General features: G+C 47.7%; 44 protein-coding genes and 6 tRNA genes. 15 read left to right on the plus strand and 35 right to left on the minus strand.

Annotated elements, in window-relative coordinates; genetic code table 11:
• On the plus strand, positions 1-565 hold a 565-nt coding region (locus tag SPD80_RS05955; RefSeq protein WP_320828932.1), incomplete at its 5' end, for a dihydrofolate reductase.
• Between the two features lie 175 nt (positions 566-740).
• On the opposite strand, the gene SPD80_RS05960 is transcribed toward SPD80_RS05955, so the two are convergent.
• From SPD80_RS05960 to thrS, 6 genes are all read right to left on the minus strand, one after another.
• Complete coding sequence (locus SPD80_RS05960; RefSeq protein ID WP_320828934.1) at positions 741-1331, minus strand: hypothetical protein; 591 nt, start codon at positions 1329-1331, stop codon at positions 741-743.
• Between the two features lie 179 nt (positions 1332-1510).
• The gene (locus SPD80_RS05965; RefSeq protein ID WP_320605933.1) at positions 1511-2269 is read right to left on the minus strand and encodes an aminoglycoside phosphotransferase family protein; all 759 of its coding nucleotides are present in this window, start codon (positions 2267-2269) and stop codon (positions 1511-1513) included.
• A 54-nt stretch (positions 2270-2323) separates the two neighbouring features.
• Positions 2324-4942, minus strand: a complete 2619-nt coding sequence (gene adhE / locus SPD80_RS05970; RefSeq protein WP_320828935.1) for a bifunctional acetaldehyde-CoA/alcohol dehydrogenase — start codon at positions 4940-4942, stop codon at positions 2324-2326.
• 182 nt (positions 4943-5124) lie between these two features.
• Positions 5125-6297 carry an MFS transporter gene (locus SPD80_RS05975; protein WP_320828937.1) on the minus strand — a complete coding sequence of 391 codons (1173 nt, stop codon included), beginning with the start codon at positions 6295-6297 and terminating at the stop codon, positions 5125-5127.
• 545 nt (positions 6298-6842) lie between these two features.
• Entirely contained in the window at positions 6843-7382 is a 540-nt protein-coding gene (locus SPD80_RS05980) for a PLP-dependent transferase (RefSeq protein WP_320828938.1), read from the minus strand.
• Between the two features lie 143 nt (positions 7383-7525).
• Entirely contained in the window at positions 7526-9289 is a 1764-nt protein-coding gene (gene thrS / locus SPD80_RS05985) for a threonine--tRNA ligase (RefSeq protein WP_320828939.1), read from the minus strand.
• 578 nt (positions 9290-9867) lie between these two features.
• Here thrS and SPD80_RS05990 point away from each other — a divergent pair.
• From SPD80_RS05990 to SPD80_RS06000, 3 genes are all read left to right on the plus strand, one after another.
• Complete coding sequence (locus SPD80_RS05990) at positions 9868-10614, plus strand: methionine ABC transporter ATP-binding protein (protein WP_320828940.1); 747 nt, start codon at positions 9868-9870, stop codon at positions 10612-10614.
• Complete coding sequence (locus SPD80_RS05995; RefSeq protein WP_320828941.1) at positions 10607-11281, plus strand: methionine ABC transporter permease; 675 nt, start codon at positions 10607-10609, stop codon at positions 11279-11281. Before SPD80_RS05990 ends, SPD80_RS05995 begins: the two co-directional genes overlap by 8 nt.
• 107 nt (positions 11282-11388) lie before the next feature.
• On the plus strand, positions 11389-12219 hold the full coding sequence (locus SPD80_RS06000) for a MetQ/NlpA family ABC transporter substrate-binding protein (protein WP_320605920.1): 831 nt from the start codon (positions 11389-11391) through the stop codon (positions 12217-12219).
• Positions 12220-12402: 183 nt separating this feature from the next.
• Here the strand turns inward: SPD80_RS06000 and SPD80_RS06005 are convergent, their stop codons facing one another.
• From SPD80_RS06005 to SPD80_RS06050, 10 genes are all read right to left on the minus strand, one after another.
• A complete protein-coding gene (locus SPD80_RS06005; protein WP_320828942.1) occupies positions 12403-14163 on the minus strand; it encodes a 1-deoxy-D-xylulose-5-phosphate synthase in 1761 nt (586 codons plus the stop codon).
• A 248-nt stretch (positions 14164-14411) separates the two neighbouring features.
• Complete coding sequence (locus SPD80_RS06010; protein ID WP_320828943.1) at positions 14412-17255, minus strand: hypothetical protein; 2844 nt, start codon at positions 17253-17255, stop codon at positions 14412-14414.
• Between the two features lie 538 nt (positions 17256-17793).
• Positions 17794-18225, minus strand: a complete 432-nt coding sequence (locus tag SPD80_RS06015) for a zinc ribbon domain-containing protein (protein ID WP_002563437.1) — start codon at positions 18223-18225, stop codon at positions 17794-17796.
• 84 nt (positions 18226-18309) lie between these two features.
• Positions 18310-19725 carry a bifunctional folylpolyglutamate synthase/dihydrofolate synthase gene (locus SPD80_RS06020; protein ID WP_320605912.1) on the minus strand — a complete coding sequence of 472 codons (1416 nt, stop codon included), beginning with the start codon at positions 19723-19725 and terminating at the stop codon, positions 18310-18312.
• Positions 19726-19729: 4 nt separating this feature from the next.
• Positions 19730-20302 carry a GTP cyclohydrolase I FolE gene (gene folE / locus SPD80_RS06025; RefSeq protein ID WP_320605911.1) on the minus strand — a complete coding sequence of 191 codons (573 nt, stop codon included), beginning with the start codon at positions 20300-20302 and terminating at the stop codon, positions 19730-19732.
• 10 nt (positions 20303-20312) lie between these two features.
• The gene (locus SPD80_RS06030) at positions 20313-21167 is read right to left on the minus strand and encodes a bifunctional 5,10-methylenetetrahydrofolate dehydrogenase/5,10-methenyltetrahydrofolate cyclohydrolase (protein WP_320828944.1); all 855 of its coding nucleotides are present in this window, start codon (positions 21165-21167) and stop codon (positions 20313-20315) included.
• A gap of 24 nt (positions 21168-21191) precedes the next feature.
• Positions 21192-21827 carry a cyclodeaminase/cyclohydrolase family protein gene (locus SPD80_RS06035; protein WP_320828945.1) on the minus strand — a complete coding sequence of 212 codons (636 nt, stop codon included), beginning with the start codon at positions 21825-21827 and terminating at the stop codon, positions 21192-21194.
• A gap of 33 nt (positions 21828-21860) precedes the next feature.
• Positions 21861-23528, minus strand: coding sequence for a formate--tetrahydrofolate ligase (locus tag SPD80_RS06040; RefSeq protein WP_320828947.1), 1668 nt, complete (start codon positions 23526-23528; stop codon positions 21861-21863).
• Between the two features lie 44 nt (positions 23529-23572).
• Positions 23573-24283, minus strand: coding sequence for a 5-formyltetrahydrofolate cyclo-ligase (locus tag SPD80_RS06045; RefSeq protein WP_320605904.1), 711 nt, complete (start codon positions 24281-24283; stop codon positions 23573-23575).
• Positions 24284-24294: 11 nt separating this feature from the next.
• Positions 24295-26982, minus strand: coding sequence for a valine--tRNA ligase (locus SPD80_RS06050; protein ID WP_320828949.1), 2688 nt, complete (start codon positions 26980-26982; stop codon positions 24295-24297).
• Positions 26983-27186: 204 nt separating this feature from the next.
• Here SPD80_RS06050 and SPD80_RS06055 point away from each other — a divergent pair, with 204 nt between their 5' ends.
• The 5 genes from SPD80_RS06055 to SPD80_RS06075 all read left to right on the plus strand — a co-directional run bounded on the left by SPD80_RS06055 (position 27187) and on the right by SPD80_RS06075 (position 31379).
• Complete coding sequence (locus SPD80_RS06055; RefSeq protein ID WP_320828951.1) at positions 27187-28143, plus strand: putative ABC transporter permease; 957 nt, start codon at positions 27187-27189, stop codon at positions 28141-28143.
• Positions 28136-28876 carry a tRNA threonylcarbamoyladenosine dehydratase gene (locus tag SPD80_RS06060; protein WP_320828952.1) on the plus strand — a complete coding sequence of 247 codons (741 nt, stop codon included), beginning with the start codon at positions 28136-28138 and terminating at the stop codon, positions 28874-28876. Before SPD80_RS06055 ends, SPD80_RS06060 begins: the two co-directional genes overlap by 8 nt.
• A gap of 8 nt (positions 28877-28884) precedes the next feature.
• Complete coding sequence (locus SPD80_RS06065) at positions 28885-29748, plus strand: TatD family hydrolase (RefSeq protein ID WP_320828954.1); 864 nt, start codon at positions 28885-28887, stop codon at positions 29746-29748.
• 1 nt (position 29749) lies between these two features.
• Positions 29750-30715 (plus strand): phosphatase PAP2 family protein, encoded by a 966-nt coding sequence (locus SPD80_RS06070; protein WP_320828955.1) that lies wholly within the window; start codon positions 29750-29752, stop codon positions 30713-30715.
• A gap of 73 nt (positions 30716-30788) precedes the next feature.
• A complete protein-coding gene (locus SPD80_RS06075) occupies positions 30789-31379 on the plus strand; it encodes a thymidine kinase (RefSeq protein ID WP_320605100.1) in 591 nt (196 codons plus the stop codon).
• A 30-nt stretch (positions 31380-31409) separates the two neighbouring features.
• Here SPD80_RS06075 and SPD80_RS06080 read toward each other — a convergent pair whose 3' ends face one another.
• The 6 genes from SPD80_RS06080 to gdhA all read right to left on the minus strand — a co-directional run bounded on the left by SPD80_RS06080 (position 31410) and on the right by gdhA (position 37305).
• Positions 31410-31964, minus strand: a complete 555-nt coding sequence (locus tag SPD80_RS06080) for a hypothetical protein (RefSeq protein ID WP_320605102.1) — start codon at positions 31962-31964, stop codon at positions 31410-31412.
• Positions 31965-32204: 240 nt separating this feature from the next.
• Positions 32205-33506: an ATP-dependent Clp protease ATP-binding subunit ClpX gene (gene clpX / locus SPD80_RS06085; RefSeq protein WP_320605104.1), complete on the minus strand. Its 1302-nt coding sequence runs from the start codon at positions 33504-33506 to the stop codon at positions 32205-32207.
• Complete coding sequence (locus tag SPD80_RS06090) at positions 33506-34135, minus strand: ATP-dependent Clp protease proteolytic subunit (RefSeq protein ID WP_320605106.1); 630 nt, start codon at positions 34133-34135, stop codon at positions 33506-33508. The genes clpX and SPD80_RS06090 overlap by 1 nt, the downstream gene beginning before the upstream one ends.
• A 107-nt stretch (positions 34136-34242) precedes the next feature.
• A complete protein-coding gene (gene tig, locus SPD80_RS06095) occupies positions 34243-35586 on the minus strand; it encodes a trigger factor (protein ID WP_320828957.1) in 1344 nt (447 codons plus the stop codon).
• A gap of 71 nt (positions 35587-35657) precedes the next feature.
• A tRNA-Leu gene (locus tag SPD80_RS06100) sits at positions 35658-35743 on the minus strand.
• 230 nt (positions 35744-35973) lie between these two features.
• Positions 35974-37305, minus strand: a complete 1332-nt coding sequence (gdhA, locus tag SPD80_RS06105) for an NADP-specific glutamate dehydrogenase (RefSeq protein WP_320828958.1) — start codon at positions 37303-37305, stop codon at positions 35974-35976.
• Positions 37306-37526: 221 nt separating this feature from the next.
• Between gdhA and SPD80_RS06110 the strand changes: the two genes are divergently transcribed.
• Positions 37527-37603 (plus strand) — tRNA-Pro (locus tag SPD80_RS06110).
• Between the two features lies 1 nt (position 37604).
• Positions 37605-37680: transfer RNA gene (locus SPD80_RS06115), tRNA-Gly, on the plus strand.
• Positions 37681-37769: 89 nt separating this feature from the next.
• On the opposite strand, the gene SPD80_RS06120 is transcribed toward SPD80_RS06115, so the two are convergent.
• Together SPD80_RS06120 and SPD80_RS06125 are read right to left on the minus strand one after the other, a co-directional pair.
• Entirely contained in the window at positions 37770-38651 is an 882-nt protein-coding gene (locus SPD80_RS06120; protein ID WP_320828959.1) for a PRD domain-containing protein, read from the minus strand.
• Positions 38652-38759: 108 nt separating this feature from the next.
• Complete coding sequence (locus SPD80_RS06125; protein WP_320828960.1) at positions 38760-40805, minus strand: glucose PTS transporter subunit IIA; 2046 nt, start codon at positions 40803-40805, stop codon at positions 38760-38762.
• A gap of 266 nt (positions 40806-41071) precedes the next feature.
• On the opposite strand from SPD80_RS06125, the gene SPD80_RS06130 reads away from it, so the two are divergent.
• Entirely contained in the window at positions 41072-42013 is a 942-nt protein-coding gene (locus SPD80_RS06130; RefSeq protein WP_320828962.1) for a diacylglycerol kinase family protein, read from the plus strand.
• Positions 42014-42361: 348 nt separating this feature from the next.
• Here SPD80_RS06130 and ptsP read toward each other — a convergent pair whose 3' ends face one another.
• The 3 genes from ptsP to SPD80_RS06145 form a co-directional block, all read right to left on the minus strand.
• Positions 42362-44065, minus strand: a complete 1704-nt coding sequence (ptsP, locus tag SPD80_RS06135; RefSeq protein WP_320828964.1) for a phosphoenolpyruvate--protein phosphotransferase — start codon at positions 44063-44065, stop codon at positions 42362-42364.
• A gap of 107 nt (positions 44066-44172) precedes the next feature.
• Complete coding sequence (locus tag SPD80_RS06140) at positions 44173-44430, minus strand: HPr family phosphocarrier protein (protein ID WP_320606220.1); 258 nt, start codon at positions 44428-44430, stop codon at positions 44173-44175.
• An 8-nt stretch (positions 44431-44438) separates the two neighbouring features.
• Positions 44439-45434, minus strand: coding sequence for a 1-phosphofructokinase family hexose kinase (locus tag SPD80_RS06145; RefSeq protein ID WP_320828965.1), 996 nt, complete (start codon positions 45432-45434; stop codon positions 44439-44441).
• 155 nt (positions 45435-45589) lie between these two features.
• On the opposite strand from SPD80_RS06145, the gene SPD80_RS06150 reads away from it, so the two are divergent.
• Positions 45590-45666, plus strand: a tRNA-Arg gene (locus tag SPD80_RS06150).
• An 84-nt stretch (positions 45667-45750) separates the two neighbouring features.
• On the opposite strand, the gene SPD80_RS06155 is transcribed toward SPD80_RS06150, so the two are convergent.
• The 6 genes from SPD80_RS06155 to SPD80_RS06180 form a co-directional block, all read right to left on the minus strand.
• Positions 45751-46767, minus strand: a complete 1017-nt coding sequence (locus SPD80_RS06155; RefSeq protein WP_320828967.1) for a type I phosphomannose isomerase catalytic subunit — start codon at positions 46765-46767, stop codon at positions 45751-45753.
• A gap of 251 nt (positions 46768-47018) precedes the next feature.
• Positions 47019-47094: transfer RNA gene (locus SPD80_RS06160), tRNA-Lys, on the minus strand.
• 15 nt (positions 47095-47109) lie between these two features.
• Positions 47110-47185, minus strand: a tRNA-His gene (locus SPD80_RS06165).
• Between the two features lie 136 nt (positions 47186-47321).
• Entirely contained in the window at positions 47322-48335 is a 1014-nt protein-coding gene (locus SPD80_RS06170) for an aspartate-semialdehyde dehydrogenase (RefSeq protein WP_320828968.1), read from the minus strand.
• Between the two features lie 10 nt (positions 48336-48345).
• Positions 48346-49683: an aspartate kinase gene (locus tag SPD80_RS06175; RefSeq protein WP_320828969.1), complete on the minus strand. Its 1338-nt coding sequence runs from the start codon at positions 49681-49683 to the stop codon at positions 48346-48348.
• A 3-nt stretch (positions 49684-49686) separates the two neighbouring features.
• Complete coding sequence (locus SPD80_RS06180) at positions 49687-50904, minus strand: homoserine dehydrogenase (protein ID WP_320828970.1); 1218 nt, start codon at positions 50902-50904, stop codon at positions 49687-49689.
• Between the two features lie 113 nt (positions 50905-51017).
• On the opposite strand from SPD80_RS06180, the gene thrC reads away from it, so the two are divergent.
• Both thrC and thrB read left to right on the plus strand, forming a co-directional pair.
• Positions 51018-52499, plus strand: a complete 1482-nt coding sequence (thrC, locus tag SPD80_RS06185) for a threonine synthase (protein WP_320828971.1) — start codon at positions 51018-51020, stop codon at positions 52497-52499.
• Positions 52499-53431 carry a homoserine kinase gene (gene thrB / locus SPD80_RS06190; protein WP_320828972.1) on the plus strand — a complete coding sequence of 311 codons (933 nt, stop codon included), beginning with the start codon at positions 52499-52501 and terminating at the stop codon, positions 53429-53431. The genes thrC and thrB overlap by 1 nt, the downstream gene beginning before the upstream one ends.
• Here thrB and SPD80_RS06195 read toward each other — a convergent pair.
• Together SPD80_RS06195 and rho are read right to left on the minus strand one after the other, a co-directional pair.
• A complete protein-coding gene (locus SPD80_RS06195; RefSeq protein ID WP_320828974.1) occupies positions 53412-54872 on the minus strand; it encodes a hypothetical protein in 1461 nt (486 codons plus the stop codon). The genes thrB and SPD80_RS06195 overlap by 20 nt on opposite strands.
• A gap of 523 nt (positions 54873-55395) precedes the next feature.
• Positions 55396-57369, minus strand: coding sequence for a transcription termination factor Rho (gene rho, locus SPD80_RS06200; RefSeq protein WP_407061954.1), 1974 nt, complete (start codon positions 57367-57369; stop codon positions 55396-55398).
• Between the last annotated feature and the right edge of the window lie 302 nt (positions 57370-57671).

A 57671-nucleotide genomic window follows, 5' to 3' on the forward strand; every position in this document is an offset into this window, starting at 1 on the left:
CCACGGACGATTTGATTGTGGAGAACTACCAGCACGGCCCACAGGTCAAAAATATTCCTATTGCGGTGTAATCATGCGCGCAATCGTAGCCGTTACAAGCAACTGGGCCATTGGCTGTAAAGGCCGCTTGCTTATTTCCAACAAAGCGGATATGCACCACTTTGTACAGCACACCCGTGGTGGCACCGTTATTATGGGTCGTACTACCTTGGAAAGCTTTCCTGGGTCCAACCCCCTACCCAAACGCCGCAACATTGTACTTACTCGTGATGCAAGTTGGTCTTGTGAGGGTGTAGAAGTTGTTCATAGTGTCTCTCAGGCTCTTGAAGCAGTAGCTACCGAGAACCCCAATGACGTATGGTGCATTGGCGGCATGAGTGTATATGAGCAGATGCTCCCATACTGTTCGGAAGTCATTGTGACCATGCATGACGTAGTAGTGCCAGCAGATGCCTTTTTCCCTAACTTAGATGAAGACCCTTCTTGGACTGTATGCACAAGCGCACAGGGTGGTGTTACTCCTGAAGGCATCTCCTTCCACTTTGTAACCTACCAGCGTGCATAAACGCGTGCGTAATACTACGTCGTGCCATTATTAAAATTAATAATGGCACGACGCTTAAGAAACTAAAAGAACCTTTGCTTACGATTTTTGCCTACGATTGAGTAAAACCAACAATTTACCCGTCGTTAAACGGAAAGCCTGGTCTAACAAAAAGCTATGCAGCAACAGAGCCGTGCTAGTAACCAACAACCATGCTATCAAACAGCATAGTGCGGTTTTCCAGCTCCCACTTACCATCCTTCTTGATCAAGTTGATGGATACGTCAGCTTCTTTGGTTTCGAGACTTGAATCACCAAAACCAGTATCCAAAGCACTCCTGATACCATTACCAATTGCATCAGCATCTTTATTAGTAAAAGCGTCAATGCCTTCGTCACTCTTAGCCCAAGTACCAAATGCATCTTCGAACTTTCTCAAGCCCTCTTTGAGGTCGATATTAGAAACGTGCACACTAGCTATGGCTTTATCGTCACTAATTTTAATATCGCCAACCTTATACTTGAAGTTCTTAAACGCTGCAGCCAAAATATCCTTGCCGTTTATGCCCATGTCGCCCATATCACCCAAATTAGCCTGTTTGAGCAGTTCATCCACTACAGAATCATCAAGAGCAATGGCGCTATCGTAGGTTTTGCTAATAACATCAGTAATTTCTTTCTTGTTCTTCTCTACATCAGCACCCTTGCAGGCAGCTAAGCCACCCACAATGCCACATGCGAGCACAAGGGCTAAAACGGTCTTACAGAACGGGTGGATCCTGCACATGATATCTCCTCTAACGAACGTATAGTGACAAGCCATTGCCATACCACGCCATTGCGCTGACCTGTTTCTCAAAATATAACATGTGTTTAGCAAAAAAGCGGAGTCGCCTCAAGACAACTCCGCTCAACGTGCTCTAACTAAAGTTTAAGCGCATGCAAACACCCTGCTCACGCACACACTTATTGCCAATCGGCTACATCAATCCAAGACAAAAGTGCCTGTTCATGCTCTTTGTGACCGCGAGCAAGCTCGGCAGCAGCAACAATGGGAAGCCAGCGATACACAACTTGCTTAGCCAAGTCAGCACAATCGCAGTACATCTCCAAGTAGGCATCTGCCAGCTTTTGATCATCAAACGAGAAAAGCATGTAGGTCATGGCAACATCTGCTGCAGGGGTGCCCTGCGTAGCATGTGCCCAGTCCAAAACAACACAGCTGCCATCTTTTTGCACCAACACATTAGTGGGATTAAAGTCACCGTGACAGATTTTCTCTTCCTCTTTCATGCCATCCAAACGCATAAGAAGGTCATAGCGCGTAGTAGCATTAATACTGGATAAAGAGTTAATCATGCGGGCAAACTTATCCCTCTGACGAGGCAGTAAAGGAGCGGTATGACTCTGAACATCAAGCTGCAGCTCAATGAAGTTGCTTAAATACTCTGTTAACTTGGTGGGGTTTTGATCCATAAGCACGGAAAGCATGGTGCCTTCCACGCGCTTGGTTTTGAGCGCCCAACCATTATCCAAAGCAGAAACCTCAACAAACTGAGGCGCCTTAACACCTGCCTCATAAACACGAGTGAGATTAAGCGCCTCGTTGAGCACATCAGAAGCGGGCTTGCTATTGTTAAATGCCTTAACAATAGTGTCACCACAATCCCATACCACCTTATTACCACGACGAACAATCTCTTGTTTGTTAGTAGAGAGTTCCATAGCGGCACATCCTTAATCCGAAGAAATACTTATAAGCTCACAAAACCAGACTAATTAATCCTCGTACGTACTTGCCTCATGACCATAGTATGCATCCTTATAGAGGCTGGTAATCTCAGAAATCAAAGGATATCGGGGATTGGCGCCCGTGCACTGATCATTAAAGGCCTGCTCTGCCATATCATCCAGCGTGTCCAAGAAGTACTTCTCATCTACGTTGTACTCTGCAATGGTGTGCTTCACACCTACATGATCAAAGAGGTCATAAATCTTCTTGATGAACTTCTCAAAGACCTCTTGATCATCTGCACCGGTTACGCCGCAGAAGCGTGCTGCCTCGGCATAACGAGCAAGTGTCTTGGGATGATCATACTGAGGGAAGGTGCCCATCTTGGTGGGACGTTCAGCGGAGTTGTAGCGCATAACGCGAGGCAGAAGCACTGCATTGGCCAGACCATGAGGAATGTGATGGAAGGCACCAAGCTTGTGAGCCATGGAGTGGTTGACACCCAAGAAGGCGTTTGCAAAGGCAAGACCACCTAGGCAAGACGCGTTAGCCATGTGATTACGTGCTTCAACATCATTGGGATTGTCATAGGCACGACCAAGGTACTCAAAGACAAGTTTCATGCCACGCAAAGCCATACCGTCGGTATAGTCAGAAGCCATAACAGAAACAAATGCCTCAAGGCAGTGCGTAAGAACGTCAACACCAGATGCAGCAGTCAGGCCCTTGGGCTGGCTCATCATATTGTCTGTATCCACAATTGCCATGTTAGGCATAAGTTCATAGTCTGTAATAGGCCACTTTACGCCCGTCTCTGCATCGGTAATGATGGCAAAAGGAGTTACCTCAGAGCCCGTACCAGAACTTGTTGGAATGGCTACAAAGAACGCCTTCTTGCCCATCTTGGGGAACTGATACACGCGCTTACGGATGTCCATAAAGTCCATGGACATATCTTCAAAGTTCTCCTCGGGGTTCTCGTACATGGACCACATAATCTTGCCTGCATCCATAGCAGAACCGCCACCAATGGCAATGATGCAATCAGGTTCAAATGCCTTCAGCTGCTCAAGACCCTTCAGCGCATCCTGCAATTTGGGATCAGGCGAGATGGACCAGAAGCTGGAGTGAACAATGCCCATGGCATCCAAAGACTCCTCGACCTTCTTGGTAAAGCCACTGGTATAAAGGAACTGGTCAGTAACAATGAAACAACGCTTCTTGTTGTAAACGTCCTTGAGCTCCTGCAATGCAACGGGCATGCAGCCCTTCTTGAAGTAGACCTTCTCGGGAGTACGAAGCCACAGCATGTTCTCACGCCTCTCTGCAACGGACTTGATGTTGAGCAAGTGCTGAGGGCCAACATTGCCAGAAACGGAGTTACCGCCCCAGGAGCCGCAGCCCAGCGTAAGCGAAGGAGCCATCATAAAGTTATAGAGGTCACCAATGCCGCCCTGAGACGATGGCGTATTAATAAGAATACGGCAGGTCTTCATAGCGTTGCGGTGCTTCTCGAGCTTCTTAGCCTCATTAACGTTTACGTACAAAGAAGAGGTATGACCATAGCCACCATCCGCAACGAGGCGCTCTGCCTTGGCAAGAGCATCATCAAAGCTCTTGGCCTTATACATGCCCAAAACAGGAGACAGCTTCTCGTGTGCCATTTCCTCAGAAGGATCAACAGAAGTTACCTCACCAATAAGAACCTTGGTGGACTTAGGTACCTCTACACCAGCAATCTGGGCAATGGTATAAGCGGACTGACCAACAATCTTAGCGTTTACGCCACCATTAATAATAACGGTCTTGCGAACCTTATCCAGCTCAGCGCCCTTAAGGAAGTAGCAACCACGACGCTTAAACTCGGCCTTTGCCTCGTTATATACATCCTCCACAATGGTAACGGATTGCTCAGAAGCACAAATCATACCGTTATCAAAGGTCTTAGAATGAATGATGGAGTTAACGGCCAGTTTAATGTCTGCGGTACTATCGATAATAGCAGGGGTGTTGCCAGGTCCTACGCCTAAAGCAGGCTTACCAGAAGAGTAAGCTGCGGCAACCATGCCAGGACCACCTGTTGCCAAAATCATATCTGCAGAGCTCATGAGGGTGTTGGTAAGCTCCAAAGAAGGAACGTCAATCCAGTCAATGATACCCTTGGGTGCACCGGCCTTCTCTGCTGCTTCACGCACAATCTTGGCAGCAGCAATGGTGCAGCCCTTAGCGCGAGGATGCGGAGAAATCAGGATGGCATTACGCGTCTTAAGACAGATAAGAGCCTTGAAGATTGCGGTAGAAGTTGGATTCGTAGTAGGAATAACAGCTGCTACAACACCTAAAGGTTCTGCTACCTTTTTGTAGCCATAGGCGGGATCATCCTCAATAACACCGCAGGTCTTCATATCCTTGTACTTGTTATAGATGTACTCGGAAGCATAGTGGTTTTTAATAACCTTATCTTCCACAATACCCATACCTGTTTCCTCTACAGCAAGCTTAGCCAGAGGAATACGAGATTTATTTGCAGCAAGAGCTGCCTCGTAAAAAATCTTGTCTACTTGCTCTTGAGAAAACTTTGCAAACTCCGCTTGCGCTTTGCGCATAGACGCGAGTCGCTCGGTAAGCGCATCTACACTATCAATCGGCGGCAGTGCTTTAGTCATGTTTTACCTCCAGGGTATCCAGTGACTTACTTGAGCTTATTGCTGTCCTCTTAATGATACAAAATCCGCTCACCGAAAAGTTGGACTTTTGCTCTTTTTTATACAAAATTATGCCATCTACCTGCAGGTTGACTAGTATATCATGGTCAATTTACGATAAGTTGACTATGATTTTAGGGTCATTAGTTCAATATATCTTTTGGTACCTGTTTTTCTAGATACCAAATACATCCCCCGTAAATAACACCAAAACCAAGCACTAATGTAAGAATAAGAACACCTTGCAAGCCAATTAAAGAAGAAAGTAATGCGTTTAAACCCGAAAAACAAATAGCACCAAGTGCAACAGATTGACTTTGAGCAGAAAGTACCGCAGCACGATATCCATCAGGCAAATTGCGTTGGAAAATCATACGCTTAATTGGAGCGCAAAAACATGAGAAGACAGACTCAAAGATATATACAATAGGCAGAACTATTGGAGCTACAAACGGCATGAAGAACAAAGACATGCAAAGAAAACGCCCCGCATATCCACCTGCAAGTAATTTACGTTCACTCATAAAAGTTACAATATGTGGAACGAATAAACCAATCAGTGCAGAAACTATAAGTTGAACAACAAGGCTTATTCCTGCTAAATTTGCTCCAAGTCCGTTTTGTTTGAGTACCACTGAATAAAAATCTTCAAATCCAACAAAGAAAACTGCCTGAGCAAAATCCATAAGCAAAAGACAGCATAAGATATGGTTTCCTTTTATGTGCTGAAGAAGTCCCATAAAAGATACTTTTTTATTAGCGAAATTATCACTAGATGATTTATTGGTCGCCACTAGTGACTCGGTTTGCATATTTTGATTATTACTATGAGGTTTTATGCACGAAGCATCATTAGCAGGAAATGCAAATCCTATGCCAAGGCTAAGAATTACAGCAATTAAATCTACTATAATACCAATGTTAAAAAGAGTTGCTTGAGCAAAAATACCACCCAATAGCGCAGTGACACCGTATGAAACATAAAAAATTGCGTTCTCGATAGAATTGTACTGCACAAGTTTTTTCTCATTAACATGTGCAATATAGATTGCTTCAAACGATCCACTTAAACAGGCCACAGCTATACCTTTAGAAACAAACGTTACCACTAAGAGTACGAAGCTTTGCTCGTTAAGAAGCAAAATGTAGTATAAGGCCATAAAACCAAGACCCAGTAGACCAACAAAACGATGTCCAAAGCTATCGCTTATTAACCCACTAGGAACTTCAAGGATAAGCCTGCAAACTTGATAGACCAAAATACCTAAAGAAACTGTAGCAACACTAAATCCTACCTGGGAAAGATAGAGTGTCAAAAAATACAGACGTTTTAATTAAAATTTTTTAACACGCTGATATTAAAATCATACATCCAGTCAGTAAAAGATTCCATCATGCATTTGCTCACAAGTACCCCACGCGTTGCGCATTTGAGCACTCGTGTATCTTTGTCTTCGCGCGCATCTATATAGTATGTAGGGTTAGTTGCAGTAATTGAAATAAGATACACATTAAGAAACGGTACTTTTTTACCGAGACCTTTTGAATGTCTTTAACCGTGTACGTAAGATTTATTGTAGGATGACCGTTGCCAGAGGGTGCAAATACTTTTACAGACCCATCTCTATGAATTTCAACTGCTCGTCCTGAACAAAAGAGATTAAACCACATAAGAAAAATAATGATGGGTATCCAAATTATGGCGATAACAGCAGCAGTTAAATCCGTAGCATCAAAAAGATTAAAGGTTTGTCCCATAGAAAGAATTCCAAAAGGCAACAAAAAGCCCAACAAGGTAAGCATAAACAACACGAGATTCATTCGTTTGGAACATGTAAGAACCATACGTGCCCTACCCCTCTTACAAAGTTTTGAGCTTACACTCAAATTTAAGCACTTGCACTTGCCAATCTTGTGCTTGAGCAAAGTATGAATGCCACTGATTAGCGTTCTTTACTCGCCAATCAACGCGCGCTCCAAAACCACCTTCGAGTGTCTGAGCTGCAATTTTGAATGAAGAATCTGTCTTCAAGCCAGGCCAGCGTACCTCTGCAATTTTGGGATGTGCCTGCAAGTACGAAGCAACTATGCTTGCAGCATCACTAAGCTTACGCCATTGCGTACATGCCGATTTTTGGTAGCTGTCTAGCTCATCTGTCGATAAACGCACAGCACCCGCAGCTTCTAATTGCTCGCATAGGTTTAAGCCCTCCCCTGCCAACAGCACGATAACTTGATTGGGAATATCAGCAGCGACAATTGTTACATCTGCCCCTAAGCGCGCAACAGGTACACCCGTTAAAGCCCCAAAACCCAACTCGCGCAGGTCATACAAAGCAAGTTTATCTTGCTTATGAACCTCAGCAATGTCGGTACGTACATCTGCACAATATAAAGGCAAGCCCCCCAAAGCTGTGCAACTACACAGATGAGGAGCTTGCAGAAATTGCGTTATTGCTGGTAAAGCCAATATGTAAGCACAAAAATGATTCAACTACATCCTTACTTGTACGAACACCTAAGTGCTCATCTCAACGTTGAAGCTTAGCTACGTTCAGAGATCTCTTCCTTAATGGCAGCAATAAATTCTTCCATCGAAGTTTGATGTGTCTCATTAGAGCGGTCACGAACAGAGATATTGCCTGCCTCGACTTCTTTCTCGCCCAAAATGAGCATGTAAGGAACGCGATCGATAGAGCGAGCTTCACGGATTTTATAACCTATCTTCTCGTCACGATTGTCTACCTTAACGCGCACACCAGCAGCACGGAGTTGAGAAGCAACCTCATTGGCATATTCGCGGGTCTTCTCGGAAACAGGAAGCACCTTGACTTGTAGCGGAGACAACCAGGTTGGGAACTTACCCGCATACTGCTCTATGAGCATACCAATAAAGCGCTCAAAAGAACCAAAGCCAGCACGGTGAATCATAATAGGACGCTGCTTGGAGCCATCGGATGCCGTGTACTCAAGCTCAAAGCGCTCAGGCAATTGGAAGTCAAGCTGAATAGTGCCACACTGCCAGGTACGACCAAGACAATCCTGCAAATGGAAGTCAATCTTGGGACCATAAAAAGCACCGTCACCCTCATTTACAATGTACTCAGCACCCATAGAATCTAAAGCATCGCGCAAACCCTGCTCAGCACGCTCCCAATCTTCATCTGAACCCATGGAGTCCTCAGGACGGGTGGAAAGCTCAATGCGATATGGGAAGCCAAACTGAGCATAATAGGTAGTAATAAGGTGAGCCGTATCCATTACCTGCTCGGTAATTTGATCAGGCATAATAAACAAGTGGGCATCGTCCTGCGTAAACTCACGCACACGGAACAAACCATGCAAGGCACCCTTAAGCTCATGACGGTGATCAAGACCAGCCTCTGCAAGCTTGAGAGGCAAATCACGGTAACTACGAGGACGATTCTTGTACACCAAACAAGCACCTGGGCAGTTCATTGGCTTGATAGCGTACTGCTCATCATCAATGACAGTGGTGTACATATTGTCTTTGTAGTGGTCCCAATGACCAGAAGTCTCCCACAGGGTACGAGACAGGATAATAGGCGTCTGAACCTGCTCATAGCCATAGGCATCCTGCATCTCTTGCCAATACTGCATAAGAGCATTGCGTACACGCATACCATTGGGTAGCCAGAAGGGAAATCCGGGGCCAGCCTCGGACATCATAAAGAGGTCCATCTCGCGGCCAATCTTGCGGTGGTCGCGCTTCTCGGCCTCTGCCAAAAGCTCCTCATACTGAGCAAGCTCTTCCTTGGTGCGGAACGCTACACCGTTAATGCGGGTGAGCATCTTATTGTCTTTATCGCCCTTCCAGTAGGCACCAGAAACACCTGTGAGCTTAAAGGCTTTGAGCGCTTTGGTATACATAATGTGAGGGCCAACGCACATATCTACGTACTCGCCCTGCTTGTAGAAGGTAATGCGAGCGTCCTGAGGCAAATCATCAATATGCTCTACCTTGTACTTCTCACCACGTTCCTGCATATGAGCAATGGCTTCTGCGCGGGGTAGCTCATACGTCTCAAACTTAAGGTTTTCCTTGCAAATCTTGCGCATCTCTGCCTCAATAGCAGGAAAATCATCCTCAGAAATCTTTACGCCCTCGGGCAAATCAATATCGTAGTAAAAGCCGTTATCCGTAGCAGGGCCATAGCCAAAATCTGCTTCAGGATATAAGCGCTTTACTGCCATAGCCAAAATATGGGAAGCGGAGTGGCGCAGCACCTGTAGCTCTTCATCCTCGCTCAACTCTGCTACGTGACCGTCATTAAACAATGCCTTCATGAATAGATCCTTCTTAACTCGATGATTCACTCAAACTCATACACCATTGCGATACAAAAAACGCCCATCACGACAGAGCGTGAGAGCGAACGTATGGGCGCCTGTCCAGGGCAATCGATGCCGTTGTAGGAGACAGACGCCTACATAGTCTGAGTTTGAGTGTTGTTTGCAGACCAAAGCCTGTAACAATGCATAACGAGAAAACCTTCCTTTTGCGTATATACAGGTTTACCACATACGGAAGGTGTTGTGCAGCCACAACACCAAGTTTAATCAGTGTTTACAAAGCATGTCTATATTTGTTATCGATAAAACAGATAACGTGTTGGCATATATTACTACCACACTGACGGTTGTTTATGCCGTTGTACCTCTTTATAGTACTGTACATGAAAACAATGACGACATATCCACTGCAAATGCTTGCTCCGATGCAGATGCTCAAGCCCGAGCACCTTATCGTTTTGAGCGAAAGCTTGGTGCTTGGGCGTTATTGTTAGGTTGCTGCAGGCGTATGCGTGGAGCAACCCGCTCCCGTTTGTTTTGCACAGCTGCTAACCCTGAAAGCACTCTTATACATGATTCGTATTTCTCAGCTAACTAAAACTTTTGAAGGCACCTCTGATGTGCACGCCCTCAAGGGTGTCTCACTGGACATTAGTGACAAAGACATCTTTGGCATCATTGGCATTAGTGGTGCTGGTAAGTCAACACTGGTGCGCTGCTTAAATTTGCTAGAGCGCCCCACTTCTGGCTCCATTGAGGTGGATGGTGTTGAGGTGTGTAAGCTTACAGGTCGTGAGCTGCGCGAATATCGGCGCCGCGTTGCCATGATTTTTCAGGGTTTTGGTTTATTGGCTCAAAAAACAGTATTGGATAACGTCTGCTTTCCCTTCTTGGCAAGCAAGGGTGTGGTAAGCGCGCAAGACAAACAAACCGCACAGGACTTACTAAAACGCGTAGGTTTAGCATCTAAGGCAAACTCTTATCCTTCTGAGCTTTCTGGCGGTCAGCAACAGCGCGTAGCCATTGCACGAGCCTTAGCATGCAATCCAGAATACATTTTGTGTGACGAGGCAACCAGTGCACTCGACCCCGCTTCTACCGCTTCTATCTTGGAACTTCTCAAGGACATCAATAAAGAAACGGGCGTGACCATCATTATTATTACGCACTCCATGGACGTTGTTCAAAGCGTCTGTAACAACGTAGCAGTTCTTTCTCACGGTGAACTTGTCGAGAAAGGCAGCGTAGAGCAGGTATTTTCTCACCCTGTGCACAAGATTACGAAGCAACTTTTAGGCGTGGAGGACTGGCATGCATAACATCAGCTCATTTTTTGACGCCTATGCAGGTCTTATTGGTGCTGGCATTGTAGATACGTGTCTCATGTTGTTTACCTCTACAGCTCTTGCGTATGTATTCGGTTTGGTGCTTGGCATTGTGTTGCACATAACTGCACCTCAGGGGCTGCGGTCTCATCGCATACTCAATGCAATACTGGGCTGGATTGTAAATATGAGTCGTTCTATTCCTTTTATTATTTTGCTCGTTGCTGTCATGCCTGCTACACGCACATTGGTTGGTACTACCACAGGCGTTTTGGGAGTCATTCCTCCCCTGGTGCTTTCTACCACACCGTTTGTTGCGCGCATGATTGAGCAAAGTCTTGCAGAAGTTGACCGTGCTTCTATTGAGGCAGCTGTTGCCTGTGGTGCCTCGGTTCCCCGTATTGTAGTAAGTGCTCTTTTGCCCGAAGCATTGCCTTCTATTGTGCGCGGTATTTCCATCACACTTATTGCGGTATTGGGCTACACCGCCATTGCTGGCGCTGTAGGAGCAGGTGGTCTGGGAGACATAGCTATTCGCTATGGCTACTATCGCTATGAAGACAACATTATGTTTGTAACTGTTGCCCTCATGGTGGTGCTTGTACAAATTATTCAATCTACCTGTGATGGTATTGCTCATGCTATCGACCATCGTAAGTAGCGTATACCTCGTCTGTACTCACCACAACCTTTGACAAAGTTCTTGTCAAATATCCCAATTTGGAATATTTCTTTTCTCTTTTTAGTTCTATTTTAAGGAGCAAACCTATGATTTCTCGTCGTACCTTTATTGCCTCTGCCGCAGCTCTTATTACCACTGGTGCGCTCAGCGCCTGTTCAGGCGGCTCATCAAAGGCAAGTTCTGACACAAAAACCCTTACTGTTGCTGCAAGTCCTTCCCCTCATGCGGAGATTTTAACCAAGTTTGCTAAAGACAAACTTGCTCAGAAAGGCATTGATCTTAAGGTCAAGGAGTATACGGACTACATCATTCCTAACCAGGTAACCAGCTCTGGTGAGGTAGATGCCAATTACTTCCAACACATCAATTACCTCAACAATTACAACAAACAAAACGGTACTGACTTGGTGGGCGTAGCTGCCATTCACTATGAACCCATGGGCATTTACGCTGGCAAGTCCAAAGATCTTAAAGCTCTTGCCGATGGTGCTCAGATTGCTGTTCCTAACGATCCTACCAATGAGGGGCGCGCCTTTTTACTTCTTGCTCAAGAGGGACTCATTACGCTTAAAGACCCCAATAACCTGGAAGCAACTCCTGGTGATGTAGCAGACAATCCTCACAACATCAAATTTGTAGAGGTAGAAGCAGCGGCTGTTGCCCGTCAACTACAAGACGTAGATTTTGCAGTTATTAATGGCAACTATGCCATTGAGGCAGGTTTCCACGTTGCCAATGCTTTAGCAACAGAGAAACCCGATGGTAAAGCAGTTGAGCAGTACGCCAACTACATTGTTACCACGCCTTCCCATAAAGATGACGAACGCATTCAAGCTTTGGTGGCAGTGCTCACCTCTGATGACTTTAAAACCTATCTAAGCAAGACATACGATAAGGACGTTTTGCCTGCGTTTTAAGGCTACTCTGAGCAAGCTATCTTGAGCACCCTGTAAGCTGCGCGCTCATACTCCTATCTAAAGCTACCGCTGCACAAGTGGCTGCTTCCTTTACGAAAGGCTGGTGTCACCTTATGGCGGCACCAGCCTTACTACAAACAACCATCTTGATATATGTTGCTTGGTATATGCTGTTATCGTTACTTAGTCTTCTAAGACAGCTAGGACGTCTTCCGTGAGTTTCTCGGGAGTAATACGAGCTTCTTCAAGCAAATCAGAAGGCTTAAAACGGTCGTAAAACTTACGCTCAAAGCCACGCACCAAAACCTTAGTTGTGGTATCGGCTCCTAGATACGCGGACACACGCTGGCCAAAGCCACCATCTGCAATGCCATCTTCAATGGTAAGAATTACATCGTGTGTTTGTGCCAAGGCATCTAACGTTGCGGTATCTAAGCCTGATGCAAACAAGGGCTTTACCAATGTAGCATCAATACCAACTCCCGCGAGTTTCTCGATAGTCTTTAGACCAATACCAAAGAAATCACCAACTGCAATGAGTGCTACCCGAGAGCCTTCATGAACAAGCTCCCAAGCAAGCTTGGAATAATCCGTGCGCACACATTGATCTTCTGAAGCATGTACCACAGGACCAGCAGGAATAGTAATGTATACGGGCTCTGTATCCTGCTTAATAGACCAATCCACCATGGCAAGGTATTCTTCCACATTAGACGGTACTAAATGTTTCATACCGGGAATGCTTGAGACCATAGCAATAGAACTCAAAGCACAATGCGTTACATCATTACCACCAAATACAGACCCATTACCAGCAAGAATCGTAGCAGCATTACCATTGATGCTAATATCCTGAAACATCTGGTCATAGGCACGTTGAATAAACGTGGCAGAACTTGCCCATACCGGATGTGCGCCACCCTTTGCTGCACCAGAAATAAGTGCAGCCGCAGTCTCTTCTGCAATACCAACATCTATATACTGAAGACCCATGCGCTGGCGACGCTCGGGATTCATGCCAATCATCCCAGGTACCGCACTGGAAACAACCAAGAGTTTCTTGTCAAATTGTGCGAGTTTTTCTAGATGGTCACCCATGAGGGCGCCATAGCTTTCTCCACTATAGCTACGCTGCTCACCCGTTACTACATTAAACGGACTTGCCCAATGCCAATGCTCGGGGTCTGCCTCTGCAGGGCCGTAGCCCTTACCCTTTTTGGTGTTGAGGTGCACTACGATGGGATGATCAATATCACGAACCGTCTCAAAAATCTCGATAAGAGAATCAATGGTGTTGCCCTCTTCTACATAGATGTAGTCTAAGCCCATGGCACGAAAGACATTGTGGCCATCGGTACCATGTGATTCGCGCAAGCGCGTAAACTCGTCATACATGCCACCGTGGTTTTCTGCAATGGACATCTGGTTATCATTAAACACAATGATAAAGTTGGACGTAAGTTCACCTGCTACATCCAAGCCCTCCAAGGCTTCTCCGCCAGACAGGGAACCATCACCAATGACCGCTATGATGTTTTCTTTACCACCAGCAAGGTCACGTGCTTTAGCAAGGCCAAGTGCCAAGCTAATAGAAGTTGAAGTATGGCCTACCTCAAAGAAATCATGTTCTGACTCTGCAGGATTGGTATAGCCAGACACGTCATCATAATGGTCTGGATCAAGATATGCCTGTACACGACCCGTAAGCATCTTATGGGGATAGCTTTGGTGCGAGACGTCATACACGATCTTATCGACAGGTGAATTAAACACACGATGCAATGCAATGGTTGCCTCGACAAAACCAAAATTAGGTCCAAAGTGACCACCATGAACACTTCCGCGCGTGAGCAATGCAGAGCGAATTTCTTGTGCAAGCATAGGCAATTCTTCTTGAGGAAGCTCTTTGACATCTTGGGGACCATGAATGTTTTCAATAATCATGTAAGGTTTCCCGCCTTTCAAATTACATTGCCATCTATAGACGTGCCGAAAGTAGTCTTCCCGTATTTATGTCATCACAAGCTCATATCACAAAGATGCAACAATCCTCCGTACTAGCTAAAAACAAATCGGGCTAGAAGAAAACCTTCTAGCCCGAGAGAGGGAACTCTTGTATGTAAGGCTCTACTTACACTGCAGAGCCTTTTCTTATCCGTAGAGAAACCCGATATGATAAGGAATTACTAACCTTATTTATCGGATTTACGACGCCTTGCCAGGAAGAATAAGCCGCTGCCCGCCAAAATTGCAGCAATCAGAGCAATGATGACATTATGAATAGTGTCATTATTCTCAGTCTTTGCAACGCTATTGGTGCTGTTTGCCTGAGAGCTGGTTTGGGGCTTATTGGTATCCTTCTTCTCAGAAGGCTTGGAAGCGCTCTTGTCCTGAACAGAAGGAGTGGCTGCTTCTGGAGCTGCAGGTGCTGTAGGAGCTGTAGGAGCTGTAGGAGCTGCAGAAGCCGCGCTATTGGACGGCATACCAGTGTTACTTGCTTGGGCTACGCCATAACGTGCCATATGCTTAGGAACCTTTACGGCAGCCTTCTTTGTAGCCGTACGAGAAGGACTTGAAGCTGCAGGTTTAGTAGCAGTAGTGCCATTCTTGATAGTCGTACTTGGCTTGGAAGGTGTAACGGGAGGTTTAGGCATCAAGCGGTTAACCTGATCTTGCGCCCAAGCCTGATCTGCTAACACCTCTACAAGATAACGTCGTGCCTCATCAAACAAAATTGTCGCATCAGCAAGCTCAGTCTGAGCAACTTTGTGCTCATGCTTAGCAGCATCAGCCTTAAGGCGATTCATGCGCAGCGTCTTAACAAGGTTATTGATATTTTCAAACGCCGTGGGATTGTCCCCGTCTGTGCTCTTTGCAGTATTCCAATCCAATGATGCAACACGAGCTACCGCAGCTTTTGCAGCTTTGACCTGCTCGCCTACTGCAGCTTGCTGCTTGTTAGCGTCCTCAAGTGCAGACTGTTTCTTAGTAAGCTCCGCACTTGCAGCCGCAAGCTTCTTTACAGCTTCTTCTACCTGAGCAGAGGCCTTTGCAAGACGATTATTAGCAGAAGCCAGCTCATCACGCTGCTTGGCAAGAGCAGTAAGCTCGGCCTGCAAGCTCTTCTTCGCAGCATCCAAATCAGAAGCCGCCTTTTCAGCGCTCTTAGCAGCCTGGGTGTACTTATCATCATCCTTTATTGCCGCTTCACACTGAGCTGACAGCTCATCACGCTGCTTTTTAAGCTGCTGTATTTCAACCACATGACGCTCATACTCCTTAAGAGCATTGTCGTATTCCTTCTGAAGCTCTTGCACCGCATTGTCAGCAGCGCCAAGCTTCTTCTGAGCCTCATCACGCTGAGCAAGAGCAACCTTAAGCTGCTGGTCTGCCTTCTGCTGGTTTGCACGATCCTGCTTCACGAAGCCTTCTTGCTTGGCAAGATCTTGCTGAGCATTCTCATGGTTCTGAACAGCCTTCTTGAGCTGATCGCGAAGCTGAGAAAGATTCTCTTGTGCAGCCTTAAGTTGGGCTTGTTGCTTATCCATACGAGACTGTAAAGAATTACAACTCTTAGCTGCAGACTCTTCTTGCTTAGTAAGATTGGCAACTTCTTCGTTTGTAGTACGAGCAAGGTTGTCATATTCAGTCACTTTATTCCGAGCGAGTGACTTTTCAGACTCCTTGGTCTTAATTTGTGTATTAACCTCGGCAATCTGCTGATCAAGCTTCTTAATTGCTTCCTTAGTCTCACTGGTTCCAGCATTAGCGCTCTTCTTGAGCTCATCACGCTGTTTGGTCAAAGCATCGCGCTTAGCCCACAAATCTTGAAGATCACGATCTGCCGTTGAAGCTTTTGCCTGTGCTTGTACAAGCTTCTTTTTAGCGTCCTCATGCCTTTGCTGAGCATCTTGCAAAGAAGCCTGAAGATTTGCCCAACGCTCATCTGCTCCCACAAGCCCATCGCGCAGCTGCTCGATTGCTTCCTGTGCTTTTGCAATCTCTGCCTCTTGGTTCTTAACCTGCTGAGTAGCCTGCTCAAGCTCCGTTTTGCGCTTGTCGGCCATTGCTTTTGAATCGCCCAGCACCCATTCACTTTGATCAAGCTTTTGCTTTGCCTGTGCAAGCTCTGCCTCACGCTGTTGAACAAGCTTCTTTGCCTCATCAAGCTGCTTTTGAACCTCTGGATTTTGCTGAGATCCTGCCTTTGCCTTTGCCTCGTCTAAAAGCTTTTTCAGTCGTTCGGCAGAATCCTTTGCCTCATTGCCTGCCGTTTCAGCGGATTGTAATTTACTAGTAGCCTCTGCAAGATCATCCTGCTTTTGCAGGCGTGTTAAACGTGCTTGGTTGGCAGCTTTTTGAGTAGCGTAGCGTTGAGTTACCGCAGCCTGATGCTCTTGCGTTTTCTTCGCAAGCTCTTGTTCCTTAGTGGCAATTTGTGCCTTCAAGTCATCAAGCTTCTGAGTGCCCGCTGGATTATCTTTCTGAGCAGCCGCTAATTCCTTGTCTGCCTTCTGCTTTTCTTGCTGAGCCTGCTGTTGTTGCTTCTGGGCCTGAGTAAGCTGTGTGTGTGCGTCTTCTACAGCCTTCTTGCTTTTTCCCGCAGCTGCACTAGATTCAGAAAACTGCTTGTTGGCAGCATCCTTGAGCTCCTTAACAGCTGCTTCACCGGCTTTGTCAGCAGAATCAACAGCTTTGTCAGCAGAATCAGCCTTTGCTGCTTTGGCTTTCGCTTCAGCAACAGCACTATTATAGATACGCTGAGCACCCTTTACGCCTGCTTGTGCAGCAGCGCTAAAATCTTTTGCCTCATCCAAAGTAGCTTGAGCCTCTGCCAAATTCTTAGCAGGCACGCGATTAATACGTGTTTTAGGGGCATCAGAATCAGTTACGGAGGCAACAGTCGAAGTTGGTACCGTAGAAGCAACCGTAGTATCGCCCTGTGCAAAAGCACCAGTTGGCAAGGACGATAGTACCGTAATTGCGCTTGTTGCAACGGCAACTACCTGCGTAGACTTCTTCATTTTCTTACTCAAGATCAATCCATCCTTACATCTCATGCATCATATACGTTATTGCATATTTCTTCGTATCGCTTGCCCTGATTCGAATTATTTTCTAATTCAAGTCAAAAACAGTCTATAGAGGATAACATGTAACGTTGTTACTGGTATATAAGTTTGATTATTTTTTGAGTACATACACTAGAACTACAAAAAATTGAACTTATGAAGATTATATACACTACCTTTTGATTGCGTTTATATGTATTTTTTTCTTATGAACAATAGTTTTATCTTTGTTTTCCTGTGTGATATACCACTATTACAAGTAACAGTGGTATTTTGCAGTACAAAACGGTACACGTTCGTCCAAATTGTCAGCTAGATAAAACAAAGTCACTTACACGACTTATAAAAATGCCGAGAAAATCTTCTCGGCATTGCGTTTCTATATTGTATAAAGCTCTGTTAGTTAAAACTGTAATAACAAAACTACACTAGTACTGATTTGCAAAAACTGATGTGCAAAACAAGCACATGCAGTACGTCCTCGTTCAAAAAGCAAGCTCCCCTATTGGATACGTGTACGGCAGTAAGGACATACCTTCCAATCCGCATTAAGAGGACGGTGACAGGTAGGACATACGTTGCGTACCTGCGTATTGCAGATAGGACACACAATAAAATCGCGGTCAATAGGCGTACCACACTTAGGGCAAATACCATAGTGAGAAAGCTGGTGCTCGCGCAGAGCAATATCAAGATCCTGCTCTTCTCGGTCTACTAAATAGCTACTTGGGCGCAAAATTACATAAGCAAGTAAGCCCACAATGGGAATGACTGAGATAATGGCCCATAGCCACCAGGGTTCCGCACCACGGCGCTGTGCATCGCGAATAACATACACAATCGACAAAACATACAGCATAACAACGCACGCGAGCATCAGATAAATGACCATGCGTACTTCAGGTGTAATAAGCTGATTGATAAGGTCAGACATGTGGAAGTGCTCCTTTATTGTACGGTTTCAAACGCGCGTGCGCGCTCCTCAAAGATTCTAGCAGAGATTACTCTACAAACACTTCTATCGCAGGATTCTAACAACTTCACCTACCAAGGTAATGGAACCACATGCTATCCATGTAGTATCCTTCAACGCTTCTACGGCTTGCTCTACCGTAGAGAAGACCTGTGCAGGAGCATGTCCTGCCTGCTCAAAGAGCTGTGCAAGTTCAGCGGCAGGCAGCGCACGTGGCGAATGTGTTTGTGTAACGCAAATCTGTGGAAACTCTGTAGCCAACAAACTTACTATGCCCTCCACATCCTTATCAGCAAGAACTGCACACAAAAGCTGTGGACGATCTTCTCTCTTTGGTGCAATGGCGCGCACAGCCGTCAAAAACGTTTGGACTGACTGCGGATTGTGACAGGCATCCACAAGTATAGGTGGATAGGAACGCACTAAATCAAAGCGCCCTGGCGTGGGACACTGTACAATACTTCGTTCTGCGGTGGATTCATCCAGCGCATGACCCAAAAACAGCTCTGCCAGTACAACAGCACAGGCATAATTTGCTGCCTGATAACTCGGTTTAAGAGCACCTAAACTACTATATGTTGCACAAGGTGTGGTTACACGTGCAAGCACGGTGTCGCCAATTTTATTGGGATAGTGCGTAATGTCATACGTAGCTTCAGCCAACGGAAGATCACTATGAGTCCGCAGCTGGCCCGGATTCATTTCCCCTTCTGCATCCTTAGGCTTAGCAGGACGCAATAAGACGGGCCTGACACCGGCATCTGTGCACTGATGTAAAAAGATGTCTTCTACAGAAGCTGGTGTTGCTGTACCCACGCCTAAAACACAGGTTCTACCAGGTTTGATGATGGCAGCTTTTTCCTTTGCAATAGCCTCTACTGTGCTTCCTAAAATGCGGGTATGATCAAGACCCACACCAGTAATAGCAACAGAGTCAATGGACTTAACAGCACTGGTTGCATCCCAGCGGCCACCCATACCACATTCTAATACGGCAACCTCCACGCCCTTCTCGGCATACAAAACACATGCAGCAACGGTAAGCGTGTCAAACTCTGTAATATCATAGGGGCGCACATGAGCAGCTCGGCGACGTTCATTCACACGACGACCTGCCTCTGCTGCAGCAGCAATACCATGACCAAAATCTTGTGGGCTCACAGGCCTGCCATCAATTTCCATACGCTCGGTATACTGCACCAGTTCAGGAGACGTGTACAGCGCTGTTTTATAACCTTCACCACGCAACAATGCTGCGGTAAAGCGCGCGGTTGACGTCTTGCCATTAGTGCCTGCAATCTGCACGGACCTAAAAGCAAGATCAGGATTGGCCAATTCTGCAAGCATGTCCTGCACAGTTTCCAATAAGGGCTCAATACCAAAACGCAAGGCACTCTGGAGATGAGCGCACGCTTCGTCATAGGTAAAATCAGTTACAGCAAATGGGAGCGAATAGCTCATGCACCTATCCCCTTAGTCCCAAAAGACCCATGGCCTCTTCACGTGTTTTTGCATTGGTTTTAAAACAACCGCGCACCGCAGACGTAACCGTCTCTGATCCAGCTGCACGAATGCCTCGCACCGTCATACAGGTATGCTCTGCCTGAAGCACCACTAACACTCCTAATGGATTAAGGGTATCCAACAGTGCATCTGCAATCTGAGCAGTCAAACGCTCTTGTACTTGCAAACGGTGGGAATATCCACTTACACAGCGCGCAATTTTGGACAAACCCGTAATGCGCCCTTCTCGTGGAATATACGCAACATGTGCGCACCCCACAAAGGGCAGCATATGATGCTCGCACATAGAAGAAAAAGGAATGTCACGTACAATAACCATCTCTTGATTATCATGCTCGTGGAATTGTTTAAGCAAATGTTCTGCAGGGTTTTCTTCCATACCCCCAAAGAGCTCTTCATACGCACGCGCCACGCGATCTGGCGTACCCGCAAGGCCTTCCCTATCTGGGTCTTCTCCAATTGCTAGCAGCAGCTCACGTACAGCAGCTTCTACACGGGGTTTATCTATAGCCATACAACATCCTCTAGGCAATGCTGCGCTCAGCAGCAGTAACAACATGGTCAATAAGCACGGCGGTGGTAAGCGAGCCAATACCACCTGGTACGGGGCTAATCGCCTTTACTACAGGCTCTACGCTGGCAAAATCTACATCACCCACCAACGATTGAGTTGTTTCATCCCAGGTAATGCCTACATCTATAACCACTTGATTGGGATTGGCACCAACTGCCGAGAAACTCTGTGGATGTCCTGTAGCAACTATGACGAGCTGCGCCGATGCACACAGCCGTTCTGCTTGGTGTGTTTTAGAATGGCAAACCGTAGTTGTAGCATTGCGCGCCAACAGCAGCGCTGCCAAAGGACGGCCTACCACCAGTGAGCGCCCCATAACCACTGCATGGGTACCCTCTAGTGTAATCTCATAAAAGTCAAGCATACGAATAACGGCTTCTGCAGTGCATGGTGCAAAACCTCTTGGTTCATGCGCAAACACACCATAGAGTGAACCTTGCGTAATGCCATCAACATCTTTGTGAGGATTAAGAGCAGCACAAACCGCCACCTGATCAATTTGCTCTGGCATAGGACGAAATAACAGCACCCCATGAATAGCGGGGTCTTGATTAGCCGCTTCCACAGCATCAAGCACATCGTGCGTCGTGCAATCCTGCGGCAACACGGTAGTTTGTACCTGAACGCAAGCTGCCTCCGCACGCTTAAGAATACCGCGCTCATAGGACAAATCATCCGGACGATTACCCACACGTACTAAGGCAAGCGTAGGCATTATTCCTTCTTGAACCAATGCCGCCACACGAGAAGCGCTTTGTTCTTGCATCTGTTTTGCGACAGGTGCGCCGCGTAATAGTTGTGTCATATCAGTATCTTCTTTGTATTTATCTTAGCGTGAACGAGGAGTACGTATTTGCGAACACACCTGAGTTGCTAAGGCATGCGCACGAGGTAACCAATGATCTAAAATCTCGTCACATTCAGACTCAATGTGCTCACGCTGCACGTCATCTGCAAGGCAGCTCGTATTAACAAAGACATTGAGCGCTGCTGCTTGTAAGGCAGCTTCACACAACAAAGCACCTGTTCCCACATCAGACAAAAGCAACTGAGAGCAGATACCACACACTTCTTCTAATACCACAATGGTTTGAACAAGCTCTCGCATCATAGCCTGAGGCGCTCTTGTGGCATTAAGCGTTGCTTGTTGTATGTGAGCAGCACGTGTGGAATCAGACTTGGGTAACGCCCATACCTGTGCGAGCGCCTCTACAGCTTGGGCATCACAATCCACCTGCCGCATAAGATCCGTCGCCTGGTTTTCTAATTGTTCAATAAGCTCACCCAAACGACTGTTATGCTGAGAAAAAGCAGGTTTACCTTTAGTGAACGATGCAGCCATACAGCCCAACGAGGCCCCAAGAGCACCAACTAATGCCGTGACCGAACCCCCACCAGGAATAGACTGCTTTGAACCTACCGCACGAACATAGTCTGTGCAGCGCAAATCTGTAACACGTGTCATCAAAAAATTATCCTCCAGCACCTACGTGCAAGTTTAGAACAAACCTACAATCTTGCCATCTTTGGTTACATCAATCTTCTCGGCAGAAGGAATCTTAGGCAAGCCAGGCATGGTCATAATATCGCCTGTAAGTGCCACAATAAAGCCTGCACCAGCAGAAACTCGCAGGTTACGTACGGTAATACGGAAATGAGTGGGTGCACCCAACTTGGTTTGATCATCCGAGAAAGAATACTGTGTTTTAGCAACACACAAAGGCAGATTACCAAAACCCTGCTCTTCTAGCTGCTTGAGTTGCTTAGTAGCGGCAGGAGTAAAATCTACGCCATCTGCATGGTAAATCTTCGTAGCAATATCAGTAAGCTTTTGCTCAATACTGTCTTGTGTGTCATAGGCATACTGCAACTGGCTAGGCTCATTACAAAGGCGGACCACCTCTTTTGCTAGATTCAAACCACCTTCAGAACCTTTAGCCCACACCTCAGAAAGAGCCACCTGCACGCCGAGCTCATTGCACTTTTGCTCCACCAATGCCAGCTCTGACGGCGTATCCGTAGGAAATGCATTGATGGCAACCACCACAGGCAAGCCATATACCTCACGGATGTTTTGAGCATGACGCAAGAGGTTAGGCATACCAGCCTCAAGCGCAGCAAGATTTTCTTGCGTAAGTTCTGCCTTGGCAACACCGCCATTGTATTTAAGCGCACGCACCGTTGCCACTAACACAACGGCAGATGGAGCAATACCCGCAGCGCGGCACTTAATATCCAAGAACTTCTCGGCACCTAAGTCTGCACCAAAGCCAGCTTCCGTTACCACATAATCCGCAAGCTTAAGAGCCGTCGTAGTTGCTTCCACCGAGTTACAACCATGAGCAATATTGGCAAAAGGCCCACCATGAACAAACGCAGGATTATTTTCCAGCGTTTGAACCAAATTGGGTTTAAAAGCATCCTTAAGCAGCGCTGTCATAGCACCTTGAGCGTTGATGTCTGCCACGGTAACAGGCTGGCGATCGTAGGTATAGGCAATAACCATGCGTGCCAAACGTGCTTTAAGGTCCAACAAATCTGTTGCCAAGCAGAAGCACGCCATAACCTCAGACGCAACGGTAATATCAAAACCATCTTGGCGAGGCATACCATCCGCAATGCCACCAAGACCATCCACTACGTTGCGCAGCTGACGGTCGTTCATATCCACGCAGCGCTTCCAAACCACACGACGAGGATCAATACCTAAAGTGTTGCCCTGTTTAATATGGTTATCAAGCATGGCTGCACACAAGTTATTAGCTGCGCCAATAGCATGAAAGTCACCCGTAAAGTGCAGATTAATATCTTCCATTGGAACAACCTGGGCATATCCGCCACCCGCAGCACCACCCTTAATGCCAAACACGGGCCCCAATGAAGGCTCACGCAAGCACAACAAGGTATGGTGACCAAGCTTGTTCATTGCATCCGCCAAGCCGACGGAAGTCGTAGTTTTCCCCTCGCCAGCAGGAGTGGGGTTAATGGCGGTAACCAGTATGAGTTTGCCCTTCTGGGGTTTATCGGCAAGTGAGTGAATATCCACCTTGGCCTTGGTATATCCGTAAGGCTCCAGCATCTGCTCGGTCAAGCCAGCTTTCTTGGCTACTTCAAAAATAGGCAATAACTGCGCTTCTTGAGCAATCTCAATATCGGTCTTAGCCATGGCAAACCTTCCTTGGTGCTTTTGGACAAACGTGGACAAAAAACTTAGGGACGGATTACGTGCTCATTACAAACCACACAACGGACAGGAAGATCCCTGTTAGTCAGGCAATGCTCGCTGTCTAAGCTGTCAATACAATTGGGGCTATGAACCACACCCACACTAAAACCTGGAAATATCGATAAAAACCTGTCATAGCAACCAGCGCCATATCCCAAACGATACCCTTGCTGGTCATATACCAACCCCGGTACCAAGGCAAGCTGCTGTGGGTTGCTTACAGGATTATAAGCTGCAATGCCACCAAAAGGACGCGCGCCTGGGATTTCTGGATACCCCTGCCCTACGTCTATGGGAGCATCGTCATGTATAACGGGCTCCCAAATGCCAAAAGCGCTGCGTTTAAAGCCAGCGGGCGCCAAATCATCCTGGCAAGCAAGCTGTTCATAGTCAAGATGAGGTGCGCGCTCATACCACATCAAACGCTTTGTATCTGTATCCATGCGAGGAAAGACTACGTGTTTACCCTGTTGCCAAGCAGTCTTGATAAGTGCAACAGTAGAGACTTCCTTTGGCAAAGACACATAGGCAAAAACCGTACGCGCTTGTTGCCATTCAGGCAAAGCGAGTACCTGCGCAGTAATAGCGGCATCTTCTCGCACACGATCAGCAGCAACAAAAGATGAACGGCGCACGCAAGCCTCATTGCGCAAGGATTGCTTGCACTTTGGAATAAAAGATGTGCGCTCGTTCACCCTCATACCTCTTAGCTTACGTCTGCTACCTGGGCTTTAAGTGTTGCAATGGTGGCTTCAAGCTCTGCTGCCTGACTACGCTTTTTGGCAATGACTTCGGGAGCTGCTTTAGACACAAATGCCTCATTTGCCAGGGTTTTTGCAACGGACGCATAGGTCTTTTGAGCACCAGCAAGCTCCTTTTGAAGACGAGCTGCTTCTGCAGAAAGGTCTACTAACCCACCAAGGGCAACGTAAATCTCTAAACTACCATCTGCCACCGTTACGCTACCAGCAGGCTTTGTTGCATCCACGGTAAGCGTAAGCTCGCTTACGCGGCCAACGCGACAAACAAAGTCATGCTGCGCCTTAAGTGCCCCAAGCTCATCTGCGGAAGTTTTGACCGTAACGGCAAGCTCGGCCTTAGGCGACAAGCGATACCGCGCACGCGTAGAGCGAACGCTGGAAATAACACGACGAGCGAGCTCAAAGTTATTCTCGGCCTCATCATTGATAAAGCTTTCCAAGGAAGAAGGCTCGGGCCAGGCAGCCAGCATCAAAAACGAAGCATCATGAGCGTCCAAGCCAGAAGCAGGCAAAGCATCCCAAATTTTCTCGGTAACAAAGGGCATCACAGGATGAAGCATGCGCAAGCTTACGTCCAACACATATACGAGGTTACGCTGCACTTGTAAGCGTTGGTCAGGCGTACCATCCAACAAGCGACCTTTACACAGCTCAATATACCAGTCACATACCTCGTTCCAGAAGAAGGACTGAATGGAGCGTGCATACTCACCAAAGTCATAGGCTTCCAGCTGCTTGGTAGTTTGCGCAACTGTACGCGCCAAGCGCGACAGCATCCAGGCATCCTCAGGCGTTTGAGCCTGTGCAGGACCAGGCACATAGTCGCTCAGGTTCATTTGCACAAAGCGGCTCGCATTCCAAATCTTGGTAACAAAAGCCTTGGCTTGCTCAGTACGGGGTGAGTCAATAAGCTTTTTTGTCTTTTTATCTATGTTGGCATCAAACTTGACGTCTTGATTGGTAGTAATAAGCGTAAGCAAGTTAAAGCGCATGGCATCGGCACCATACTTGTCCATAAGTTCCATAGGATCCACGCCGTTGCCCTTTGATTTGGACATGCGGCTGCCATCCTTGGCCAAAATGGTGGCATAGATGTACACATCATGGAAGGGAATCTCGTCCGTAAAGTACAGTGAACTCATAACCATGCGAGCAACCCACAGAGCAATAATGTCACGTGCTGTTACGAGCACCTTGGTAGGATGATGCTCTGCAAGTTGGCTGGTATCATGAGGCCAACCCTGCGTAGCAAAGGTCCACAACTGGCTGGAAAACCAGGTGTCCAGAACATCTTCATCCTGGTGAACATGATGGCTGCCACACTTGGGACACACATCGGTGTCCTCCATCAGAGCATCCTGCCAGCCACAGTCATCACAGTAAAACACCGGAATACGATGTCCCCACCAAAGCTGGCGAGAAATGCACCAATCTTTAAGATTTTCCATCCACGTGAGGTAGGTTTGTGTCCAACGGTCTGGGTGGAAGGTAACCTCACCGTTTTTGACAACTTCTGTTGCACGCTGTTTGAGTTTATCGACAGCTACAAACCACTGCTCGCTGAGCCAAGGCTCCAATGTGGTATCACAGCGATAGCAGTGCATGACTGAATGCTCAAGATTCTCAACGTGATCCAAAAGCTCATGGCTCTCAAACCAATCCAACACGGCAGTGCGGCACTCATTGCGGTCCAAACCGCTCAAGTCACCATAGCCGTCTACTACATGAGCCGTCTCGTCAAAAATATTGATCTTAGGCAGGCCATGAGCCTCGCCCATGGCAAAGTCATTGGGGTCATGAGCAGGCGTTACCTTAACAAATCCCGTACCATAGCCAGCATCAACATGCCAATCTGCAAAGATGGGGATTTCACGGTTAACAATAGGCAGCATAACGGTCTTGCCTACCAGTTTTTGTTTATCTGAATCAGACGGAGAAACCGCAATACCAGTATCTCCCAGCATGGTTTCTGGACGAGTTGTAGCAACGGTAATGTACTCAATACCATCCACGGGCTCGGTAAGAGGATAGCGCAAATACCACAGATGACCTTTCTCATCACGATATTCTGCCTCATCATCAGAAATAGCAGTGTGGCAGTGGGGGCACCAATTAACAATACGCTTACCACGATAGATGAGCTTATCGTGGTACCACTCAACAAACACCTTGCGAACAGCCTGCGCATACTCAGGCGCCATCGTAAACTTTTCATCCTCAAAGTCTACCGAGCAGCCCATACGCTTAATCTGGTTAAGGATGGTTCCACCGTATTCATGCGTCCAATCCCAGCATGCCTCTAAAAACTTCTCACGACCAAGTTCCAGACGAGAAACGCCTTGAGCCTTAAGCTTTTTGTCCACCTTGGTTTGCGTTGCAATACCAGCATGATCTGTACCTACAATCCAGCGCGTAGAACGACCACGCATGCGGTTGTAGCGAACAAAGGTATCCTGAATGGAGTCATCCATTGCGTGACCCATATGCAAAATGCCCGTAACGTTGGGTGGCGGAATCACCACGGTGCAGTCCCCCACACCCTTACTCCGCCGATAGCAACCGGCATCAATCCATTTCTGAATAAGCTCTGGCTCACTTACTTGTGGATTGTACGATTTAGGCATTTCTTCCACGATACACTCTGCCCTCTCTTGGTGTGATTATCCAACAACAACCTGACAGCATAGCTGTGAATAAACAAGTATAACAAGCAGGATAGCACGCTGACGCGCACAGGTACGCACGCATGATGGAGCTATGCGTTTTACTGCAAGAAGACCACAGCCTCAACGTATGTGAGACAATAACATCTTGTTTTCTCATCTCTGGAGCTGTTTATGTTACTTGCCCTTATATCACTCTTTGTAGTATTACTCGTATTGAGGGTACTTATTGCTATTGTCCGCCGCTTTATTTCTTGGTTGGGACATGGCACATCCGTCTACCACATGGTAGGCGAAGACATGCCTGTAGAAGCCCAGTATGCTGCTCAAATTAGAGCCTATGTAGCACAAGCCGAGAAGACCCGTCGAGAGCATGGTATTATCGCAAGCTTACGCACGGGACAAAAGCACCTCTCGCGCGAACAGCGTGATGCTATCCAGCACTCGGTAGACCGTGCGCGTGAGGCCTACTTATCCTATATGAAACTTGAGCCTTACCATCTTGTTATTATCTTTTTATTGGGAAGCGTTGCGGGATTGATCCTCGAAGAGTTGTGGATGTTTTTTACGGCTGGTCTTACGCAAAGCCGTGTGGGTTTGGTCTGGGGACCGTTTTCTCCTCTTTATGGCTTTGGCGCTACGCTGCTTACCATGATTTGTTGGAGATTGCGCCGCCGTAATGCCAGCCCTATGGCCATCTTTTTTGTATCTGTGTTAGTTGGCGGGAGCTTGGAGCAATTTACTGGCTGGAGCATGGAAACGTTTTTCCATGCTTCTAGCTGGACGTATATCCATCTTCCAGATCACATTACCCAATGGGTTGCCTGGCGCTTTTTGTTCTTTTGGGGCGTATTGGGTCTTGCCTGGACGTGCATCATCATGCCCGATTTGCTCTACCGCATTGGTATGGCAACCACGCGTCGTCAGGTTGTTTTTGTATCACTGCTTGCCCTGTATTTAGCTGCAGATATCTTTATGACTGCCATGTGTTTTGGACGTAAGGTTGCACGCGATAAGGGCATTCCGGCACAAAACAGCTTTGAGACGTGGGTAGACGCAAACTACACTGATGATTTTATCGCCGCCCGATTCCAAAACCTCACTATTACTCAGGGACCACACCATGAATAATCCTGCACTAACGCGTTTGATGCTTGTAATGGGTGAGGAAGCCCTTGCCACACTTGCCCACAGCTGTGTCATGATCGTAGGCATTGGTGGCGTGGGCTCCAACTGTGCGGAAGCCCTTGCACGCGGAGGAGTAGGCAACTTTATCCTGCTTGATCGAGACACGGTAGAGCTGAGCAATATCAACCGTCAAGCCGTGGCATTTCACAGCACCGTAGGTCGTGCCAAGGTGGACGTTATGGCAAACCTTATCCACGACATTAATCCTGCTGCACAGGTGCATACGGTGCATGCGTTTTTGCCCAAAGCAGTGGAAGAAGTTTTAGATACCCTTCCCCGCCCTGACTACCTTGTAGATGCTATAGACACCATCTCTCAAAAATTGGCGCTCGCACGCTGGTGTCAAGAGCATATGATTCCCGAAATAAGCTCTATGGGTGGTGCCAACAAAATTGATCCCACGCACCTTCAGTTTGCTCCTATCGAGAAAACCACTATATGTCCCGTAGCACGTATTATGCGCAAGGAATGCAGAAAGCGTGGCATTCGTAAGTTGCAGGTTCTTTATTCTGATGAAGTACCCCTGCCTGCCCTTGGTGATGGTAATGGCCAAATAGATAAAGGCTCCATCCTTGGCACTATGAGCTACATTCCACCCATCATGGGGCACATGCTTGCCAGCCGTGTTATTTGTGACCTTACTGGTTTAGTAAATGACCAAACCAAACACCGATAAGAGCAGCTATGACCACTTCAGCCACCTTACAAACAACTCATCTGCCTGATTGGTCTTGCGCACCGTATGCGCTGTATGACATGCATCTGCATCTGGATTTGTGTGACAATCCTACTCGTATGGTTACCGACGCCCAGCGCCTCCATCTAGCATTTTTTGCAGTGCCTGTTACCCCACAAAGTTCCCAAAGATTTACCACACAGATGCAAGCTGCCAACAAAACCTGTGCATCCAACGTGCGTATTGGCATTGGTGCACATCCCTGGTGGATTGCGGATGGCTCCATAAGTCAATCAGACATAGACACTGCTTGTTTGCTCATTGCAAAGCACCGCTTTATAGGAGAAATTGGCCTTGATTTTTCTCCCAAGCATGTAGACCTTACTTCCAAAGACAAGCAAATTGCCGCGTTTACACAACTGTGTCATGCAGCCGCACGTGCCTCACAAGCAAACAAACAAAGTCGTGTGCTTTCCATCCATGCCGTACAATCCGCCCCAGAAGTTCTAGCCATCCTTAAACAAACTGGTGCACTGAGCAGTTGCAGCTGCATCTTCCATTGGTACAGCGGCCCCAGTGACACCCTCCATACAGCTGTTACTAACGGATGCTTATTCTCGATAAACCCTATGATGCTTGCTACCAAACGAGGCCGTGAATATGCCCGACAAATCCCTGTCAAGCAGCTCCTTACCGAAACCGATTTACCAGCGCCCCACCACACTAACCTTACGGCCCAAGAAATCGCAGATACGCTTACACAAACTATCAGGCACATCGCGCGCATTCGCAACATGGAAGCACTTGCGCTCCAAGCGCAACTCGCTCACAATGCTGCCAACGTTTTTGCAAGCGCTGTAGGGGGTGAATAAGATGGATATTGCCTATCTTTTGTGGCTACAAAACCTCCGCGAAGGCATTGGCCCCACGTTAGATAGCTTTTTTAACTTTATAACCTCTATAGTGGTAGGACCTGCTGCCATCATAGTAGTAGCAACGCTGTATTGGTGTGTAGATAAACGAGCTGGTTGGTACGTACTGACAAGTTTTGCCGTAGGCAATAACATCAACCAAACGCTTAAAGATTTCTTTTGTGTGCCGCGCCCGTGGTTGCGCTCTGCAGATATTCACCCCTCCCCTGCAGCACTTGGTGGTGCCACAGGGTATTCCTTCCCCAGTGGACACAGCCAAACCGCTGCTTCTATTTTTGGTGCTGCGGGTTGGTATTATCGCCATCTTGGCGTATGGGTGTTGCCTCTTGCTGGAACACTTATAGTACTTGCAGCCTTTTCTCGCAATATCCTTGGTGTGCATACACCACAGGATGTACTGGTAGGCATGACTGTTGGCATCCTTTCTTTGTGGCTGAGCTCACGGCTACTCAGCTGGATGGAGCAAAAAACTACCGCTCCCCTTACGGTTGCCCTCACGTTTATGTTTGTTGCACTTGCTCTTATGCTCTATACCGTGCTCAAACCGTATCCAATTCAGGGAATTGCCACAACTATCAATGTGGTAGAGATGCAAAAGGATGCCTTTACTACCGCAGGACTTTTAGCGGGTCTAGGCGTCTCTTGGTGGGCCGAGAAAAACTTTGTAAACTTCACCATTGATCGCTCTAACAAGCGTCAGATTATTTTGCGCGTTATATGCGGTCTTGGTCTTATTGCTTCTTGTTATGTAGGCATTTTGCTACCTCTTAAGATTCTTACACAGTCTGGTTTTCTTTATAAGTTTTGTACAGGCTTTTTGCTGGTAGTGGCTGGCATGGCGGGTGGTCCTGCGCTTACCCAATACATAGAAAAGCGTCAAACACAGCACACCACAGATGCGCGATAATAGATAAGAAGATTTCAGGGCAACTACAAAGCGCGTATAGCGCAACAAACATTTTTGAGCAAAGGATTTCTTAATGGCTAAGCTGTACTTTACCTACGGTGCTATGAACTGCGGAAAATCAACCTCTTTACTACAAGTTGCTTACAACTATGAAGAGCGCGGTATGCACGTTGTAGTACTCAAGCCCTCGGTAGATACCAAGGGTGATAACACCGTAATAAGTAGGCTAGGCACCCTGCGCACCGTTGATTGTCTCATTCACCGCGAAGACAACATGCAAGACGTTCTTGCCTCACTTTTTGAGAAACGCAATACCAAGATTGCCTGTGTCTTGGTGGATGAGTGCCAATTTTTAACTCCCCAACAAGTCAACCAACTGCATATCTTTGCACATACTAAAAGCATCCCTGTTATGTGTTATGGCCTGCGTACTGACTTTAAAACTGTCGGTTTTCCTGGTGCCACACGCCTGTTAGAAATTGCAGATGATATTAAAGAAATCAAAACTATCTGTTCTTGTGGCAAAAAAGCCACCTTTAACATGCGTTATGTTAACGGCAATCCCTCGTTTGAGGGCAAGCAGGTAGAGATTGATGACCAAGCAGACGTAACATACAAATCTGTTTGTGCTGATTGTTACTATCGCATTGCTGACCTTGCGTAACTAAGGCCGTCACAAAACATATCAGGATGGCTAGGGAATGTACTCTAAAGGGGCAGGAGATTGTTCTTTGTGAGCTGCCTCAAGAATTGTTGCTTTTTCCTGTTCAGTAAGGGTGGCTGTGCTATCAATCCGTCCGTTATACTTCCCAATTTTGGTCATCGTAAAAGTACTATCTTGCTCGTATATATCAAATCTTTTACTTACAAAACCTTCAGGAGCATAGTAGTAGGTTTTTTCTTGGTATTCAAAATGCGTAGCTGGACGCCACTGAACTGTTAAGAGGGCATAACTGCTCCAAAAAGAAGCAACCGTCAGACATACTAAGATGAGGTATATAAGCACACGGAATACTTTTCTTATACGCAATGTTGCAGTTAGTCTAAACATACACAGAAGCGCACACACATCGCAAACATCCGAAGCAATCATAAGGCCATTATGGAAGTGTGGCACAAAGGTGATGTATTGTATTAAAGAAAGAAGTCCAAACCCCATTCCCGCAAACACGGGAATAGCAATCTTAATAAGCAATGACCCTTTGGACGTAAGCTGCTGAGGTTGAGGCGTAGAAGTAGGCACAGACATAAGCAATCCGCTCTTATTGAAGTAGCCGCTCTATAATTTTTATAACACAGTAATTTATACCTAAGCAAACCTCTGCTCATAAACAAGAGCTTTATTTACAAAGCTCTAAGCTTTCTTATATGCAGCTGTAAAGCCACACAGCTGTGCAGCACAACAAAAAACCCTGCATAGCACTTCTTACCGTGCCATGCAGGGAATCCAGTGTGTATCTATCGTACAAACCGAGCTGTTGTAAAGTACTTACTTGCGGTTCTTCTTTGCCGTAATGAACTGTGGTTGCTCAGAGCCATCAACCGCGCCTTCAGTTACCACGACCTTCTCGATAGTAAGATCATCGGGAATGTTAAACATGGTATCTTGCAAGGTTGCCTCACAAATAGCACGAAGACCACGAGCTCCCGTACCACGTTTAAGCGCCATACGAGCAATGGCACGTAGTGCCTCGGGTTCAAACTCAAGCTGAACACCCTCAAGCTTAAACATACGACAATACTGCTTAACAATGGCGTTTCGAGGCTCAGTTAAAATCTTTACCAGGTCATCCTCGCGCAGCTCACGGGTGGAGGTAATGACTGGAATACGACCGATAAACTCGGGAATCATGCCAAACTTATGTAAGTCCATAGGCGTAACTTCACTCATGAGCTCATCTTGTGAGTCTTCTACCTTAGTGGCTACCTCGGAGTTAAAGCCCACGCCCTTCTTGCCAATACGATCTGCAACAATCTTATCCAAGCCAACAAACGCACCGCCGCAAATAAACAAGATGTTGGTGGTATCAATGTGAATGAGCTCTTGCTGAGGGTGCTTACGACCACCCTGGGGTGGCACGCTTGCCTCAGTTCCCTCAAGGATTTTAAGCAATGCTTGCTGGACGCCCTCACCAGATACATCACGCGTAATAGACAGGTTTTCTGCTTTACGAGCAATCTTATCAATCTCATCGATATAGACAATGCCTACCTGGGCACGCTCTACATCACCATCAGCAGCAGTAATGAGCTTAAGCAGGATATTCTCAACATCCTCGCCCACATATCCCGCTTCAGTAAGGGTGGTAGCATCGGCAATTGCAAAAGGCACTTCCAAGAAGCGAGCGAGCGTTTGCGCAAGCAGTGTTTTGCCAGTGCCGGTAGGACCAAGGAGCAAGATATTGCTCTTTGCAAGCTCTACTTCCTCCTCACCCTCTTCTAACACATCATCGCCAGCAATAACGCGGCGATAGTGGTTGTATACTGCTACACTCATGGCACGCTTAGCGTCTTCTTGGCCCATCACATACTGAGAGAGTTCGTCATAAATCTCGTGTGGGGTTGGCAAATTTTTAATGAGCGGAGCCAGCTCAGGCGCCTCTTCACTCTCGGGTGACTCTGAGACAAACTCATCTGCCTCAGAGATAATGTCACTGCATGCGGCAACACACTCATCACAAATGAATACACCGCCAGGACCCTGAATGAGCTTACGCACCTGGCTGCGTGACTTACCGCAAAACGAGCAGTGCATCTCTGAGTCCATACCCATACCGTCAAAGTCTGCCATTAACGCTCCTCGGAAGTGTGAGCGCTTTCCTTGCGAGAAGTAATGACCTTGTCTACCAGACCATACTCCATTGCCTGCTGAGCACGCATATAGTTGTCACGCTCAGTATCAGCATTGATTGTCTCGATAGGTTGGCCAGTAAAGCCTGCAAGCAAGCCATTAAGGTGCTCACGAATATACTTGGTCTCATCTGCAACAATCTGAATATCTGTTTGCTGGCCTTGAGCACCAGAGCTGGGTTGGTGGATGAGCACCATGGAGTTAGGAAGTGCAAAGCGCTTGCCCTTGGCACCAGCCGCAAGCAAAACGGCACCCATCGATGCAGCCATACCAACACAAATGGTAGATACATCAGGCTTGATGAAGTTCATGGTGTCTAAAATGCCCAAACCTGCATATACATCGCCACCAGGAGAATCAATATACAAAGAGATGTCCTTATCGGGATCTTGGCTTTCCAGGTGAAGCAGCTGAGCAATTACTAAATTGGCAGAATCACGCGTAACAGACTCCCCTAAAAACACAATGCGGTCGTTAAGCAAGCGCGAATAGATGTCATAGCTACGCTCGCCGCGCGGAGTTTGCTCGACGACGTAAGGAATGAGTGGCGTATTGGTAGGAGTGAACATGCAATTCCCCTTTCTAATGCACTGATAAAGACTATAACGACCATTTTTTTGACAGAGGGGCCGTGCATATATAGCACAGCCCCTCCTGCGTAGGTACCAGTCTTGAGTTACTTGTTGGACTTCTTGTCCTTCTTGGCAGCACGACGCTCAGCAACCTCATCTACCTCGGTTACCTGAGCGTTATCTACCAACCAGTCAAGGGCCTTATTACGCTTAATAGCTGCGCGAATTGCAGGAAGCTGGCCATTCTCACGCCAGTTCTCGATAAGTTCTGCAGGGTTTTGAGCACCAGACTCCTCAAACTCCTTTTGAATATCCTCTGCAGTAGCCTCAAAGCCCATCTTACGGGCAATAGCCTCAAGCGTTAGGCTCTGACGAGCGTTCTCATCTGCTTGCTTGCGAAGGTCAGCAATAAAGTCCTGTGCAGAAACACCCTGCATTTGTAGCCAACCATCCAAAGACATGCCCTGGGATTGCAGCTGAGACAGGAAGTTCTGGGTAATCTCGTTAAATACCTGATTTACATACTCAGAAGGTACTTCTTCAAGCTGAAGGTGCTGAGCCATCTGTACCAGAACACGGTTCTCCTTAAGGGTGGGAAGCGTATTCTTCTTATCAGACTCAATTTCAGACTTAAGGCCATCACGAAGCTCGGCTACGGTTTTGAAACCAAAGCCCTTCTCGGCAAGCTCATCCGTAAGCTCAGGAGTAACAGCAACCTTGATGGCGTTGAGGGTTACCTTAACGGCAAACTTGTGCTCATGAGCGTCCTCACCCTCACCGTGAGACTCAGTCCAAGAAATCTCCTTGGTCTCGCCCTTCTTCATGCCCTTGATGCCCTCATCAAAAGCCTCAGGAAGACCCTTGCCATCCAAAGCAAGCATGCGGTTCTCGCCAGCAAAACGCTCTGCATTCTCTACGTTCTCTATGTTGACATTAATAATGTCATCTGCAGCGGCGGCGCGGTCCTCTTCTACATCCTCATATGAGGTGCGATAGGACAAAAGAACATCAATTTGCTCATCAATCTCTGCTTCAGTTACCTCTGCAGGAGGCATGGTAATCTCAGGAGCATCATAAGAATCAAGCTCTGCAACAGGACGTACAGGAATGGTTGTGTCCACTACATAATCAGAACCTTCTACAACCAATACTGGCTCATCACCGTAGCTCACCTCACCTACGGGAGTAATGTCCAGCTCCTCAAGCATGAGAGGCTCTGCCTGACCAAGAAGATCATTGGTGGCCTGGCCAAGAACGCCGTCCTTGCCTACAATGCCATCAATAACAGGACGTGGGGTCTTACCTTTGCGGAAGCCTTGGAAGTTATACTTGTTAGCAATATCTTTGTATGCCTTGGCAACTGCCTTGTTTACATCCTCAGCGGCAACGGTAAGCTGTGCAGCAACCTTATTGTCCTGGGGCTCCTGTGCGGTGACGGTGATCTTCAACGTTCCTCCAGTGTGTCTTGAACCTACGCGGTTACAGCTGCAACCGCTTGCATCTGATTAAGTATGTATGCTGGTGCGGGCGAAAGGACTCGAACCTTCACGGGGGTTACCCACTAGAACCTAAATCTAGCGTGTCTACCAGTTCCACCACGCCCGCAACTAATGCATACAGCCTTGACATGATACCAGACAAACAAGTGTCTACCCACTTAGTTCACGGTCAAAACACGCGAACGTTATGTCCACATCACTTTTTGCACACCAAAGGCCGCTTCCTACCTATTCTTTGTACGAAGCGGCCTTTATTACACCATATTTTTGAACAGATTTTCTCGAGAACTGCCAAGAACTGCCGAGAAGATCATCTTTTTTGTTTGGCTGTGGTTTTTAGCACACGCCCTGAGCCATCATGGCTTCTGCCACCTTAAAGAAGCCAGCAATATTAGCACCAAATACTAAATTACCTTCATGACCATAGTCTTTTGCAGCGCTCGACGCAGCGGTATAAATAGATGCCATGATGGACTGCAAGCGTTGGTCTACCTCTTCAAACGTCCAAGACAGATGCTCTGCATTTTGGCTCATTTCCAAACCAGAAACTGCTACGCCACCAGCATTTGCTGCTTTACCCGGTGCAAAAAAGACGCCATTATCCTGCAAATACTGTGTTGCCTCCAGCGTGGTGGGCATGTTAGCACCCTCAACCACATACCGACAACCCTGTGCCACAAGCATCTGAGCATCCTCAAGAGCAAGCTCGTTTTGCGTGGCGCATGGCATTGCTACATCGCACTTCTGACCCCAAGGACGCTGTCCTTCATGGTATATCGCACCCGGACGAGCAGCCACGTACTCAGTCAGGCGTGCACGACGGACTTCCTTTACATCCTTAAGCGTTGCAACATCAATACCATCAGGGTCATATACGTAGCCCGAGGAATCAGACACGGTTACTACCTTGGCACCCAGTTGCTGAGCCTTTTGGGCAGCATAAATTGCAACGTTACCAGCACCAGAAATGCATACGGTCTTGCCCGCCAGCTCTTCGCCCTTCTCGGCCAGCATATGGGTAAGGAAGTACACCGCACCATACCCGGTTGCCTCGGTACGAGCTAAAGAACCACCATAACTTAAGCTTTTGCCCGTAAGCACACCAGACCACTCGTTACGCAAGCGCTTATACTGGCCAAAAAGATAGCCAATCTCACGTGCGCCAGTACCAATATCACCAGCAGGAACATCCGTGTTAGGACCAATATGGCGATAGAGCTCTGTCATAAAGCTCTGACAAAATGCCATAACCTCGCGGTCAGACTTACCTTTAGGGTCAAAGTCCGAGCCGCCTTTGCCTCCACCCATAGGAAGCGTAGTCAGGCTATTCTTAAAAATCTGCTCAAACCCAAGGAACTTAAGGATGGATAGGTTAACACTAGGATGCAAGCGCAAGCCGCCCTTGTAAGGTCCAATGGCAGAGTTAAACTCAATACGATACCCACGATTAACCTGTACCTGCCCTTTATCATCCACCCAAGGAACCCTAAACATAATGACACGCTCGGGCTCTACCAAACGCTCCAACAGCGCTTGACTCTGATACTCGGGATGTACATCCAGCACAGGCTGCAAGCTCACCAGCACCTCTTCTGCTGCCTGGATAAACTCTGGCTGATCTGCATACCTCTCTTTGAGCTGGGCAATTACCTCAGAAGAATAAGACATGGCATCTCCCTTATTTATGACCGTTACGGGCTATGACTAAAACAAGTATGCTCAAACATACGAACAAGAAAAGCATAGCGGTTTTATGTGTGCCGGTCAGGTATCCCCTATAAGCTCGTAACAAACTGTATACGCAAAAGAAAGTTTTCGTACATATTAAGAACTTTACAAGCATGCGGCTTGAATTACATACAAAGCTTGCTATACTTACCAAAGCGAATCGGGGTGTGGCGCAGCTTGGTAGCGCATCTGCTTTGGGAGCAGAGGGTCGCTGGTTCGAATCCAGTCACCCCGACCACGCGGCAGTAGTTCAATTGGTAGAGCATCAGCCTTCCAAGCTGACTGTTGCGGGTTCGAGTCCCGTCTGCCGCTCCATATGCCCTTTCATTTAGATGTATATCTGAGTGTGCAATCCCTCGCTTGTCGAGGGATTTTTTATGCGAGAGATTTTATTGAGCTTGGGTTTATTGGGCTTGAGCTTTTGCTTCGTTATCCTGAACCAAGCGTGCAATATGTAAGGTTAAATAGGCCAGCTCATTATCGGTAAGCGTTGCGTCGGTGCGCAAAGCAACAATGGCACTTAAAATGCCCGCAATTTTGGCAGCATCAGGAAACGCGTCATTGATTTCTGCTGCTATGGCATCCATTTTGGTACCCGAAAGCTGTTTGTTTTGACTAATGCGCACAAACAAGTAGCGCAAATGCGTAATAAAACGCGCCACGTTAATGGAAGAGGCATCAAAATCCATATTATAGTGCTGAGCTAATACATCAAGAATCTGCTGAATAATGCCAGTCATCTTATAGGTATTAGAAAGGTTGCCCTGGGCAAAGCTAGCATTGACCAAATGCAAGGTAAATGCCACGGCTTCTTGCTGTGGCAGCGTTACTGCCACCAAAGCCGCGTCGTGCGCCAGAAGCTCATTGATTGCTTGCACCAACAGCACACCCTGACAATATTCTGTTGGATATAAGTGCTGCACCTCTGCAGTAAGCGGATAAGAGAATGCATCGTTATGTTTAGCCCGTTCAATGGCCATAGAAACATGGTCTGCAAGCGCAATAATAAGCGCAGGGTTATTCTTGTTAACTGATGTAATGCCAGCTTGAGCACTAGCCTTTTCTACAATATGTAGTATTTCTAGCGGAATACCAGAAATGAGCTGTGCCATATGATCAACATCACGACCGTTAGTAGATACAAAAGTCTGAGCAACCATAGCCTCATTAACTGTATCACCAGGCTTCTTCTGAAAGCCCAAGCCGCGGCCAGTAAGGATAACTTCCTGACCATCTGCGTTGCGCGCAAGGATAACATTGTTGTTAAAGACTCGTAGTAGCTTCATGACCTTCTCCGCCAGATTTGCCTGTTTCTATCGTAGCCCAGAGCACTCATTCTATAAAGCACAAGCCTGCCACACAAATGGGTAGCAGGCTTGCACCGTTATAGCGAGTTACTTGGTTACCTCAATAATTGGAGAGGTAGCTGTAGCATCAAAATCAGTCAATGGTTTTACTGATGAGAAGTCCTGGGTGTTAGTAACAACAACTAACGTAGTGGTGTCATACCCAGCAGATGCAATGGCATCCAAATCTGCAACTACCAACGTATCTCCCGCAGCAACCTTCTGGCCTACCGACACCTTAGGCTCAAAACCCTTGCCTTCGAGCTCCACTGTGTCAATACCCACATGAACCAAGAGCTCCAAGCCATCTGCCGTATTAATACCAAAAGCATGACCAGCTTTTTGCACGACCGAAACCGTACCAGCTACAGGGGCCACAATGGTACCAGACTGAGGGACAATGCCTACACCTTCACCCAATGCTCGAGAAGCGAAGACCTTATCGTTAACAGCATCAAGAGCAACAACCTTGCCGGGAACGGCAGCAATAACGTTGCAGGTACTACCCTTAGTTACCGCAGAAGCAGACGTGGTAGCTGCAGCGGCTGCAACCTGATGGGGTTTCTCGACAGCAGGAGTGGAAACAGCGGCTGCGGCAGCTTCAGCTTCATCGCGAGCAGCATAGAACTCAGCGCGCTGCTCAGGCGTACGGTAGTCGGACACAATGACCAAAATCATGGACGTAAAGAATGCTGCTGCCAAAGCAATTGCATAGGTACTCATAGGAGTAAATGCAGGAATGGTAAGCAGAGAAGTAAATGCAAAAGCAGAGGTGTGGACACCGTTAGAAGAAAGACCCAACAGACCAATGACAATACCACCAACTGCGCAGCCTACGAGCATGCGAGGATAAATGCGCTTGTAGCGAAGGTGAATACCATACAGTGAGGGCTCAGAAATACCACCCAAAAGACCAGCTGCCAAAGCACCAGTTGCAGTCTGACGCATTGCAGAATCGCGATCCTTCATAGCAATGAACAAAACACCAGCGGTAGCGCCAAAGCAGGCAAAGTTCCATGCGCCCATAGGACCTTGAATAAAATCGTAACCCAAGGTATTGATGTTAACGAGCATCAATGCATTCAAAGGCCAGTGCAGACCCAGCGGAACAAGGAAGGGATAAATCAAAGGAATAACAATTGCAAAGACAAAGGGTGCCGTGGTATTAAGCCATGCAAGACCAGCGCCAATACCAGAACCAAGCCAAATAGAAATGGGTCCAATAATAAAAGCGGTCAGAGGAATCATGACAATCATCGAGAAAAACGGAACAAATACCATCTGAACATTCTCGGGGAAAATCTTTTTAAGACCACGATATACCAAAGCCAAAACAGCAACCATAATCAAGGGAACAAAAACCTGTCCACCGTAATCATTAAGCTGCATGGGCAAACCAAAAATGTTTGCTACATATGAGGTAGTGCCCAGCGTAGCGTTGGTTACAGAGGTGGTGTCATAGTTGGAGCTCAGGCTTACAAAGTTAGGGGTCATAACCGCCAACATAATCGTAGCGCCTAACCAAGGATCAATCTCCAGCTTCTTGGAAGCGTTATAAGCAATCATAACGGGCAAGAAGTACAAAACAGCACGCCACATAGCATCAATAAAGACCCAGCCACCAGGCTTGGAGTCCACGTTATTGAATGCCTGAACACCCAATGCCTCCATCATTGCAGCAAAGGCAATAATAAGCGATGCGCCCAGCAATACGCCCAAAATGGGGCGGAATGAATCGGACAAATACTCAAAGAAGGAATCGATAAACGCGCTCTTACCCTGCGTCTTTGCGCGATACTCACTCTTGACATCTGCGTTAGACTTGCCGCCCATCTTTTTCATCTCGGGGAGATTAGAAATCTGGTTGTACATAGTTTGCACAGCGCCACCAATGATTACCTGAAAACGATTACCGCTTTGAGGAACAGTGCCCAACACACCAGGGAGCTGTTCGATAGCGGCAGCGTCTACGTTAGAAGCGTCTTTAAGCTCAAAACGAAGACGAGTTGCACAGCAGGTAAAGCTAACAATGTTGTCAGCTCCACCTACAGCGTCCAAAATAGCTTGCGGTGTCTGAGACTTATCAGCAGCCATTTGAACTCCTTTCTTGTTTCTTGCACCCAGCTTGGCTTGCTCGTTGTTTGGGTTAAACAAAAAAAGACCCGAAAGACGCCTTATGGCATCCTTCAGGTCTTGCCCCAAACCGGGTAACAATCCTTCAATTAGATTAACTGTATCTTAAACATCGCGTTCAAATAATGCAATATCTTTTTGGCTTAATTTTGGTCTATAACCGTTAAGATAGTGGCGGACGTATTTGAACCACCGAATTTGAATCAAAAAGTACCGGAGGAAACGTTATGCCAATACCTAGGCTAGGACGCACACTTGTTATTGCTAATCCTGCCTCTCATAGTGGTAAAGGTGCTGCCGCCACCGACTTTGTTGAGCGTTTTTTAAACAGCTTTGAGTCCGCTACCGAGGGTTACACTATCCAGCGTACAACCGCCATGGGTGATGCTCGCATAATGGCTGCTGCTGCCAGCAAGTATCAAACCGTTATTGCTTTGGGCGGTGACGGCGTTATTCATGAGATTGTTAATGGTCTTATGGACATCCCCACCCAGAAACGTCCTGTCTTGGGCATTATTCCTATGGGTACGGGCAATGACTATGCTCGTACCTTAGGTCTGGCGCGCAATGCACCTGAGGCTGCCTTAGGGCAAATTATGCAAGGCCCCGTGCGCAAGATTGACCTCGGTAAGGTTAATAACGAGTACTTCATGCAAACACTGTCCTTTGGCATTGATGCTGCTATTGCGCATGACACCACTGCACGCCGTAGCCAAGGTGACACACAAGAAGGCACCGCCTTGTTTGTGACCTCCAGCATTAAACTCTTAAGCAAGGCCCAAAAGGGTTGGCATATTCTTGCCACAGTGGACGATACCACCGCCTTGGATTTGCAGGAGATAATCTTTGCGATAAACATTGGTCCAACCTACGGCGCTGGATTCAAAATTTGCCCCGCCGCCATTCCCAATGATGGTCTCTTTGACGTGTGCTATAACGTACGCGTTCCAACGATACCCACCATTTTGAGGCTCCTTGGCATGATGCGTGCTGGTTTACACACTACTTCGCGCGTGATTAACACCATGCGCGCCAAGAAACTCCATATTGAGTTTGATGAGGATGTGCCAGTACAGGCAGACGGAGAAGAACTTGATGGTCGCATCTTTGATGTTGAGTTGCTCCCTGACGAGTTGCAGGTAATTACTTCCCCATCATGCAGTTGGTAGGGTTGTAGCAAAGTTTTTGCAGCAACGTAATTGTGCGTTCACCACAATTGTATTTATGTAAGCGCCAATGCCAGTTGGCGCTTTTTTGTATCGCTTGGATTTTGTCCTATAGCCCTGGATTTTAGTGTCTTTTGGATGCGTCGTATCATTATTAAAATTAATAATGATACGACGTGCTCAGAACTTACCAAACGAGCTACGTTACACCACCAAAAGTGAGTTATAGGGTTATAGGACAACGTCAAAAAAGCGCCCACCAAAAGGTGGACGCTTTAGTTTATTTGCTATGAGAACAAGCAAACCAGCAGTAATGACTCCAAACTCAGAGCAGCAGCTCCTAAGCAGCTTTTATCGAGCAGCTTCCTTAAGAGCAGCGCGCACCTCTGCAGCGGTCTTAAGCCCCATTACCGTATTGGTAAGCTCATCTGCCTCTGCTTTGCTCCACTTAGAGATGGTCTTACGAGTGCGCAAGATGGAAGGAGCAGAAACAGAGAACTCATTTAAGCCAAAGGACAGCAGCACAGGAATGAGCAGGGGGTCTGCCGCAGCTTCTCCGCACATGCCAACCATGATGCCAGCTTTGTTACCCTCGGCAATAAGGTTCTTAAGGGAACGCAAAACAGCAGGCTGATATACCTGGTACAAATAGGCAACACGATCATTGCCGCGATCTGCACACATGGTGTAACCAATTAAGTCATTCGTACCAATAGAGAAGAAATCGCACTCTGCAGCTAAGTCATCTGCAATAAGAGAAGCTGCGGGAGTCTCAATCATAGTACCCACTTCGATGTTCTCGTTAAACTGGATACCAGCAGCACGAAGCTCGTTCTTGCACTCCTCTACCAGTGCCTTAGCCTCACGAACCTCATCAATGGTAGTTACCAAAGGCAGCATAATCTTGATGTCGCCAAAAGCAGAAGCACGCAACAACGCGCGAAGCTGAACCTTATACTGATCAGGATTGTTCAAGCAATAGCGCACAGCACGGAAGCCCATGAAGGGATTTTCTTCCTTTTGCAAATTAAGGTAAGGAATCTCCTTGTCGCCACCAACATCAAGCGTACGGATGATGATGGGCATACCCTTCATGCGCAACGCAACCTTCTGATAGGCAGCAAACTGCTCGTCCTCGGAAGGAAGCTCAGAGGCATCCATAAACAAAAACTCAGAGCGAAACAGACCAATGCCCTCAGTATCATGCTCAGCAGCCACATTGGCATCATCAGGATTACCAATGTTGGCAACTAACAGGACCTTCTCACCATCTGCGGTAAGTGTCTCTTTGCCACGATAGGCTTCAAGCGCAGCCTTTTCTTCGGCGTACTTTTTGGCCTCATTGCGATACTGGGAAAGCTCGGCATCATTAGGATTGGCAATAACAGCTCCATTGGTGCCGTCCACCACCACGGTGTCGCCGTTCTTGATAGCGGTGGTAACGTCTGCAACGGACAAAACTGCAGGAATCTCTAGGGCGCGGGCAATAATTGCAGAATGAGAAGTGCGACCGCCCGTCTCGGTAACAATGCCAGCTACGTTGTCCTTGTCAATATCTGCCGTCATGGAAGGCGTAAGCTCATGCACCACGACAATGGAGTTCTCGGGCAGCGTGGATAAATCTACGACCTGCTTGCCCAAAAGATCTGCCAAAAGACCTGTCCTTACGTCTGCAACGTCTGCTGCACGCTCGCGGAACAACTCGTCTTCCATCTGAGAAAACATAACGTAGTAAGACTCATAAGCATCGTAAACAGCCTGCTCAGCACACATGCCAGACTCAATGGAGCCATTGACCATCATCTTGATGCCATCGTCCTCAGCAAACTCAATGTGAGCACCCATAATAGCTGCTGCATCATCGCCCACTGTCTTGGACATACGCTCAATCTGAGCGTTGGTCTGCTCAACAAACTTAGCAATAGCCGCAGCATAACGTGCCTTCTCGGCAGTTGTATCTTCAGGTGCGTGCGGAGTAAACGTCAGGTCGGGCTCTACCGCAACCTGCGCCACGCCAATTCCAATGCCATCGGATGCATTAACTCCCTGGAACATGAAACCTCCCAAACTGTGTGTAGCCACACGAATAGCCATAAGTAAGCGTATTCCTTACTTTATATCCATAATAATATGATTATTTATGAGCTATATTCAAAAAACTATTAATTCAGCTTGTTGATAAGATCAAGGGCAGTTGCTAAGGCTTCGTCTTCACGCTCGCCGTCGCATACAATTGTAATCTCGGAACCAGTAGGGATACCAATACCCAATAAAGCAAGAGGACGCTTGGCATCCGCGTGCTTGCCCTGAGAAATTACCTCAATTTTGCAAGGAAAATCATACAGCGCATCAGAAAATGTTGTTGCCGGACCAATATGCAAACCGTTGGGATTGGTAAGAGTAACTGTCTGAGAAACCATAACGCTCCTTATGAATCCATCAATGTATCTAGACGACGCTCTGCCTTGTGCACACGGTCAAGAGCAGCATCAATCTCTTCTTTATGCTCTTCAAGAACTCCACCTAAAGATGCGTAGAGTTTCTCGATAGTTTCACGATTTGCAAGATATTTGGACGATGCGGTAGCAGAACCGCAGCTCGACGCAAAGTTAAGCGCCGTGTCATAATCTGCGCCTTCATCCAACTTGGCCAAGAAGCCAGCAACCATAGAGTCTCCGGCACCCGTAGCGTTAACCAACTTGCAAGGAGGAACCAAGGTAATATGCTCATTACCGTACTCATCCAGCAAAGCAGAACCGTACTTGCCGCAAGAAACAATGACGTTTGCGGCACCACGATCATGCAAAATGCGTGCAAAAGGCAGGCACTCCTCTGGAGTCTCTGGCTTCTCATTAAATAAGCGACCAACCTCATGATTGTTGGGCTTAATCAAAAAGGGCTTGGCGCTGAGGGCGCGCAGCAAAAGCGTACCAGGAGCATCTACAACAAAGCGAATACCGCGACCAGCTAGGTGATTCATAATCATGTCATAGGTAGTGTCTGGCAAGCTCTTGGGAATGGAGCCGGTAAGCACCACGGTGTCCCCCGACTGAATCATTTCCATGCGCTGGAGCAGCTCTTCCAGCTTGCGATGAGGAATCTTAGGGCCCATACCGTTAACAATAGACATAACAATGCCGTTGAGCTTAACGTTAATACGGGTATTGCCCTTGTCTAGGCGAACAAAGTTACAGGAAATGCCCTGAGACTGGAGCGACTCAATCAGATAGTCCCCCGTAAAGCCACCGCAAATACCCATTGCAATATTGGCTACTCCGAGCTCATTTAGGATGCCTGCGATATTAATACCATTACCGCCACAATACATTTCCTCATTGGAAGACCGGTTAGTGAAGCCCATATCGAGCGTAAGCGGATGCATTACATAATCGATTGCAGGATTGAGAGTAACGGTATAAATCAAGACGAACCCTCCCGAAGATTTTCTCAAGACTGTATACAAGTATGACGCATTAGGAGCCTTTTTTACACGTAAAAGTATCGATACATGCGCACAAATTGCAAAAACGTATCTTTAGCAGGCACAAATCGCTCAGGCGTGATAAAATCCCTTTGCATGCGCCCGTAGCTCAATTGGATAGAGTATCGGACTTCTAATCCGCTGGCTGGGGGTTCGAATCCCCCCGGGCGCACCAGCACACAAGCAAAGCCAGGGCTTCATGCTCTGGCTTTACGTTTTGGTTTACGTTATGAGCCTGTGCCGTGGCTATGGGTCTCATCTAGTCCGCGGGCGGATACGAGCAAATAAGCTCCATGGATTCTGTGGTGCTCACAAAGCTCAGCACGTCAATACCAGCAGGAACAATAAAATGGTCTCCCCTTGCAAGGACCTGCCCATTAACGGTGCCCGAGCCCTCAATAACGCTTACGCACAAAAAGGGCCAGTGGGCAGTAAGCTGTGTAGGCGTGGCAGCGTCCGTGGTAGCAGCTACACGCACCCGCTCTACCGTATAGCGGTCACAAGCGATCAAACGAGTTACGCCGTTTTTCTCGACAGCGGTAATAGTGCCGTTGGTGGGCGGCTGCTGATTGTAGTCAATAACGTCCAGCGACTGCTGCAAATGCAGCTCGCGCAGGCTACCATCTGCTTGACGACGGTCATAATCATACACGCGGTACGTCACGTCTGAAGACTGCTGGGTCTCCAAAATAAGCGTGCCGCCACGGATTGCATGCACGCAACCAGGATCAATCTGGAAAAAATCACCGGTTTTAACGGGGATGATGTTGAGAAGCTCGTCCCAGTTGCCCGCGTCTACCGCGCGAGCAAACTCCTCGCGCGAGTGAGCATTTTGACCAATTACGATAGTGGCACCAGGCTCAGCATGAAGAACGTACCAGCACTCGCACTTACCCAATGAACCGTCCTCATGCTCAGCAGCATAGACGTCATCTGGGTGCACCTGAATAGACAGGTCATCATCTGCGGCAAGGATTTTAACAAGTAAGGGGAATTGCTCGCCGCTCAGATTGCCAAACAACTCACGGTGTTGCGTCCATAACTCAGACAAGTACATGCCCGCATAGCTGCCCTTCGCCACTTTGCAATCACCCGCGGGATGAGCAGAAATCGCCCAACACTCACCTATAGGGCCATCAGGAATCTGGTAGCCAAAGTCAGACTCAAGCATGCGACCACCCCAAATTTTTTGGTGGAAAACAGGTTCCAAAAAAATGAGCTCTGGTGTGCGGTGCGTCGTATGTGCTGCGGGCGCTGCATGTGCCGTATCTGCCATAAGTACTAATCTCCTGTCACGCCAAGACAAAACATGCGGTGGTGTTTTGATTCCTTATAGATTCCTTATACCTTGCATGAGCACAAACGTGTATTAAGGTCTTTGATTCCCATGCGTCGTATCATTATTAATTTTAATAATGATACGACGCAACGCAAAAACAACCAGCAATTGCCGCGCAAAAGCGTCGCCAAGCTATCGAACTAACAAAAAACTCAGGGCCTCCAAAAGGCTCTGAGTTAGAATTCAAATGGTGGATCGTCAGGGGTTCGAACCCTGGACCTTGGGATTAAGAGTCCCCTGCTCTACCAGCTGAGCTAACGATCCATATTCACTTATGAATGGGGTGGGTGAAGGGTCTCGAACCCTCGACCTACGGAGCCACAGTCCGTCGCTCTGCCAACTGAGCTACACCCACCATTTGCCCACCTCAAATGGCGCGTGTATTATTATTGCAAAAAACACAGGGGATGCAAGTGTAAATCTGAACTTTTTTGCAATCACATTTTGAACAGAACTTTAACCTGCTTATACAACCCGCCTATACAACCCGCTTACAAAAGACACTCTGCGATCTGCACTGCATTAGTCGCAGCACCCTTACGAATTTGATCACCACAGCACCAAAATGTTAAAGAACGCTCAGGCCGAGGGCTTGAAAGGTCCCGACGGATGCGGCCAACAAGAATCAAATCCTGGTCAGAGGCATCCAAAGGCATGGGATACACAAGTTCATCGGGTTTATCGACAACCTTCACGCCAGGCGCCTCAGAAAGGATTGCACGCGCCTCTTCTGGAGAAATATCTTTCTCAAAGTCAATCGTAATGGATTCTGAATGCGAGCGCATAACTGGGACGCGCACACAGGTGCAACTCACGCAAAACTGAGGCAGGTGCATAATTTTGCGCCCTTCATGCTGCATCTTGAGCTCTTCGGACGTGTAGTTCTCCTCCGTAAAACCACCTATTTGCGGAATAAGGTTATAGGCCAGCTGATAGGCAAAAGGATCTGTTGCGCCAACATCTTGACCAGCGTTAAGTGCCCGATGTTCGCGGACCAGCTCGTTAAGACCAGGCATTCCCGCGCCAGATGCAGCCTGATAGGTAGAGACAATCATGCGCTTGATGCCCGCTGCCTGATGAAGCGGCCATGTTGGCACCAACCCAATAATGGTTGCGCAGTTGGGATTGGCAATAAGGTTACGCGGATGGCATGCAATATCTTGCTTGTTGATTTCTGGAATAACCAACGGGACGTCATCGCAAAGCCTAAACGCATGGCTGTTGTCTATGCACACAGCACCTTGCTGCGCGGCCTGTGGTAGCAACTCAGCTGCTTGCGTATCCCCAGCGGCACCAAGAACAATATCCACACCAGCAAAAGCCTGCGGAGTTGCCAGCTGAACTGGGTAATCTGTATCACAAAATCGAACTGTTTTACCCACAGAACGCTCTGACGCAAGCGGCACCAAACGTGAAACCGGAAACTTGCGCTCCTCTAGACACTGCATCATTTGCATGCCCACTACACCCGTGGCACCCAAAATTGCTACAACTTTACCAGCCATGCTATCTCCCTTACTCGCTGGTAGCACACACCATCTCGCTCTTTACAAAGCGCTCGTAAATAACGCGGATTGCCGTATTAAAGTCTTCATTGGTAACGCCTAAGATAATAGAAATCTCCTGAGAAGACTGTGTAATCATGCGAATATTTACACCTGCTTCACCCAATACGCCAAAGATACGTCCTGAAGTGCCCGCGCGACGGCTCATATTACGACCAACGATGCTGATAAGTGCAAGATGGTCCACCACCTGCACAGAATCGGGCTTCAGTTCCTTTTGTAAGTCAGCAACAATGGAATAAATAGTATTAGAAACATCTGCGCCATTAACCACAATGCCAAAGGAATCTATGCCCGTAGGTACGTGTTCTACCGACACGTTATATCGCTCAAAAACAGAAAGTGCGCGGCGGATAAAACCTACCTCAGTAGACATATGCGCCTTTTGGATATGCACTGCCGTAAAGTTTTTACGACCTGCTACACCAGTAATAAGGTGTTCACGCTCCCGCTCCTCGGCCGTCTCGCGAATCATAGTACCCACGGCATCAGGATTGTTAGTGTCCTTAATTTGAATGGGAATATTTGCCTCTCGAACAGGAAAAATTGCTTCTTCTTGCAAAACGGAAGCGCCCATATAAGAAAGCTCGCGCATCTCATCAAAAGTAATGCGATGGATGGTGCGAGGGTTATCCACAATACGAGGGTCTGCCGCCAAAAACCCAGAGACGTCAGTCCAGTTTTCATACACATCTGCCGAGAGCGCCCGCGCTACAACAGCACCGGTAATATCCCCACCGCCGCGCTCAAAGAGCTTAATCTTACCGTCAGATGTGGCACCGTAAAACCCGGGCAGCACAAAACTGCCCTTCTCGGCAACCGTTTGCTGCAACAGACGAGCTGTCATGTCCTGATTAAGGCTGCCATCATGATGAAAGCGGATAACATCTGTTGCATCCACAAAGGGCTTATCGAGAAGCTCGGCCATGAGACGCGCGGTAAACCACTCCCCGCGAGAAACAATATACTCCGCAGATACATCTTTAACATGCATGGCAAACTCGTCAAACTTTTGTGCAATGGGATACGTAAGCTTAAGCTCGCGCGCCAATTCCACATAGCGCTCTTTAATGGTTTGCAGCAATGCCGTGCAGTCTACGTGGTAGGCAATGTGGGCATTAACCAGCAGCAATAAATCCGTAATCTTGTTATCTGTGGCAAAACGCTTACCCGATGCAGATACCACAATATAGCGTCGGTCTGGGTCTGCAGCCACAATAGAAGCAACTTTTTTGAACTGTTGGGCATTGGCAACACTGGTGCCACCAAACTTTGCAACCTTGAGCATGAACTATATCTCCTCACGCTGAGCGATGGGTGAATCATCGGATGGATTAATAGATGGATTATTGGATGGATACGCAGCTACAAAACTCTGTGGATCTTGCAGACACAACTGCTGCAAAAGCTGGGAAGCTTGTTGTGCCGTAAGGGATGGCACAAGTTTAAAGTTTGTTGCCAATGATGAAGGAAGTGCATTGGCCACAGATGACAAAGACATAAACTCTGCTGGAATAGCAGCCGTTGTGCGAACCACATAATCGCTGGTAAGCAACGTGCAGTCATAGGTTTTATGGGTAGTAATACGGTAGACAGGATGCATACCTGCAGCACAATCCAACATGTCTTGTACCATAGCGTTGCCCGTTGGCAAGCTCCCAGCACCTTGCCCACAAAACGTAAGTTCTCCAATGGACGTGCCTATAGCGGTAGCACTATTAAAATTGTTGGGAACGTGAGCCTCCAACGCAGATAGAGGCAACACCACGGGCTGCACCGCCAGCGCATATGCCTCATTGGTAGCGACGCCTTGGCCCATGAGCTTAACAGCAAAGCCACACGATGCCAGCGCATCCATATCCGCACGAGTAAGCGTACGAATACCTAAGGTAGGGATACTAGATGTGCAAAAGACATCAAAAGCAATTGCCGCAGAAATGATGGTTTTATTGGCAACATCAATGCCATCAATATCCGCAGATGGGTCTGCCTCTGCATAACCCAATGCCTGTGCAGTACAAAGCGCCTCAGCAAAACTATCCTGAGAGTGCGCCATGCGGTCCAAAATATAATTGGACGTGCCATTAAGAATGCCGCTAAAAGATGATATGGCATCTATGCGACGCATTTTACGCAAACCAGCAATCCAGGGCATACCGCCACCCGTCGTTGCTTCTAGGTATAAGCCAACGCCATGTTCTGCTGCAGTACGAGCAAATATGTCAAAGTTTTGAGCCACAACCGCCTTGTTGGCGGTTACCACATGTTTGCCCGCTTCAAGTGCAGCCAAGATATAGCTACGTGCTGGTTCTATGCCCCCCATACATTCCGCCACGAGCTCCACGCTTGTATCGGCAAGAATGGAATCAAATGCATCCGTATCACGCGGGTCAGAAAGTTTTCCAGGGCGCTTAAGGATGTGTGTAATCTGTAATGTGGGACATGAGCTGGACACAATATGGTCCACACCTCGCCCTACCGTTCCGTATCCGAGCAAGGCAATATTCATGCGCGTTCCAATCGATTGAACGTTTCCAGTTGGTAGCCAAACACCCACAAAGTTCCTTTTACCGTTACTATATGCATAGGTTTGCTTAAATTGCTATAGCTATGGAGTAGCTTATGAGTACTTTTTACCACAGCACGCGTTCTACACATGAACTATTAACAAGTAAGCAAGCAATTTTACAAGGTATTGCCGCTGACGGAGGGTTGTTTATCTGTGACAATCTGGCAGATAAACGCGTGGACCTTCAAACCATTTGTAACAATAGCTTCATGCACAATGCCATATTGATACTGCACACTTTATTGGATGATTTTACGGCTCAAGAGGTAGAGAAGTGCGTGGAGGCAGCTTATGGCACCAGCTTTGATAGCCCCGCCATAACGCCTGTTACTCCTTTGGGCACATCATGGGTACTTGAGCTGTGGCATGGCCCTACCAGCGCTTTTAAAGATATCGCCCTGCAAATGCTTCCACAGCTTATGCGTGTTTCTAGGCATGGTGATGGCCGCAACGTCATGATTGTGACTGCTACCTCAGGAGATACAGGTAAGGCTGCCCTAGCTGGTTTTGCAGATGTTGCTGGCACAGGCATTACCGTGTTTTATCCTGAAGGCAAAGTCTCTGACGTGCAGCGATTGCAGATGGTAACCCAAACTGGCAACAACGTTGCCGTAAGCGGTGTTGCGGGCAATTTTGATGACATCCAAACACAGGTTAAACATATTTTTGCCAACCGCAAGTTAGCAGAACGACTTGCTGCTCACAACATTGTTTTATCAAGCGCAAACTCCATCAATATTGGCAGGCTCGTACCTCAGGTGGTCTACTACTTTGACGCCTATGCACAGCTCGTTCGTTCAGGAGCATTAACGCTGGGCGACCCCCTTGAGTTTTATGTCCCAACGGGCAATTTTGGCAATGTGCTTGCCGGTTACTTTGCCAAGCTTATGGGTCTGCCCATAGCAAAACTTACCGTTGCTTCCAACGCCAATGATGTGTTGTTTGATTTTATTCGTACCGGAGTCTATGACCGCCGCCGTGCTTTTAACAAGACCATCTCTCCCTCTATGGACATCTTGGTTTCTTCCAATTTGGAGCGCTTGCTCTACCTGCTTTCCAATGGCGATTGTGAGCGCATTAGCAGCTATATGACTCAGTTATCAGAACAAGGCTTCTATCGCATTAGCAAAGATCTTCTCAGCGCCTTGCAAGATACCTTTGCCTGTGGCCGCGCTGATGACACCCAAACACGTGCTGCCATCCATAAGGCCTGGACTAACGAGAAGGTCCTTTTAGATACCCACACCGCCGTTGCCACGAGTGTTATGGACGCAGTTCAGCCAGCTTGTGCATGCCGTGTAGTACTTGCTACTGCCAACGCATATAAGTTTTCTGCAGATGTGCTTGAGGCTGTAACCGGCACAGCTTGCACACGTTCTGGCTTTGAAGCCATGCGTGAACTGCAACGCCTCACGGGCATTCCTGCACCACAACAACTGAGCAGCCTGCATACTGCACAGGTATTGCATCCCCACGTATGTTCCATTGATGCCATGGGAGCTGTTGTATCCGCTGCGTGTGAGAAGAGTTTTTAATGGTTTGTATAACCGTACCTGCTACCTCGGCAAACTTAGGCGTTGGCTTTGACTGTTTGGGCATGGCCTTAAACCTATACGCACGATTTAGCTTTGAGTGCGCAGACGAACTGAGTATTGACGGCTGTGATCCGCGTTTTTGCACTGCCGACAATCTTGTATGGACCAGTTTTTGTAACACCCTAACTGAGTTGGGACACACGCCCTTTCCCGTACATCTAACCATAGATTCTGGCATCCCTCTATCGGGTGGCTTAGGATCAAGCTCTGCTTGCGTCGTAGCAGGCGTTGTAGCAGCACAAATCCTCAGCGGTCGTGCTTACAACCAAGCATTTACCTTAGATATGGCCACTCAGTTGGAAGGCCATCCTGATAACGTAGCTCCCGCCATTATGGGTGGGCTAGTAAGCTCGTTTACTGCTCCTATAGATACCTCCGCTGCCCCTGCCAACACCACCGATGAACGCTTCCAGAGCAAGGTTTTCTCGACTCACTTTGATGTATGCGCTGACCTGCATTTTATTACCATCGCTCCCCCCTATGAGGTGCGCACAGCAGATGCTAGACGCGTGCTACCCGCTACCGTTCCTTTTGAGGATGCCGTTTGGCAAATGGGGCGTGTAGTTGGCGTCATTGAGGCTTTAACCTCGGGAAATATGGAGCTTTTTGCGGCTGCCAATACAGACCGTCTTCATGAACCATATCGTAAGCAACTTATTGCAGATTACGAACACCTGCGTACCTGCACATTGGCGCATGGTGCTGATGGCTTTATGATTTCTGGCTCTGGCTCAAGCATGATTGCGGTTACCCATGAGCAAAAAACTGCAGAGGCACTTATGAGTGCCATCCGCAGTTCTTATCCAAACTATTGGGTACGTGATTTACGCGCAACTCAATCAGGAGTACAGATTAGCCCTGCTGCGCCATAATTTGCTCCATAACAAATGAGTCATCCCTTGTTGAGGTAGGCTCAGTGGCTTCAGGCACATGCTTCATATGGCGAGGCTTGTAGCTGCTCTTCTTAGTTGGCTGCAATACCTGTAGCCGTGTACTGGTACCACCATCAATAACACGCAGGTAATCATACTTCTTTGCATGTGCACCATATCGCTTGGAGCGAGCCTTTTCTTCCTCATCAGAAATCAGATATGCTACATAGCTTTTCTCATCCGTAATCTCAGGATGGTTAGCAGGAGCACGGAAGTGCAGCACCTCGGTGCCGGGCTCAAGGAAGTCAGGTTCATCAAGCGCGTCCATGTCAAACGCGCTGGGCATCGCAGAAGGCGCAGCTTGTTTGGCTACTGACGCGGTGATTGGCGTAGCGACCGGTGTGTTAGATACCTGAGCGTCAGCGGTAATCTTGCTGTTGGCACTACCAGACTCAATGGTGGATACGCTGTTGGATTTTACAGCCTGGATACCATCAGATGTAGCACAAACCATTTGTCCCGTAAGCTCTACGGCAGCACTCGCCACAACAGGCTTAGGCGCAGAAGACGGAATATTTACAGCAACGGAGCCGGTATCGTCGAGCTTCTCATCTAATGCGGCAAGGGCAAGCTCCCACATATCACGCTTGTTGCTTAACTCTTCACTTTCACGGCGCTCAGGGTACATGCCCAAGTCCAGGTGAGCCACACGAGAAACCACTTCTGCATGACGACGACGTGACTGAGCCTCTGCTGGCGTCGGCGTTTGAGGCTGAGGCACCGTTGGATCATCTGGCAACGATTCAAACAAGCTGCCACGGGTAATGTTGGGGCCAACGGTAGCCTCCCACCAAGTGGTTCCTACATCACCAACAGAACCGTCGGCACGCTCGATGATGGGCAAGCCGTCCATCATACTGCCACTAAAGCGAGCTCCCAAACGCTCCAGCAGAGTAACCTTTACACCCTGCTGCTGGATGGCAACACGCTGCTTATAACGCTGTGTATCAACATAGTTCTGAGCAATTTGCTCGTAATCACGAGCTGCGTGAGCACCTGCAACAGCAGAGGAAGTCGCAGCCTGTGAGGACTTCTGAGTGGAAGTAGACAGGTTGGATGAAGGGCCGCCAGCAGCAGAGTCTTCGGCAGAAGTGCCGGCAAAAGAGGTCTCGGCGGAAGAGGCCATGTCATTCATCCGATGCCAAATGACATCTTCAGTTTGCCAAGAATTATCCATAGCCGCACGTTGCTTACGAACAACAGCATATGTGACACCCGCGATACCTGCACAGATTGCCAAAGCAGCGGGAATAATCACACGAGGACCAGGTAGCGAGGAAATAGTCTGAGCAGAAATGGCCATAGCGGTACGCGGAACGCTCATACATACAGCGCTCACCAGTCCAGCATACACTGCTGGATGTGTACTATAGCGTTTCATATTCCTCAATACCTTCCCTGCAAGACTTGCAAGGGCGGTAACAATCTTAGCTACGATATAAGGTTAGTCTTGCCATACCAGCTGACCAACACAAACACAACGGCGTAGTTTGTTTTAAGAGTGTGTACCGTCGCTTGCTAAACCTAAGTTCAACATATCTTTTTTGAGTGTAGCGTGACTTGGACAAAAAACTATCGAGAAATACAAAATAGTAGGTAACTTTATAATTTTTTTGCTACAAACGGGCAAAAAAGTTCGGTTTTAGCCCTCAATGCATCACGCCATAAACGTTGTGTCATGAGTAAGTTCTCAGCGCGTCGTGTCATTATTAATTTTAATAATGACACGACAGAATCCAAAACAACCCACATCCCATCTTTATAAGCACCCCATTTTTGCAAGCGCCTCATCTTTGTACGCAAAAAACGGGCGCCCGCTACCTAAAGAGCGAGCGCCCGAACATTACTCTGTATACGTTTGTATGTCTGCTTATGCAGTTACAAGACACGCGCTTCTATGAACCCTATAAAGCATCCACGTGCTCAGCGTTTTGAGCCTTCTTAGCAGAACGAATGAGGAACTCCTCATTGTTGTTAGTTGCTTTAAGTCCCTTAACCAGCGAAGACTCAGCACGCTCCACATTGTTCATGTTGGCAAGAATGCGGCGAATACCCCATACAAATGGCTGTAATGCTTGATCAATGAGTAGCTCCTCATTACGAGTGCCAGAAGCCACGGGGTCAATTGCCGGGAAGATGCGCTTATCGGCCAGATCACGATCAAGCTTAAGCTCCATATTGCCGGTGCCCTTAAACTCCTCGAAGATTACCTCATCCATCTTCGAGCCCGTATCAATAAGCGCAGAGGCAATAATGGTGAGCGAGCCACCATTTTCTATGTTGCGCGCGGCACCCAAGAAGCGTTTGGGCGGATACAGTGCTGCAGAGTCTACACCACCAGACAAAATACGACCACTTGCAGGCTGCGCCAAGTTGTAAGCACGAGCAAGGCGTGTAATGGAGTCCAGTACAACTACTACATCCCCGCCCAACTCTACCAGACGCTTTGCACGCTCAATTACCAGCTCGGAAACAGCGGTATGATTCTCGGCAGGCATATCAAAGGTGGATGCCACAACCTCACCCTTGATGGAACGCTGCATATCCGTAACTTCCTCAGGACGCTCGTCCACCAAAAGACAAATAAGATGTACCTCGGGATTGTTGACAGCAATAGACTGGCAAATATGCTTAAGCACCGTAGTTTTACCAGCTTTAGGGGGCGAAACAATCAGACCGCGCTGACCCTTACCAATAGGAGAAACCAAATCAATTGCGCGACCCGTAATGGAATCCTTACCGTTTTCAAGTCTAAGCGGCTCATTAGGATAAATAGGCGTAAGGTCACGGAACTTGGGACGCTTACGAGCCTCCTCAGGCGTTAGACCATTAATGGATGTGATGCGTCCAACGGGAGGCAAAGATTTGTTAGTTCCACGAGCAGGAACTACAACGCCTTCAATATAATCGCCAGGTCGCAAGCTATATTGGCGAATCATCTGGCTAAAGATATACGCATCGTTAGGGCCATGCATATACCCATCGCAGCGAACAAACCCGTGGCCTTCCTTCTGGATTTCCAGCACGCCACAAACCTGCCTAAAGCCCTCAGCGCGAGCAGCTGCGGTATAAATCAACTCAATAAGGTCGGTCTTTTTAACGCCCACAAAATCAATGTCGAGCTCAGCAGCCTTAGTGCGCAGCTCAGCCACCTTCATCTCGGCCAATTGCTCACGGGTAAGCGACGGCTCTGCATTGGTGTCTACAAAATTGTTACGACGATTGTTATTGCGACGGTTATTATTACGCTCATTGCGCGAAGTACGCTCATTACGAGTATCTTTATCATTGCGAGAATCGCGGTCATTTTGAGCATTGGAATTACGAGAAGAACCATTGTTGGCAGAACCTTGTACGTCCTGCAGATTTTTAACACTACGACCAGGACGTCCTGGGCGGCGGCGAGGAGCACGTGACTCTTGTTGCTCTGCTGGTGCATCTGCTGTAGGTGCCGCATCAGCTGATGTGTCCACGCTCTGTGCTGCAGCTACAAGAGCTGCTGCTTCCGCTTCCGAGAGAGTCTGCGTAGGAGCAGGCTCCACCTTATTGCTCCCCTTGGTATGACGTTGCGTACGCTTAGTCATTTTCTTAACGTCTTTACCCTTTGCAGTAGTTGTACTGCCAGACGTGGAGGACGCAGGAGAAGTGTTTGCGGTGGCATCCGTGTCTGACGCATGCAAGACCTGTGGCACTGGCGCTGATGTAGCTTGCGCAGCCTGTGTAGCTTGAGCTGCCTGTAGTGCTGCAAGCGCTGCCTCATAGGCGGCCTTCTCTGCTTTAGAAGGACGACCACGGCGACGCTTGGGCAACACAATGGGCTCACCCCCAGCAGCGGTAATGCCCGCATTTGCCACCACAGCAGATGATGAGGGCACCATTGCTGGCGTAGACGCATCATCCGTTACAGCAGCAGAAGCAGCGGTTTTTTTGGTACGCCTCCGACGCGGTTTTGCAGGAGTAGTTTGGGTAGTCTGATTGATTTGGGTACTTTGAGTAGTTTGAGGTGCTTGAGATTGTTCTGATTGTTCGTTCTGGACAGTAGTGTCTGCCACGCTTTGTCTCCTTCAAATGGATACTAAAAATCAACACGGTGTTGATACAACTTGTGAAGTTGAAAAAGGAATAAGACTCAAAAAGTAGACAAGATAATTGAGCCATCAGCGAGTATATCATACAAGTA

Source organism: Atopobium sp. (assembly GCF_034113385.1).
In the GTDB taxonomy this organism is placed as follows: domain Bacteria; phylum Actinomycetota; class Coriobacteriia; order Coriobacteriales; family Atopobiaceae; genus Atopobium.

Bases quoted from the DNA above. Each gene is read 5' to 3' on its own strand.
- SPD80_RS05960 (WP_320828934.1), bottom strand. From the start codon at position 1,331: ATGTGCAGGATCCACCCGTTCTGTAAGACCGTTTTAGCCCTTGTGCTC.
- SPD80_RS05965 (WP_320605933.1), bottom strand. From the start codon at position 2,269: ATGGAACTCTCTACTAACAAACAAGAGATTGTTCGTCGTGGTAATAAG.
- adhE (WP_320828935.1), bottom strand. From the start codon at position 4,942: ATGACTAAAGCACTGCCGCCGATTGATAGTGTAGATGCGCTTACCGAG.
- thrS (WP_320828939.1), bottom strand. From the start codon at position 9,289: ATGAAGGCATTGTTTAATGACGGTCACGTAGCAGAGTTGAGCGAGGAT.
- SPD80_RS05990 (WP_320828940.1), top strand. From the start codon at position 9,868: ATGATTCGTATTTCTCAGCTAACTAAAACTTTTGAAGGCACCTCTGAT.
- SPD80_RS05995 (WP_320828941.1), top strand. From the start codon at position 10,607: ATGCATAACATCAGCTCATTTTTTGACGCCTATGCAGGTCTTATTGGT.
- SPD80_RS06000 (WP_320605920.1), top strand. From the start codon at position 11,389: ATGATTTCTCGTCGTACCTTTATTGCCTCTGCCGCAGCTCTTATTACC.
- SPD80_RS06005 (WP_320828942.1), bottom strand. From the start codon at position 14,163: ATGATTATTGAAAACATTCATGGTCCCCAAGATGTCAAAGAGCTTCCT.
- SPD80_RS06015 (WP_002563437.1), bottom strand. From the start codon at position 18,225: ATGTCTGACCTTATCAATCAGCTTATTACACCTGAAGTACGCATGGTC.
- SPD80_RS06020 (WP_320605912.1), bottom strand. From the start codon at position 19,725: ATGAGCTATTCGCTCCCATTTGCTGTAACTGATTTTACCTATGACGAA.
- folE (WP_320605911.1), bottom strand. From the start codon at position 20,302: ATGGCTATAGATAAACCCCGTGTAGAAGCTGCTGTACGTGAGCTGCTG.
- SPD80_RS06030 (WP_320828944.1), bottom strand. From the start codon at position 21,167: ATGACACAACTATTACGCGGCGCACCTGTCGCAAAACAGATGCAAGAA.
- SPD80_RS06035 (WP_320828945.1), bottom strand. From the start codon at position 21,827: ATGACACGTGTTACAGATTTGCGCTGCACAGACTATGTTCGTGCGGTA.
- SPD80_RS06040 (WP_320828947.1), bottom strand. From the start codon at position 23,528: ATGGCTAAGACCGATATTGAGATTGCTCAAGAAGCGCAGTTATTGCCT.
- SPD80_RS06055 (WP_320828951.1), top strand. From the start codon at position 27,187: ATGTTACTTGCCCTTATATCACTCTTTGTAGTATTACTCGTATTGAGG.
- SPD80_RS06060 (WP_320828952.1), top strand. From the start codon at position 28,136: ATGAATAATCCTGCACTAACGCGTTTGATGCTTGTAATGGGTGAGGAA.
- SPD80_RS06065 (WP_320828954.1), top strand. From the start codon at position 28,885: ATGACCACTTCAGCCACCTTACAAACAACTCATCTGCCTGATTGGTCT.
- SPD80_RS06070 (WP_320828955.1), top strand. From the start codon at position 29,750: ATGGATATTGCCTATCTTTTGTGGCTACAAAACCTCCGCGAAGGCATT.
- SPD80_RS06075 (WP_320605100.1), top strand. From the start codon at position 30,789: ATGGCTAAGCTGTACTTTACCTACGGTGCTATGAACTGCGGAAAATCA.
- SPD80_RS06080 (WP_320605102.1), bottom strand. From the start codon at position 31,964: ATGTCTGTGCCTACTTCTACGCCTCAACCTCAGCAGCTTACGTCCAAA.
- clpX (WP_320605104.1), bottom strand. From the start codon at position 33,506: ATGGCAGACTTTGACGGTATGGGTATGGACTCAGAGATGCACTGCTCG.
- SPD80_RS06090 (WP_320605106.1), bottom strand. From the start codon at position 34,135: ATGTTCACTCCTACCAATACGCCACTCATTCCTTACGTCGTCGAGCAA.
- gdhA (WP_320828958.1), bottom strand. From the start codon at position 37,305: ATGTCTTATTCTTCTGAGGTAATTGCCCAGCTCAAAGAGAGGTATGCA.
- SPD80_RS06120 (WP_320828959.1), bottom strand. From the start codon at position 38,651: ATGAAGCTACTACGAGTCTTTAACAACAATGTTATCCTTGCGCGCAAC.
- SPD80_RS06125 (WP_320828960.1), bottom strand. From the start codon at position 40,805: ATGGCTGCTGATAAGTCTCAGACACCGCAAGCTATTTTGGACGCTGTA.
- SPD80_RS06130 (WP_320828962.1), top strand. From the start codon at position 41,072: ATGCCAATACCTAGGCTAGGACGCACACTTGTTATTGCTAATCCTGCC.
- ptsP (WP_320828964.1), bottom strand. From the start codon at position 44,065: ATGTTCCAGGGAGTTAATGCATCCGATGGCATTGGAATTGGCGTGGCG.
- SPD80_RS06140 (WP_320606220.1), bottom strand. From the start codon at position 44,430: ATGGTTTCTCAGACAGTTACTCTTACCAATCCCAACGGTTTGCATATT.
- SPD80_RS06155 (WP_320828967.1), bottom strand. From the start codon at position 46,767: ATGGCAGATACGGCACATGCAGCGCCCGCAGCACATACGACGCACCGC.
- SPD80_RS06170 (WP_320828968.1), bottom strand. From the start codon at position 48,335: ATGGCTGGTAAAGTTGTAGCAATTTTGGGTGCCACGGGTGTAGTGGGC.
- SPD80_RS06175 (WP_320828969.1), bottom strand. From the start codon at position 49,683: ATGCTCAAGGTTGCAAAGTTTGGTGGCACCAGTGTTGCCAATGCCCAA.
- SPD80_RS06180 (WP_320828970.1), bottom strand. From the start codon at position 50,904: ATGAATATTGCCTTGCTCGGATACGGAACGGTAGGGCGAGGTGTGGAC.
- thrC (WP_320828971.1), top strand. From the start codon at position 51,018: ATGAGTACTTTTTACCACAGCACGCGTTCTACACATGAACTATTAACA.
- thrB (WP_320828972.1), top strand. From the start codon at position 52,499: ATGGTTTGTATAACCGTACCTGCTACCTCGGCAAACTTAGGCGTTGGC.
- SPD80_RS06195 (WP_320828974.1), bottom strand. From the start codon at position 54,872: ATGAAACGCTATAGTACACATCCAGCAGTGTATGCTGGACTGGTGAGC.
- rho (WP_407061954.1), bottom strand. From the start codon at position 57,369: ATGGTGCCCTCATCATCTGCTGTGGTGGCAAATGCGGGCATTACCGCT.